General features: G+C 60.8%; 52 protein-coding genes, 1 tRNA gene and 3 pseudogenes (2 of these 56 running past the window's edge). 26 read left to right on the top strand and 30 right to left on the bottom strand.

The annotated features are described in order from the left end of the window. Window positions 1-444, bottom strand: partial view of a TetR/AcrR family transcriptional regulator gene (locus SFY93_RS12760; protein WP_320447365.1) — the 5' portion only. The gene continues 186 nt to the left of window position 1, outside the view; 444 of the gene's 630 nt are visible here — the first part of the coding sequence; the start codon lies at window positions 442-444; its stop codon lies beyond the left edge, outside the window. A gap of 134 nt (window positions 445-578) precedes the next feature. Here SFY93_RS12760 and SFY93_RS12755 point away from each other — a divergent pair, with 134 nt between their 5' ends. From SFY93_RS12755 to SFY93_RS12745, 3 genes are all read left to right on the top strand, one after another. After that, on the top strand, window positions 579-899 hold the full coding sequence (locus SFY93_RS12755; protein ID WP_320447364.1) for a hypothetical protein: 321 nt from the start codon (window positions 579-581) through the stop codon (window positions 897-899). Between the two features lie 113 nt (window positions 900-1,012). Then, window positions 1,013-1,594, top strand: coding sequence for a TetR/AcrR family transcriptional regulator (locus SFY93_RS12750; RefSeq protein ID WP_320447363.1), 582 nt, complete (start codon window positions 1,013-1,015; stop codon window positions 1,592-1,594). 50 nt (window positions 1,595-1,644) lie between these two features. Next, window positions 1,645-2,463 (top strand): oxidoreductase, encoded by an 819-nt coding sequence (locus tag SFY93_RS12745; protein ID WP_320447362.1) that lies wholly within the window; start codon window positions 1,645-1,647, stop codon window positions 2,461-2,463. Between the two features lie 267 nt (window positions 2,464-2,730). On the opposite strand, the gene SFY93_RS12740 is transcribed toward SFY93_RS12745, so the two are convergent. Together SFY93_RS12740 and SFY93_RS12735 are read right to left on the bottom strand one after the other, a co-directional pair. Then, window positions 2,731-3,900 (bottom strand): iron-containing alcohol dehydrogenase, encoded by a 1,170-nt coding sequence (locus tag SFY93_RS12740; RefSeq protein ID WP_320447361.1) that lies wholly within the window; start codon window positions 3,898-3,900, stop codon window positions 2,731-2,733. Between the two features lie 100 nt (window positions 3,901-4,000). Then, complete coding sequence (locus tag SFY93_RS12735; RefSeq protein WP_320447360.1) at window positions 4,001-4,927, bottom strand: LysR substrate-binding domain-containing protein; 927 nt, start codon at window positions 4,925-4,927, stop codon at window positions 4,001-4,003. A gap of 346 nt (window positions 4,928-5,273) precedes the next feature. Between SFY93_RS12735 and SFY93_RS12730 the strand changes: the two are divergent. Beyond that, window positions 5,274-5,565, top strand: a pseudogene (locus SFY93_RS12730) (hypothetical protein); the annotation flags it as partial. 254 nt (window positions 5,566-5,819) lie between these two features. Here the strand turns inward: SFY93_RS12730 and SFY93_RS12725 are convergent. The 7 genes from SFY93_RS12725 to SFY93_RS12695 all read right to left on the bottom strand — a co-directional run bounded on the left by SFY93_RS12725 (window position 5,820) and on the right by SFY93_RS12695 (window position 13,718). Continuing rightward, on the bottom strand, window positions 5,820-5,945 hold the full coding sequence (locus SFY93_RS12725) for a DUF3606 domain-containing protein (RefSeq protein WP_414717118.1): 126 nt from the start codon (window positions 5,943-5,945) through the stop codon (window positions 5,820-5,822). A gap of 548 nt (window positions 5,946-6,493) precedes the next feature. After that, a complete protein-coding gene (locus SFY93_RS12720) occupies window positions 6,494-7,936 on the bottom strand; it encodes an NAD-dependent succinate-semialdehyde dehydrogenase (RefSeq protein ID WP_320447359.1) in 1,443 nt (480 codons plus the stop codon). A gap of 78 nt (window positions 7,937-8,014) precedes the next feature. Next, on the bottom strand, window positions 8,015-9,196 hold the full coding sequence (locus tag SFY93_RS12715; RefSeq protein WP_320447753.1) for an ABC transporter substrate-binding protein: 1,182 nt from the start codon (window positions 9,194-9,196) through the stop codon (window positions 8,015-8,017). A gap of 68 nt (window positions 9,197-9,264) precedes the next feature. Further along, a complete protein-coding gene (locus tag SFY93_RS12710; RefSeq protein ID WP_320447358.1) occupies window positions 9,265-10,107 on the bottom strand; it encodes an alpha/beta fold hydrolase in 843 nt (280 codons plus the stop codon). Next, window positions 10,104-10,469, bottom strand: coding sequence for a hypothetical protein (locus SFY93_RS12705; protein WP_320447357.1), 366 nt, complete (start codon window positions 10,467-10,469; stop codon window positions 10,104-10,106). Before SFY93_RS12705 ends, SFY93_RS12710 begins: the two co-directional genes overlap by 4 nt. An 11-nt stretch (window positions 10,470-10,480) precedes the next feature. Next, complete coding sequence (locus SFY93_RS12700) at window positions 10,481-12,568, bottom strand: acetate--CoA ligase family protein (protein WP_320447356.1); 2,088 nt, start codon at window positions 12,566-12,568, stop codon at window positions 10,481-10,483. Next, on the bottom strand, window positions 12,558-13,718 hold the full coding sequence (locus SFY93_RS12695) for an acyl-CoA dehydrogenase family protein (RefSeq protein WP_320447355.1): 1,161 nt from the start codon (window positions 13,716-13,718) through the stop codon (window positions 12,558-12,560). Before SFY93_RS12695 ends, SFY93_RS12700 begins: the two co-directional genes overlap by 11 nt. Before the next feature lie 30 nt (window positions 13,719-13,748). Between SFY93_RS12695 and gcvA the strand changes: the two genes are divergently transcribed. Continuing rightward, entirely contained in the window at window positions 13,749-14,729 is a 981-nt protein-coding gene (gene gcvA / locus SFY93_RS12690) for a transcriptional regulator GcvA (RefSeq protein ID WP_320447354.1), read from the top strand. 550 nt (window positions 14,730-15,279) lie between these two features. Here gcvA and SFY93_RS12685 read toward each other — a convergent pair. Beyond that, a complete protein-coding gene (locus SFY93_RS12685) occupies window positions 15,280-15,489 on the bottom strand; it encodes a hypothetical protein (RefSeq protein WP_320447353.1) in 210 nt (69 codons plus the stop codon). A gap of 96 nt (window positions 15,490-15,585) precedes the next feature. On the opposite strand from SFY93_RS12685, the gene SFY93_RS12680 reads away from it, so the two are divergent. From SFY93_RS12680 to SFY93_RS12665, 4 genes are all read left to right on the top strand, one after another. Continuing rightward, a complete protein-coding gene (locus SFY93_RS12680) occupies window positions 15,586-15,888 on the top strand; it encodes a hypothetical protein (protein WP_320447352.1) in 303 nt (100 codons plus the stop codon). A gap of 89 nt (window positions 15,889-15,977) precedes the next feature. Next, window positions 15,978-17,306: a metal-dependent hydrolase family protein gene (locus SFY93_RS12675; protein WP_320447752.1), complete on the top strand. Its 1,329-nt coding sequence runs from the start codon at window positions 15,978-15,980 to the stop codon at window positions 17,304-17,306. 4 nt (window positions 17,307-17,310) lie between these two features. Further along, on the top strand, window positions 17,311-17,718 hold the full coding sequence (locus SFY93_RS12670) for a DUF4864 domain-containing protein (RefSeq protein ID WP_320447351.1): 408 nt from the start codon (window positions 17,311-17,313) through the stop codon (window positions 17,716-17,718). Between the two features lie 170 nt (window positions 17,719-17,888). Continuing rightward, entirely contained in the window at window positions 17,889-18,266 is a 378-nt protein-coding gene (locus tag SFY93_RS12665) for a hypothetical protein (RefSeq protein WP_139285952.1), read from the top strand. Here the strand turns inward: SFY93_RS12665 and SFY93_RS12660 are convergent. Then, a complete protein-coding gene (locus tag SFY93_RS12660; protein ID WP_320447751.1) occupies window positions 18,263-19,507 on the bottom strand; it encodes an MFS transporter in 1,245 nt (414 codons plus the stop codon). The genes SFY93_RS12665 and SFY93_RS12660 overlap by 4 nt on opposite strands. Window positions 19,508-19,725: 218 nt before the next feature. On the opposite strand from SFY93_RS12660, the gene flhA reads away from it, so the two are divergent. The 3 genes and pseudogenes from flhA to SFY93_RS12645 all read left to right on the top strand — a co-directional run. After that, window positions 19,726-21,963 carry a flagellar biosynthesis protein FlhA gene (gene flhA / locus SFY93_RS12655; protein ID WP_089267512.1) on the top strand — a complete coding sequence of 746 codons (2,238 nt, stop codon included), beginning with the start codon at window positions 19,726-19,728 and terminating at the stop codon, window positions 21,961-21,963. A 328-nt stretch (window positions 21,964-22,291) separates the two neighbouring features. After that, window positions 22,292-22,498, top strand: coding sequence for a hypothetical protein (locus SFY93_RS12650; protein WP_320447350.1), 207 nt, complete (start codon window positions 22,292-22,294; stop codon window positions 22,496-22,498). Window positions 22,499-23,335: 837 nt separating this feature from the next. Next, window positions 23,336-23,519, top strand: a pseudogene (locus SFY93_RS12645) (GIY-YIG nuclease family protein); the annotation flags it as partial. A 145-nt stretch (window positions 23,520-23,664) separates the two neighbouring features. On the opposite strand, the gene SFY93_RS12640 reads toward SFY93_RS12645, so the two are convergent. The 4 genes from SFY93_RS12640 to fliI all read right to left on the bottom strand — a co-directional run bounded on the left by SFY93_RS12640 (window position 23,665) and on the right by fliI (window position 27,148). Further along, entirely contained in the window at window positions 23,665-24,546 is an 882-nt protein-coding gene (locus tag SFY93_RS12640) for an anti-sigma factor (RefSeq protein WP_320447750.1), read from the bottom strand. Then, window positions 24,546-25,094, bottom strand: a complete 549-nt coding sequence (locus tag SFY93_RS12635) for a sigma-70 family RNA polymerase sigma factor (RefSeq protein WP_089267514.1) — start codon at window positions 25,092-25,094, stop codon at window positions 24,546-24,548. The genes SFY93_RS12640 and SFY93_RS12635 overlap by 1 nt, the downstream gene beginning before the upstream one ends. A 199-nt stretch (window positions 25,095-25,293) precedes the next feature. Beyond that, on the bottom strand, window positions 25,294-25,713 hold the full coding sequence (gene fliJ, locus SFY93_RS12630) for a flagellar export protein FliJ (protein WP_068737112.1): 420 nt from the start codon (window positions 25,711-25,713) through the stop codon (window positions 25,294-25,296). Between the two features lie 109 nt (window positions 25,714-25,822). Beyond that, on the bottom strand, window positions 25,823-27,148 hold the full coding sequence (gene fliI / locus SFY93_RS12625) for a flagellar protein export ATPase FliI (RefSeq protein ID WP_320447349.1): 1,326 nt from the start codon (window positions 27,146-27,148) through the stop codon (window positions 25,823-25,825). Window positions 27,149-27,520: 372 nt separating this feature from the next. Here fliI and ctrA point away from each other — a divergent pair, with 372 nt between their 5' ends. The 4 genes from ctrA (at window position 27,521) to SFY93_RS12605 (ending at window position 30,352) form a co-directional block, all read left to right on the top strand. Beyond that, window positions 27,521-28,222, top strand: a complete 702-nt coding sequence (ctrA, locus tag SFY93_RS12620) for a response regulator transcription factor CtrA (RefSeq protein ID WP_068737116.1) — start codon at window positions 27,521-27,523, stop codon at window positions 28,220-28,222. Window positions 28,223-28,382: 160 nt separating this feature from the next. After that, window positions 28,383-28,793, top strand: coding sequence for a DUF350 domain-containing protein (locus tag SFY93_RS12615; RefSeq protein ID WP_089267516.1), 411 nt, complete (start codon window positions 28,383-28,385; stop codon window positions 28,791-28,793). Beyond that, window positions 28,790-29,188: a hypothetical protein gene (locus SFY93_RS12610; RefSeq protein ID WP_320447348.1), complete on the top strand. Its 399-nt coding sequence runs from the start codon at window positions 28,790-28,792 to the stop codon at window positions 29,186-29,188. Before SFY93_RS12615 ends, SFY93_RS12610 begins: the two co-directional genes overlap by 4 nt. Before the next feature lie 6 nt (window positions 29,189-29,194). Continuing rightward, on the top strand, window positions 29,195-30,352 hold the full coding sequence (locus SFY93_RS12605) for a glutathionylspermidine synthase family protein (RefSeq protein ID WP_320447347.1): 1,158 nt from the start codon (window positions 29,195-29,197) through the stop codon (window positions 30,350-30,352). Window positions 30,353-30,358: 6 nt separating this feature from the next. Here the strand turns inward: SFY93_RS12605 and SFY93_RS12600 are convergent, their stop codons facing one another. The 6 genes from SFY93_RS12600 to chpT form a co-directional block, all read right to left on the bottom strand. Beyond that, the gene (locus tag SFY93_RS12600) at window positions 30,359-31,240 is read right to left on the bottom strand and encodes a CheR family methyltransferase (protein ID WP_320447346.1); all 882 of its coding nucleotides are present in this window, start codon (window positions 31,238-31,240) and stop codon (window positions 30,359-30,361) included. Then, window positions 31,237-32,343 (bottom strand): protein-glutamate methylesterase/protein-glutamine glutaminase, encoded by a 1,107-nt coding sequence (locus SFY93_RS12595; RefSeq protein ID WP_414717116.1) that lies wholly within the window; start codon window positions 32,341-32,343, stop codon window positions 31,237-31,239. The genes SFY93_RS12600 and SFY93_RS12595 overlap by 4 nt, the downstream gene beginning before the upstream one ends. A gap of 159 nt (window positions 32,344-32,502) precedes the next feature. Further along, complete coding sequence (locus SFY93_RS12590; RefSeq protein ID WP_068737128.1) at window positions 32,503-32,868, bottom strand: response regulator; 366 nt, start codon at window positions 32,866-32,868, stop codon at window positions 32,503-32,505. A gap of 45 nt (window positions 32,869-32,913) precedes the next feature. Continuing rightward, a complete protein-coding gene (locus SFY93_RS12585) occupies window positions 32,914-33,396 on the bottom strand; it encodes a chemotaxis protein CheW (protein WP_068737130.1) in 483 nt (160 codons plus the stop codon). Window positions 33,397-33,407: 11 nt separating this feature from the next. Continuing rightward, entirely contained in the window at window positions 33,408-36,140 is a 2,733-nt protein-coding gene (locus tag SFY93_RS12580; RefSeq protein WP_320447344.1) for a hybrid sensor histidine kinase/response regulator, read from the bottom strand. A gap of 200 nt (window positions 36,141-36,340) precedes the next feature. Beyond that, a complete protein-coding gene (gene chpT, locus SFY93_RS12575; protein WP_068737134.1) occupies window positions 36,341-36,988 on the bottom strand; it encodes a histidine phosphotransferase ChpT in 648 nt (215 codons plus the stop codon). A 165-nt stretch (window positions 36,989-37,153) separates the two neighbouring features. Here chpT and cysQ point away from each other — a divergent pair, with 165 nt between their 5' ends. Then, window positions 37,154-37,990, top strand: coding sequence for a 3'(2'),5'-bisphosphate nucleotidase CysQ (gene cysQ / locus SFY93_RS12570; RefSeq protein ID WP_320447343.1), 837 nt, complete (start codon window positions 37,154-37,156; stop codon window positions 37,988-37,990). Between the two features lie 7 nt (window positions 37,991-37,997). On the opposite strand, the gene SFY93_RS12565 is transcribed toward cysQ, so the two are convergent. Next, entirely contained in the window at window positions 37,998-38,492 is a 495-nt protein-coding gene (locus SFY93_RS12565) for a YHS domain-containing (seleno)protein (protein WP_176454721.1), read from the bottom strand. Between the two features lie 113 nt (window positions 38,493-38,605). Between SFY93_RS12565 and SFY93_RS12560 the strand changes: the two genes are divergently transcribed. The 9 genes from SFY93_RS12560 (at window position 38,606) to nadC (ending at window position 47,381) form a co-directional block, all read left to right on the top strand. Continuing rightward, window positions 38,606-39,190, top strand: coding sequence for a DUF1134 domain-containing protein (locus SFY93_RS12560; RefSeq protein ID WP_089267524.1), 585 nt, complete (start codon window positions 38,606-38,608; stop codon window positions 39,188-39,190). A 134-nt stretch (window positions 39,191-39,324) separates the two neighbouring features. After that, window positions 39,325-40,587 carry a coiled-coil domain-containing protein gene (locus SFY93_RS12555; protein WP_320447342.1) on the top strand — a complete coding sequence of 421 codons (1,263 nt, stop codon included), beginning with the start codon at window positions 39,325-39,327 and terminating at the stop codon, window positions 40,585-40,587. A 170-nt stretch (window positions 40,588-40,757) separates the two neighbouring features. After that, window positions 40,758-40,832 (top strand) — tRNA-Val (locus tag SFY93_RS12550). A gap of 502 nt (window positions 40,833-41,334) precedes the next feature. Then, window positions 41,335-42,192 (top strand): hypothetical protein, encoded by an 858-nt coding sequence (locus SFY93_RS12545; protein ID WP_320447341.1) that lies wholly within the window; start codon window positions 41,335-41,337, stop codon window positions 42,190-42,192. 6 nt (window positions 42,193-42,198) lie between these two features. Then, entirely contained in the window at window positions 42,199-42,777 is a 579-nt protein-coding gene (locus SFY93_RS12540) for a DUF4145 domain-containing protein (RefSeq protein ID WP_320447340.1), read from the top strand. Between the two features lie 168 nt (window positions 42,778-42,945). Further along, complete coding sequence (locus tag SFY93_RS12535; RefSeq protein ID WP_320447339.1) at window positions 42,946-43,938, top strand: NUDIX hydrolase; 993 nt, start codon at window positions 42,946-42,948, stop codon at window positions 43,936-43,938. A gap of 52 nt (window positions 43,939-43,990) precedes the next feature. After that, the gene (nadA, locus tag SFY93_RS12530) at window positions 43,991-44,974 is read left to right on the top strand and encodes a quinolinate synthase NadA (protein ID WP_320447338.1); all 984 of its coding nucleotides are present in this window, start codon (window positions 43,991-43,993) and stop codon (window positions 44,972-44,974) included. Beyond that, on the top strand, window positions 44,971-46,500 hold the full coding sequence (locus SFY93_RS12525; RefSeq protein WP_320447337.1) for an L-aspartate oxidase: 1,530 nt from the start codon (window positions 44,971-44,973) through the stop codon (window positions 46,498-46,500). The genes nadA and SFY93_RS12525 overlap by 4 nt, the downstream gene beginning before the upstream one ends. 14 nt (window positions 46,501-46,514) lie before the next feature. Continuing rightward, window positions 46,515-47,381: a carboxylating nicotinate-nucleotide diphosphorylase gene (gene nadC, locus SFY93_RS12520; RefSeq protein ID WP_320447336.1), complete on the top strand. Its 867-nt coding sequence runs from the start codon at window positions 46,515-46,517 to the stop codon at window positions 47,379-47,381. A 210-nt stretch (window positions 47,382-47,591) separates the two neighbouring features. Here nadC and SFY93_RS12515 read toward each other — a convergent pair whose 3' ends face one another. The 7 genes and pseudogenes from SFY93_RS12515 to SFY93_RS12485 form a co-directional block, all read right to left on the bottom strand. Further along, complete coding sequence (locus tag SFY93_RS12515; RefSeq protein ID WP_320447335.1) at window positions 47,592-48,245, bottom strand: Crp/Fnr family transcriptional regulator; 654 nt, start codon at window positions 48,243-48,245, stop codon at window positions 47,592-47,594. 85 nt (window positions 48,246-48,330) lie between these two features. Then, window positions 48,331-50,325: a S8 family serine peptidase gene (locus SFY93_RS12510; RefSeq protein ID WP_320447334.1), complete on the bottom strand. Its 1,995-nt coding sequence runs from the start codon at window positions 50,323-50,325 to the stop codon at window positions 48,331-48,333. A 47-nt stretch (window positions 50,326-50,372) separates the two neighbouring features. Beyond that, window positions 50,373-51,566 (bottom strand): phosphatase PAP2 family protein, encoded by a 1,194-nt coding sequence (locus SFY93_RS12505; RefSeq protein WP_320447333.1) that lies wholly within the window; start codon window positions 51,564-51,566, stop codon window positions 50,373-50,375. 18 nt (window positions 51,567-51,584) lie between these two features. Beyond that, window positions 51,585-53,324, bottom strand: a complete 1,740-nt coding sequence (locus tag SFY93_RS12500; RefSeq protein ID WP_320447332.1) for an adenylate/guanylate cyclase domain-containing protein — start codon at window positions 53,322-53,324, stop codon at window positions 51,585-51,587. Window positions 53,325-53,590: 266 nt separating this feature from the next. Next, window positions 53,591-53,926, bottom strand: coding sequence for a hypothetical protein (locus SFY93_RS12495; protein WP_320447331.1), 336 nt, complete (start codon window positions 53,924-53,926; stop codon window positions 53,591-53,593). 147 nt (window positions 53,927-54,073) lie between these two features. Then, window positions 54,074-55,026: pseudogene (locus SFY93_RS12490) on the bottom strand (hypothetical protein). A gap of 41 nt (window positions 55,027-55,067) precedes the next feature. After that, on the bottom strand, window positions 55,068-56,747 hold the 3' portion of the coding sequence (locus SFY93_RS12485; protein WP_320447330.1) for a carboxyl transferase domain-containing protein. It continues 1,632 nt past the right edge of the window; the window shows 1,680 of its 3,312 coding nt (coding positions 1,633-3,312); its start codon lies beyond the right edge, outside the window; the stop codon is at window positions 55,068-55,070.

The following is a 56,747-nucleotide window of genomic DNA, read 5'->3' as shown; positions in this document are numbered from 1 at the left end:
ACCCGCATTCTCTCCTTCGGGACGCCTTTCCGAAAGGACTCCGATCATCTCCTCCAATTTCGCGGCGTAGGCTTCATGAATCGCTCCGCTCTCGCGGGCGATCTCGGCCCCCATCGTCGCGACCGCGCATCCGTCGGCGAGATTGTCTCGATGTCGTGGCGTCAGATACGCGTCCACCACGCCTTTCAATCTGTGGGTCGGAGTCGGTCCCCGCGCCGCTTTGCGCCATCGCGCCACGGACTGGTCCATGGCGTGGGTGAGCGCTTCGATGAAGAGAACGTCTTTCGACTTGAAGTGCTGATAGAAACCTCCGTGCGTCAACCCGATCGCCTTCATGACATCGACGACGCCGGCTCCGCGGCTCCCTTTCTCACGAAAGAGAGCAGAAGCAGCCTTCACGATGCGGGTATGCACCGCCGACTTATGTTCCTTCGAGTAGCGCATAAGCGACCTCAAGCGTCTCATTCGGATAAATTATGTACGTAATGTTATGCAAGCGGAGCCTCGCTCGCAACCAGCTTCTTGAGCGAGTCACCTGCTGCTACAGAAGCACTTCGTTGACGTCTTCGCATTTTTTAATGATATCGATCATCAAAACCGGCGCAATCCTCGCTCGCCTCTGGGCGGACGATGTCGCAAAAGTCCGGGATATGGGAGACGAAACGCTTGATTCATCCACCAAATCGAGAGGGAGACTTCGCATGTCACGTCTTAGGCGCTGGTTCGTATGCCTCGAAAAGGCGGCCGCGTATCAGAAATCGGACGATCATCATATCTTGGCATCTTTCACGGGAAGCGTGGATACGACGGCGTATCCTGAGGAGCCCGAAACGCCGGCCCGTTTCATTCGCGAGATCACCGAGCGCTGTAACCGCCACGGAAAAGTTGGCTCACTTTGACCCGTTGCTCGCTTTTTCGACGAAACACCGGAACCTTTCGCGAGAAATTTAGATTGCGATCATAATCAATAATTGTTATAGGAGCCGTAGCTAACCGAAGTGTGAGGCAGCGGATGAGAGTATCGAAAGCGCAAGCGGCTGAGAACAGAGCCCGTGTCGTCGAAGTAGCGAGCGAACTGTTCAGAAGGCGCGGTTTCGACGGCGTAGGCCTCAAGGAGGTCATGGAGAATGCAGGCCTCACGCAGGGGGGCTTCTACAAGCAGTTCGAGTCGAAGGGCGAGCTGATCGCGGAAGCGTGCGACCGGGCTATGGAAACGACCGCCAGGCAGTTGACCGACGTGGCATCCGCGGCGCCTGAAGACTCGTTCGGTGCCCTGATCGATTTCTATCTCAGCACCGAGCATCGTGACGCCGTCGGCCAAGGTTGCCCCGTCGCGGCGCTTGGCTCCGACGTCGGGCGCGCGGACGACGCCGTCAAGGCGGCGTTCGAGGCCGGAGTGAAGGCCCGTATCGCCGTAATCGAAGACCTCATTGCGGAGTCCAAAGGCGCTCGTTCGCGCGAAACATCGATGGCGGTCATGTCGACGATGGTTGGAGCGTTGCTCCTCTCTCGGACGATGGACGACGCTGACCTATCGAGGAAATTCCTGGATTCGGCCGCCGACGAGATCCGGCGCGTGGTCGGACGCGGTTAGAAAGTGGCTCCTCTTCGAGGGGCGTTAGATGGAATTGAAGCGAGGTCTCAATGACGCGTAACGGAAAAGTAGCCCTGGTGACTGGGGCGTCGAGCGGGATAGGCAAAGCCTCCACGGCGGCGCTTCGGGACGCGGGCTTCCACGTGTTCGGCACGAGCCGTCGGCCTTCCGCTCAATCGGGAGACGCGCCCGCGATGTTGAGCTGCGATGTGACGGACGACGCCTCGGTTGCGGAATGCGTGCGCTCCGTGATCGGCCAAGCAGGTAGGCTCGACGTCCTCGTGAACAATGCCGGCCATGGGCTCACCGCGGGTGCCGAGGAATCCACCCTGAATCAGACGAAGGCCTTGTTCGACGTGAATTTCTTCGGCGTCGTCCGTATGACGAATGCCGCCCTGCCCTTCATGCGCGAGCAGAACGGCGGCCGCATCATCAATGTGAGCTCGGTGCTCGGATTCATACCGTCGCCGTACTCGGCGCTATACTCCGCCACCAAGCATGCGTTGGAAGGCTATTCCGAGTCGCTCGACCACGAACTCCGCCCATTCGGAATTCGTGTCTCCTTGCTTGAACCGGCATATACCCGCACTTCGTTCGAAGAAAACACCTCCCGGCCCGACCGGCCGCTGCAGGTCTACGAGGCCGCTCGGCAGAATAGTCTCGCGAAGACGCGCGAGATCATGAAGACTGCGGAAGGCCCGGGCGAGGTCGGGCGCATGGTGGTGGAGGCGGCCACGGCGGCGGTCCCGCGCCGGCGATATGCATGCGGAAAGGAGGCAAGGAAGATCAGCCTGCTGCGCAGGTTCGTGCCGCCCTCTCTTTTCGACCGCAGCCTGCGCAAGCAATTCGGCTTGCCCGACATTCCTTGAGCCAACGGTCGCTTCGCGCGACGGACGAAGGACGACCTCGCAAAGCCCGGACTGCCATGTGCTTTCCGGACTCTTCATCGCTCCTCCTATCGGTCGGAGACATGTGCGGGACGCAATGCCGGTTATCGTCCCTCGCGCCGGACCAGGCGCCGACGATTTCGTGCACTGGCGGATCGATCACTGCATCGACTGCCTGGGGATGTAGGCGGTCCGCCGGCGGCGCGCGCATGATGCGCGCCGCTTCGTCGGCACCCTACGGAGAGCGACTCAAGCCGCCATTTCGAGAATCGAGACGACGTCCTTGGCCGACTTGATCGGCTGAGGATTTGCTCTCGTGAAGATGCTCAACATCGCGTTCTCGGCGATAAGATTGAATTGCTCACGGTTCACGCCGACGTCCGACAGCCGGCGCGGCAGGTCGAGTCGATCGATGAGGCGCGCGAACGCGTCGCTGGCTGCGAGTTCGGGAGAACGGAGCGCGTCGGCGATCTGAGCCTGCGCGTCGCCCGTCGCCGGAGCGTTGTACTTCAGAACGCTCGGCATCATCACCGCCGTGCAGAAATAGTGAGGAACGTTGCAGGTTCCGCCGAGAACGTGGCCGATACCGTGACTTGCCCCCATGCGCACCCTCGACGAAAGACCGTATGCGGACAACCACGATCCGAATTGGCCCGTACGGCGCGCTTCTATGCTGTCCGGGTCGGCCTTGATGGCGAGCAATCCGTCGTGAAGGAACCGCAGTCCCCGCAGACAGACGCCATCGACGAGTGGATTGCCGAACGGCGAACAAATCGCTTCGATCCCGTGATCCATCGCACGGGTACCCGAACCGAGCCAGAGCGTGAGAGGAGTGTGTCTGGCGAGGTGCGGGTCGAGGATGACCGAGATCGGAGCCATCATCGGATGCGCGAATATCTGCTTCAGCTTGCGCCGCGTGTCGGTCACCAGCGTCCCGGCGTTGTACTCTCCGCCCGAAAGGGTGCTGGGGACGGAGATCATGCGCACCTTCGGCGTGCGGAACGGTCCCATCCGCGGTCCTTGCGGAGTAGCGACGACCTCGTACCCATCCAGACCAGATTCTTCGCGGATCTCGTGCTCCATGCACATGATGACGATCTTGCCGGCATCGATGACAGACCCTCCGCCGACGGCGACCAGAAGATCGGCGCGTGCCTCCAAGGCTCGCGACGCAGCCTGCACTGCCTGTTCCCGCGTGGTGTGCTCGGCTACCCCGTCGAACTCGCCGGCATAACGCGCACCCAGCGCGCTCCTTATCTTTTCGATCTCGTCGGTAGTGGTTTTCAAAGTGCGGCTGACGATGAGATATACGCGGCGTGCGTCCAGGCGCTCGGCCTCCTCGAGGATCGCCGTCGCTGCCGGTTTCCCGTAGATCACACGATCCATCGGTATGAATTGATGGAAACCTTCCTCGCGCATGTCGCCCTCCATGAATGATAGCTACTGGGCTTTGTGCCCTTCGGAGGGACGTTGCTATGGATGCAGAAGGTTCTCCATCGACGTTTTCTAAACGCCCGCTTCAGCGGAGCTGATCGGCGACGCGGACGACCATCTGACTCCGGCTGGAGACGAAGGCTTGCGCCTGCGCGAGCAACCATTCACGGAAGAAGCTTATCTTTTCGGACATGACTGTCGGCCGATATACTAGGTAGTAGCCGAAGGCGCATTCCGCTTGTGTATCTGAGAGTCTCGTCAAGCTTCCCTGAGCCAGCTCGTCGGCCACCAACGCGCCTCGACCGAGAGCGACGCCTCGCCCGGCGGCTGCCGCCTGGAGCAGAAGATTGGCGTCGCTAAACGACATGCCTCTTACGGGGTGATCGGTCGGCACCCCGATGTGCCTGAACCAAATGGACCACGGAAGCTTCTCGTCCCGAAGCAGCAATGCGTTTCGTATCTCCGGAGGTCGTTCTAAGATCGCTCCGATATCCAATCCAGGGCTCGCTACCGGGAACAGTACCTCGTCGAAGAGCTTTTCGGACCGGAGGCCGGGCCAAGTTCCGGCGCCGAACCGAAGCGCGATGTCGACGTCGTCGCCTTCGAAGCTTGCCAACGCCGATTCCGCCTTCAAGCGGATTTCTGCGGCGCGGCCGGAAGGATCGAAAGTTGGGAGCCGCGGCAACAGCCAGCGGGACGCGAAGGCTGGGAGCAAGCCGATGGTCAGTACGTCCGGCTGCCGCCCTGGCAAGATCGAATCCAGCCCGCCGGCGATCTCCTTCAAAGCGGGCGAGACCCTACCGAACAGACTTCTTCCCTTTGCGGTCAGCACCATCTCGTGCCCCACTCTTTCGAATAGCCGGACCCCGAGGGTGTCTTCCAGCGTCTTGATGCGCTGGCTGACCGCCCCCGGCGTGACGTGGAGCTTGGAGGCGGCGAGCGTGAAGCTGCCGTGCCTGCCGGCCATCTCGAAGAAGCGCAGCGTTTCGAGCGATGGAAGGATCCTGTTCATGATATCTATAATACCGCTCGTATCATGGACCGTCGGCCGACGGCGCTTGAAACAGATAGCGTTCCGGATTGGAACTGGCAATCTTTGATCGGATGGGCTCCCTAACGCCCCTAGCGGCGAGACGGCACGGGGCATTCGAGCTGGCTCTTGCGATATGGTCGGACGTACCGGGACGAGGCTGTGGATGACCAGATCGAAGAAAAGCAGGATCGAGAATGCCGAGTATTCGGTGGCCCGCACGCTGTCGATGATCGGAGACCGGTGGTCGCTGTTGATTTTACGCGAAGCCTAATATGGCAGAGCGGCCTATGTCGAATAACCGCCCACCGACGCCAACTGAGACACTAAAAGGCCCCAGCGTCTTGATAGCTCACGATTTGCTCCCGCCAATCGAAGGCGGCTCAGCGCTCCAGCTTTACGGACCTTCCTCGCTATTGCGGATCTGTGGAGATTGATGGAAGGGCAGCACCTTCTGGTCCTCGGATATCCATCCCGGTCCACTTACCGTAACTGGTGCAAGCAGGCGGCTAAGCACGGCGCTTTCAAGCTTGACATGAACGTTCTCACGCGCATCAGCAGTATTCAGTATCCACCAAGCGCTGGCGATGCTCTTTCCCCAAGGACAGCTCGGCGTTGCGACCACCGCCGGATTAGTGGCATCATCACTCGTACTCCACCAAGCGAAGCGGCGCCTTTTCCTTATGGCGCTCGTAAGCCGCAATCGCCTGGTTCGACAGCAGCAGAGGACTCACGACTCCCTGCCCGATTTGGTACGCGACATACTTCCCGATAAATTCAAACGCTTCTTGCGGGTCGCGCAAGCGGCCAACCCCCGCCAGATAATCCAGCGCGATCTTTACAGATTGCTCGTGCAGGGATTCCGTTGACTGGCTCAGGCTGCCAACTCCTCGCGAACTGCGGCGGCTGAGTTGCCGACCTTGTCGACCGTCTTCTGCAGCTTGTCTTTATCCACGCCGAGCTCCTTGGTCCAATACTTGACTTCATGCGCCTCGTGCATGTTGATCCTGCTGCGATCGGGCTGCCCCTGTTCTTCAGATCGTCCATGGCATCCTCCAGTGTTTGATGCCTAAAGGAACGCATTTCTGACTTTCTTGTTCCGGCGCGGCCAGTATGGCGGCCGCCGCAGTAGGTCGGGAAGTCGAGCTACCTTTTGCTATTCGCCGCGCCTCGTCGCGTACTGATGCCGGCCTTCTAAAGGGACGAGGTGTCTTTTTGCCGCCGCTTGATCTGCACGCGCATGCGCGCGACTCAGCCCTTACGTGAGTCCCATTGCAACACGCTGGCCACGGCGAATGAACTTTGGGTTGAATGGCGGGTTGAGAAGTATGCCCAAGCGGACACGGACATCGGCCCCTACTCGAAGACCTGTCCGCTAATGAGGCCAAAGGTGCGTGCGTATCCCCATCAAGGCCACGGCCCGCGAGCCGATCAACAGGCCGGATACATATCAGAGACTTCCGCTATCCACGCAAACTTTCACTTGCGATCAGCAGCCGGTCCATACATTTGCGCCAAAAGCAGACGTAGCGTCTCAGTCTTGAGCCATCAAAATCCGGCGAACTGGCTCACATATTTGACGGTCTGGAATTCCTGTAGCCCTTCAATGCCGCCTTCCGAGCCGATACCGCTATCCTTGTAACCACCGAATGGCGTCTCCGGCAGCGAGGCCTGCCAGTGATTGACGATGACATTGCCACTCTGGATAGCCTCGGAGATCGCTAACGCATTGCGCATGTCGTTGGTCATCACATACGAGGCGAGACCGAACGGCAAACGGTTAGCGAGGCGGATGGCATCGTCCATGGTCCGGAACGGCGCGGTTGCTGCGAGCGGGCCGAACGGCTCGACATTCGAGGCCATGCAGTCGTCATCGACATGGGACAGCACGGTCGGGCGATAGAAGAAGCCCTGACTGCCACAGCGTTCACCGCCGGCGGACACAGCGATGTTGCGTGAGCGCGCGTCATCGACGAAACGCTCCATGCTCTCGATGCGGCGCGCATGCGCGAGCGGACCCATCTTGGTCGTCGCCATGAAACCGTCGCCAACGGTGATGGCATTGGCGAGCTCGGCAAGTTTGACGGTGAAGCGATCGTGGATCGATTCATGTACGAAGAAGCGCGTTGGCGAGGTACAGACCTGGCCGGAATTACGGAACTTGGCCTGCACGGCGGAGATCGCAGCGGCTTCCGGATCGACATCGCCAAAGATCACGACCGGCGCGTGGCCGCCGAGCTCCAACGTCATTTTCTTCATGGTCTGCACAGCCAGCGCACCGAGCTGCTTGCCGACCTCGGTTGACCCCGTGAAGGTCAGGCCGCGGGTGACCGGCGACGAGAGCAGCTTCCGCGAAATCAGAGCGGGATCGCCAAACACCACATTGAGCACGCCCGCAGGCAGACCGGCGTCTTCCAGCGCGGCGGCGATGGCGAGCGCCGTGGCTGGCGTTTCCTCGGCCGGCTTGATGATGACCGAACAGCCGGCCGCCAGCGCGCCCGAGATCTTGCGTGCCGGCGTGATGGCCGGTGCATTCCACGGCGCGAAAGCGGCGATGGGGCCCAGCGGCTCGCGGATCGCGATCTGCTGGATCGCGCGGCTGCGCGACGGGATCACGCGCCCATAGGCCCGACGGCCCTCCTCCGCATTCCACGAAAAAATGCCGGCGGCGGTGTCCAACTCGACGCGCGACTCCGCAATCGGCTTGCCGAGTTCGAGCGTGATCAGGTTGGCGATCGCCTCCTTGCGCTCCACGATCAGCGCCGCAGCGCGCTGTAAGATAGTTCCGCGATCGACCGCCGACACCTTGCGCCACAGCTCGAAGCCACGCGCCGACGACATCAGCGCCTCATCGAGATCGGCCGCGCTCGCATGCGGCAACTCGCCGAGCACGCTGCCGGTAGCCGGATTGAGCACCGGCTCGCTCGCGCGGCCCTCGCCGCGTCGCCACTTGCCATCGATGAAGAGTGTGAGCGCGGGATAGTCGATCATTGCAAAATTCTCCGGAAGCAAAACGGGCACGGCGACGCCGTGCCCGTGAGTTGGGGCAGGTTTGTTGACGCCCAGCTCTTACCTGGCTGCGCTGACCAGCGGGCAGTAGCCGTCCTTGAGCGGCCGGAACGCCTTGTCACCGGGAACGGTGTCGAGAATCTTGTAGTAGTCCCACGGATACTTGGATTCCTTGGGATCCTTGACCTGCAGCAGATACATGTCGCGGATCACGCGGCCATCCTCGCGGATCGAGGCATTGGTCGTGTAGAAATCGTTGATCGGCAGTTTCTTCATCGCTGGCACAACTACAGAGCCGACATCGCTCTTGGTTGCTTCGACAGCCTTGAGATAATGCGTGACGGCGCCATAGACCGCGGCCTGCAGGCTGCCCGGCGCCTTGCCATTGAAGCGCGCCATGAAACGCTTGCTCCACTCGCGGGTCTTGTCGTTAGCATCCCAATAGAAGCTGTCGGCGAAGATCAGATCCTTGGCGCTGGCAAGGCCGAGCGCATGGATATCGGGCAGATTGACCAGCAATGCGGCCATGCTCTGGCCACCCGATGTGAGACCGAATTCGTTGGCCTGCTTCAATGCCGTCATCATATCCGAACCGGCATTGGCGAGGCCGACAACTTGCGCCTTCGAGGCTTGCGCCTGCAGCAGGAAGGATGAGAAGTCCGACGAATTCAGCGGATGCTTGCTCGAGCCCAGCACCTTGCCACCATTGGCGAGGACGACCTTGGAGGCCTCCGCCTCCAGCGCCTGACCGAAACTGTAATCCGCGGTCAGGAAGTACCAGGTCTTTAGGCCCTTCTGCACCAGCGGCGCGGTGGCGACATTCGCAAGGGCGTAGTTGTCATAAGCCCAGTGCACGCCGTTCGGCGAACAGGCCTTGCCGGTGAGATCAGGCGTGCCGGGACCAGTGGCCAGGAACACCTTGTCCTTCTCGCGCGACAGCTGCTGCACGGCAAGCGCCACGCCCGACGACACCACTTCAGTGATCGTGTCGACGCCTTCGGTGTCGTACCACTTGCGCGCCAGCGCGAGACCGATATCGGCCTTGTTCTGGTGGTCCGCCGAGATCACCTCGACTAGCATGCCGGCGACCTTCCCACCGAAATCCTCCACCGCCATCTTCGCGGCCAAAACCGAGCCGGCGCCGACATTGTCAGCATAAGGACCGGACATGTCGGTGAGCACGCCGATCTTGACGGTGCCGTTGGAGATTTCAGCAGACGCAGACGTGACGAATGACAGCATCGCAGCCGTCACGAGCAGCTTGTTGATCTTCACGCGTTTCCCCTCTCGAGTTTATTGTCAGGCTTGGTTCACTTGATCTGGTCGAGCACCGGCAGCAGATAGCTGAGGAATTTTTCGGGATCCTCGCTCATTGGGAAATGGCCGAGGCCCTTCATGATGGTGACGTGGCTGCTCTTGACGCTATTGGCGACGGCCATCGTCTCTTCTGGCGTGCAGGAATAGTCGTATTCGCCGGACAGCAGGAACAGCGGGCATTTCGACGTGTCGATCTGCGCCACGCGTGCGCGGATATCGCCGTCGAGCTTGTAGAAATACAGGTCGCCCTTGAACACGCCGGGGCCGCCCTGCATGTAGTGCCACAGCGTCTCCCAGCGATCCGCATCCGGCGCATCCGGTCCGACCAGGCCAGACACGATGGCGGCGCAGACTTCGCCGCCATGCACATCCGGGCGGTGCAGGAAGTTGAGATCGTAATAGGGATCGACATGCGCGCCGGCCTGCAGGCCGATGATGGCGCGGAAGCGCTCCGGATGTTCGAGCGCGAGATGCAGCACGATGCGGCCACCGATCGAGCAACCCATCACGATGGGCTTGTCGAGATCGAGCGCGGCCGACACCGCGAGGATCATCTCGGTATATTGCGCCGAGGTGAGCTGATATTCCTCATTGTGCCAGCCCACCGGCGGCGACGACTTGCCGTGCCAGGGCATGTCGAAAGCGATGACGCGATGCCTTGCTGTGACGCGCTCGTCATTCATCAGAGCGCGATATTGGCGGCCATCGGCACCTGCGGTGTGCAGGCACAAGAGCGGCGTGCCCTTGCCGGCTTCCTCGACATAGATGCGATGCTTGCGACCGAACAGTTCGAGATGCATGTAGCGGCCGACGGTGTTTTCAAAACGGGCGGTCATGCGGCGGCTCCTGCGCGCAGTTTCACCAGCGCTTCCTTGAAGTAACGCAGATTGGCCATGAAGACCTGCAGATTGCCTTCGGCCGTCAGGGTGCGACGCTTGATCAGCGCCATCAGATCGTGCGAGCCAGGCTGCGGCCTCGCGCTCCAGAACCTGTTCCATTCGTCGTCGGATGCGCGCAGCGCGAACGACCATGAGGGCATCACGAACGGGCCTTTGGTGACCGAGACGACCTTGCCTTCTGCGATGGCGATCAGCCATGCAGTCGCGCCGACTTCGAGCAGGAAGGTGGTGGTGAGGAAGCGCCCGCGCTTCACCAGCATCTCGTCCGCATTGACCTTGTTTTTCAGGTCTTCAATCATGTTGTCTCCCTTCAGGCGAGCGCGACCAGCGCGTCCACGGCGACGACGCCCTCGCCCACCCGATTGATAATCAGCGGATTGATTTCGGCATCCACCACGACCGCACTTTCATTCACCGCAAGCTGCGACATCGCCACGATTGCCTGAGTGAGCGCTTCCATATCGCCGTGTGGCTTGTTGCGGAACCCCTGAAAGACACGGCTGATTGACAGCTCCGCGATCATGCCCCGCGCCGTGTCGAGCGTGACCGGTGCGAGGCGGATGCTGCGATCGCGATAAATCTCGGTGTATATGCCGCCGGCCGCGAGCAAGACCAACGGGCCTGCTTCGGGATCAACGCGATAGCCGAGCAGCATCTCGCCAAGACCGGAGATCATCGGCTGCACCAGCACTTGCGATACGTTCACGCCCGGCCGGCGCGTGCGGACATTGTCGGCAATCTTGCGCATCGCCGCCTTGAGTTGAGACTCATCGGCGACATTGAGCACGACACCGCCGACTTCGGTCTTGTGGGCGACCTCCGCCGACAGCAGCTTCACCGCAACCGGATAGGCGAACGGTAATGCGATCGACGCGGCGTCGATATCGAGGGCCACGGCGGGTGCATGCGGTACGCCGATCGTCTCGAACAAGCTGTACGCCGCCATTTCGTCGAGCTGTCTCGTGGCGACAGCCTTGGTGCCATGCAGCGGCTTCGCCAGCGCCGTCGGCTGCCGGCGCAACAAGGCGGCCGCGACCGCATCGGCGCAGGACTCCGGCGTGCGAAAATTCGGCACGCCCGCCGCAGTTAGCATACGCAGGGCGTCGGGCGCCTCCGGCACCACGAAGATCACCAGCGGTTTCACCGACGCTGCGCTGTCGATCACCGGCTTCACGGCAAGCTCCGGTTGGAATCGCGCGGACGACCCCGTCACGGCGACCACCACATCGAATTCCGGCGCCGACAGCATGGTATCGAGCGCAGCCTTCATCACGTCATAGCGCGTACCGGCCAAAGTCAGATCGGTGATGCGCTCGTGATTGGCCTTGACACCGGCTTGCCCGAGACGCGCGAAAGTCTCGTCGCTCGGTTTCACCACGTCGATGCCGCGCATCGAGAGTTCATCAACCACCATTGCCGCGCCGCCGCCAGTCGTCGTCACCACGCCGACGCGCTTGCTGAGCACTGCGGCCGGACGCGCTGGCATCCGTTGCAGCAGCGGCAGGCTTTCCAGCAGGGTCTCGAAATTGAATACGCGCGCGATGCCGCAGTCGGCGAGGAACACCGCGGCGATATCGTCCTCGCCGGCCAGCGCGCCGGTATGCGAGAGCGCGAGTTCGGCAGCAGCGGCGGAACGTCCGAGCTTGTAGGCGACTACCGGCTTGCCACGTTTGGCAGCGGCGAGCGCAAAGCTGCGCAGATCCTGCGCGTGGCGAATGCTTTCGAGGAACAGCATGTAGCCGGTCACGTCGGGATCATCGAGCGTCGCCGAGCAGACCTCACCGAGGCTAAGATCGATCTCGTTGCCCACCGAGACAAGGCCGGCAAAGCCGACATTGCGGCTCTTGCCGCGCGAGATGAGACCACCAAGCAGGCTGCCGCTATGCGACGCCACGAAGATGCCGCCAGCCGGCAGGTCAGGCTCGGCAAAGGCCGCATTGGCAGTGATGATGGTCTTGTGACGCAGATTGATAGCACCGAGGCTCGACGGGCCGAGAATGCGCAGACCAGTGTCGGCGCAGATCTTCTGCAGGCGCGCAACGAGCTTCTGGCCTTCCTCGCCACCTTCCGAAAAGCCCGAGGCAAGAATGGTGGCCACGGGCACACCCAGCCGCGCGCATTCGGCGGCGGCATCCACAGCGTCTTCGGTCGGCGTCAGGATAAAGGCGTGATCCGGCACCGCCGGAAGTTCGGCGAGCGACGGCCACGCGGTCTCACCGAGGACTGTGCTGCGGCGCGGATTGATCGGATAAATCGTACCTTGATAGCCGGCGCGCCGCAGATATTGCAGCGGCCGCGCCGATGTCTTCGACACGTCGTCGGACGCACCGACAAGCGCGATGCTGCGCGGCGCCAGCAGCGCCTGTCCGAGCGATGGCTTGGTCGTGTTAGCTTGCACGTGCAGCCTGTCCACGCTGGTCGAAACGGCGGTCGAACACGTCTTCCGCGATCCGGTTCTTGAGAATTTCCGTCGAGCCGCCGGCAATCATCCAGCCGCGGGTGCGACGCATGCAATATTCGGCGAGAGATTCCTGACTGTAGCCGAGACCGCCCATCACCTGCATCGCTTCATTGGCGACCTCGAAACCGGCCTGATTGCAGGCAAGCTTGGCGATCGCGGTTTGATAAGGCGACGGCAGGCCTTCGGTGACACTGGCAGCGCGATAGAGCAGCATCTGCGCGGATTCCAGCTTCAGCGCCATGTCGGCGAACTTCCACTGCAAGCCCTGAAACTCGCAGAGCGGGCGACCGAACTGCTTGCGGATCAGTGCATGCTCGCGTGCGAGATTGAAGGCGTAGCGGCCGAGGGCGAGCGAGCGCGACGAATTGCCGAGACGCTCCACGTTGAAGCCGGCGATCTGCCTCTTGAAGCCGCCGACGCCGAGCAGCACGTTGCGCGCGGGAATGCGGCAGTTCTCGAAATAGAGCTGGCTCCACTGCTCGCCGCTCATGAACGGCGTTGGCTTGCCGATGGTGAAGCCGGGCGTGTCGCGCTCGACGATCACCGAGCCGATGCCGTTCACGCCTTTTCCGAAGCGCACATAGACGAGATAGATCGCCGCATCCGGACTGTGGGTGCCGAATACCTTGCTGCCATTGATGACGAAGTCGTCACCGTCCTGCGTCGCCGTTGTCTTGAGTTCGGTCACCGCCGAGCCGGCATCGGGCTCGCTCATGCCGAGGCTGATGCAGATATTGCCAGCCAGAAGATCAGGCAGCCAGCGCGCCTTCTGCTCGGGCGTCGCATATTCGACAAAGGTGCGGATCGGGCCGAAATTACCAGCCTGCACCACGTCGGCGCTGCGCGGGCACACCGAAGCGATTTGCTCAATGGCGATCACGCTGTCGAACAGCGTGCCGCCCTGGCCGCCGTCAGCCGGATCGAACGAGATGCCCATCAACCCCTGCTTGGCGAGCATCTGCGCGACCTCGCGGGGGAAATGCGGATCATGCGCACGCTCCAGCGCACCGTCCTTCAGGTTCGCCTCGGCGAAGCGACGCACGGAATCTGCGAATGCCTGCTGCTCTTCGTTCAGTTCGAAATTCATCTGTCTGGCGCACCTGCTGGAATGTGTCCCTTGTTTCCCAGCCGGGGCTTTGACCAGCAACTGCAGATCGGTTATATGGTCATTACCTATTGTAATGTACAGAACGCGAGCCTGCGCGTGATCCCTCCGCTCAATCCGCTGCATGTGTTCGATGTGGCGGCCCGCCATCTCAGTTTTACGCGCGCCGCGGCGGAGCTGCGCGTGACGCAACCGGCCATCTCGCGGCAGATCAACACGCTGGAGGGCTTTCTCGCCGTCCGGCTATTCGAGCGCGATAAACATGGTCTGCGGCTGACATCGGAGGGCGAGGAATTCCAGCGCCAGATCGCGCCGGCGTTCCGCATCATCGCCAATGCCACCGCGAGCCTTACGGCCACCGGCAAGGCGGAGCCGCTGAAAATCCGAGTCTACACGACCTTCGCCGCAAAATGGCTGATTCCGCGGCTGCCGTCCTTCTATGTGGCCTATCCGCACATCAAGCTGAACATCAGCAATGTTGTCGCCCCTATCGACTTCGAGAAGGACAAGGTCGATCTCGCAGTGCAATTCGGCGACGGCAACTGGCCGGGGGTCGAGACCGAATTGTTGTTCAGGGACGTGATCCAGCCGGTCTGCAGCCCGAAGCTCTTAAAGCGCACGCGGATCGTCGAGCTCGACGATCTCAGCAAGGCGCAATTACTGCATTCGCACTATCGCCGTGCCGACTGGCCGGACTGGCTGATGGCGGTGAAACGGCCGGATCTGCTGACCGATGCCGGCATCAGTTTTCCGAGCTCGGTGCTGACCTATCAGGCCGCCGTCGAGGGCGTCGGCGTTGCAGCCGGTCAACTCTTTTTGCTACGCAATGAGATCCGGGACGGAACGCTGGTGCCGCTGTTCAACGCGCCGTTCGAACGCCCGCTGGCGCATTATGTGGCGTGGCCGAAGAACCGCCAACTCGGCCGCAAGGCCCGCAGCTTCAAACATTGGCTAAAGGCGCAGATTGCGGAGTTCCTGGCTCAACCAAACTGAGGAATGTCGGCTCCACGCCGAGATGTCTGCTTCGCATCAGAAGCGGTCGATCACAAATATCAACCGCCCGGGCATTGCGCGAGAACTAGCGAAGCCGCAGCCACGATCGGTTGCCGCGATCAGGCAGAACGCGTGCCAGACCCCACGCAAAAAATCTTGGAAAAGACCTCCGAGCAGGTCGTTCAAAACGGCTTTCTCGGCGTATAAAAATGGCGCCAGACTTCCCAACGATTCCAACGCCATGACTAAACCGGGCCATTCTTAAAGCGAAAACGCCTGAATCGAGTCGTTCTTAAAGAGGAAATCGAGTCGTTCTTAAAATGCGGTCTGATGTGATATCAAGCACTTAGCCGAGTCGTTCTTTCGTTGTCCATACAGTGTTTTAGAACCAGTCTGTGAGGGTCTGCTTTTTGCAGCCAATCCATTCGGTACGCGTTCTGTCCTCTGAAGCGTTTGTTGATCGTCCGCATGAGCCGAGCCTTAAGCCCGGTGAGACAGTCGTCGTCGATGGCGGAACACTTTGGCGATCTTAATTCCGGGGGGATTTTCGTCAGTAGAGGGTTGGGTCGACATGCCAAGACTTCGCGCCCGCAATCTCGCGGGCGGTCAAGATGAACCGGACCGTCACTTCCAAGTAGCCATACGCTAGCGCAGCATCATTGATTGCCCGGCTCCAGACTTGTTTCTGGTTCTGAAATCGTATCCCGGAGTCTCCCGGCGCATCCAGGACGATGATCGCGCGCTTGATCACGGCGTTCAAGGCAGCGTGCAGTTACTGCGGGGCATGCCGCACCCATTGCGTATTGCCGGCTCTGTGGCACGATAAAGCGAATTTCAGCAGTCGGTTTGTGTGCAAATGATCTTTGAACCAATTCGATTGATGCCTGAGGCGCCCGGGCAAACCCCGGCGAAGAACCGCACGATCTTTTCTCTCCTGGCGGCGATTAGATGGGTCCAGCGTTACGTTGACAGCGAAGCCAAGACAACGCCGCGGTGGACGAAGCTGATCGCTGTTCTTGATGAGGCGACTGTCGGGAAAATTGAGCCGCCCGACGTTCGAACCGCGCTCCATGTCGCTTTGATGGCTGAAGGATGGGCGATGCCGGACGAGCTTGAGCAACCAGATATATTCACGTCTGGCCGAGCGGATTCCCCGTAACATCAGCCGGGGTCCACAGGTAGCGGCGCCACCTTCAAGTGGACGCCGGTATCTGTCATAGTGCAGGCTTTACTGCTCGGAGAACGCTCATGTTGTTCCCTGTCGGTAGTCGATGGCTCGCAGCGATTCTTGCGCTGACATTTTGCACCAACGCGAGCGCCGGCGATGTGCTCTTCGAAAATGTTCGAATCTTCGACGGGAGAAGCGCCACTCTTTCCGCTCCGTCGAATGTGCTGATCAAGGGCAACCTCATCGAGCGTATTTCCACGGCACCGATAGCAGCCGCAGACGCTCAGCGTGTTGCAGGAAACGGGCATACGCTGATGCCTGGCCTGATCGACAATCATTGGCACGCGATGTTGATACGGGTGACGCCGGCACAAGCTTTCGGTGACGTCGGCTACAACAATCTGCTGGCCGGCAACGAAGCGACTGACACTCTCATGCGCGGCTTCACAACCGTTCGCGATGTTGGCGGGCCGGTGTTCGGCCTCAAGCGTGCCATCGACGAGGGCATCGTCAAGGGCCCGCGCATCTATCCGTCCGGCGCCATGATCACTATCACGAGCGGGCATGGGGATTTCCGGCAGCTGACTGACCTGCCACGCACGATCGGCGGCATGCTCACCCGCATGGAGCAAGTCGGTGGCGCGATCGTCGCCGACAGCCCTGACGAGGTGCGCGTGCGCTCGCGGGAGCAACTCATGCAGGGCGCCTCCCAGGTCAAGTTGACGGCGGGCGGCGGCGTGTCATCACCTTTCAGTCCGGTCGACGTAACCACTTTCACCGAGACCGAACTACGCGCCGCCGTTGAAGCAGCCGAGAACTGGGGCACATATGTCGCAGCGCACGCCTTTACTCCGGCGGCGATCCAGAGAGCCGTTGCCGCTGGCGTGAAGTGTATCGAACACGGCATGCTGATGGACGAGGCAACCGCCAGGCTGCTTGCCGAGAAGGACATCTGGTTGAGCTTACAGCCCCTCCCCGAGGACCTGAGGCTGGGCTTTCCGGTGGGGTCAGTCCAGCGGGCCAAGGCGGATGAGGTCTGGCCCGGCATAGCCAGGTCCTACGAGTTTGCAAGGAAGTACAAGATCAAGACGGCGTGGGGCACCGACGTGCTGTTCTCGCGCGCGCTGGCGCAGCAACAGGGCGCAATTCTGGCCTCACTCACGCGCTGGTACACGCCCGCCGAAGCGCTGGTCATGGCGACATCGACAAACGCCGAACTGCTGGCGCTGTCCGGCAAGCGCAATCCCTATCCCGGCAAGCTCGGCGTCGTGGAACAGGGCGCGCTCGCGGATTTACTGCTTGTCGACGGCAATCCGCTGGACAACATCAACCTGATTGCCGATCCCGCGAATAATTTCAAAATCATCATGAAAGACGGCGTCATCTACAAGAACACTTTGAGCAAGTGAGTCTATGCGCAACCTCCTCTTTTTGATCGCGATAATGATCGGCATCGCATCGCCTGTCCGTGCTGCGGATGATGTCGCGGCGGCGCAGAAGATCATCAGCTCCCAAGCCGATGCGCTGGCGCGCGACGATGCTGTGACTGCCTATGGGTTCGCGGCCCCCGGCATCCAGAGCATTTTCACCGATCCCGACAGCTTCATGGACATGGTGCGCAACGCCTATGCACCCATCTATCGCCATCGCAGCTTCGAATTCACCGAGAGCAATACGTCCGGTGGCACCATCGAGCAGAAAGTCCATATCGTCGATGCCGATGGCGTGCCGTGGGATGCGCTCTACACGCTGGAGCCGCAGCCGGATGGCACCCTGAAGATCAGCGGCTGCATGCTGCTGAAAGTCGGCCAGGCTGTGTGACACCTCACAGCGGCATTCACATTCGCACCTCACATCATCTATAATAGGTCCTGCACGTCTCTCGTCCTACGGTTGCTTCCCGGGTGAATTTGTTGCGGTACCTGTCCCTCAGCACACTGTCTCCCATTGTCCTGGGCAGCCTGTTGGCGTGCGGGGTGTCGACCATCGCGATGACTGACACGCGTCGCCTATCCCTGATGCCCGATCCGCGCGGCGAGTTCATTCGGCTCTGCGCGCCCTTCATGGTGTCGCGCTATGCGCATCCCGAGGCGATCTGTGACTGCGTCCGCACCGCGCTGATCAGCGAGATCGGCGATCGCGATATTCTCGACGCGATCCTGTACGGGGTCACCGAGCGCGGCGTCCCCACGCTGAACGAGAACTGGCTGCCGCCGGACAAACGAAGCTTGATCCCGCGGACCATGACGGCGATTGCCGAGCCGACGCTGGACTGCATGTTCGGTAGCGGCCCGGCCAAACGCGCGCTCGAAAACGTACCGATCGATGGATTTCCGGCGATGCCGCCGGTGCAGGATCTGACGCCTTAGGCGACCGATGCGCCCGAGGAGAAAATCAACCTGCGGCGCGCCCGCAGCATCAGCGCCGTGATAATGGTGACATTGAGTGCATTCCAGGCGAGCCCATTCATGAACGCTGCCGCGTAGGAGCCCGTGGCGTCGAAAATGACGCCGGACATCCAGCCGCCAAGTGACATGCCACCCACCGTGCCCAATATGACAATGCCGACACGCGTAGCCGCCTGCGATGCGGGCATCGCCTCGCGGATGATGATGGCATAGGCCGGCACTAGACCGCCCTGGAACAGGCCGAACATCGCCGAGATGATGTAAAGCGAGGCCAGGCTGTCGAAGAACAGATAGAACAGCAGTGCGAATCCCTGCAGCAATGAGCCAATCAGCAGTGTGCGAATGCCACCAATACGATCGGCCAGAAAACCCGAGCCAACACGGCTGACAATCCCGCAGGCCAGCATCAGCGACAACATCTCGGCGCCGCGCGTCACGCCGTAGCCGAGATCTCCGCAATAAGCGACGATATGGACCTGCGGCATCGCCATGGCGACACAGCAACCAATGCCGGCCACAAAGAGAAGCGTCGTCAGCGTGTTGTTGCTGAGCTGGAGATCGACCTTGGGCGGCGGCGCATTGACGTGACTACGTCGTGTAACCGTGCCCATCTGCGCACGCAGAACCGCGAGCATCAGGAGCATCAGGACGGTTGTAACGACCCCGACACTGATATGCGTCGAGCGCCAGCCAAAAGTCAGAATGCCCCAGCTGACAATGGGCGGCCAGAGCGTGCCGCCGATATAGCTACCGGTTGCAGCGACAGTCACCGCGATGCCGCGCCGGCGTTCGAACCAGTGCGACGCCTCCGCCATCAGCGGCCCGAAGGTTGCCGACGATCCTGCCCCGATCACCACGTGAATAAGATTGAACTGCCACAGCGCCGTGGACTGCGACGCGAGAAGATAACCGGCCCCCATCAGCATCGTCGCAAGCGCAATCGTGGCCACGATGCCGAACCGGTCCGTCAGCCTGCCGGCGACCACGCCGCCGAGACCGAAACCGACCATGGTCAGGGTAAAGGCCAGCGACGCCGCGCCGCGGCTGGCCGCGAAATCGGCCTGCACGGCCGGGAGCGCCACTACCACCGACCACATGCCGACTGACCCGAGCGAGCCGATGATCAATGCAAGCGACAGCCTGATCCAGGCCTGACGGGAGTCAGGCAGGAACGGCGTCGAATCTGAAATGGGGGTCGCGATGGTCACGGCGGCAACATCCTCGGCGTGTGCCCACGGGTCAAGCGATATGCTGAAGGATTAGGCATGCAGAAACAGTGCAACAGACCGTTTCGGCCAAAACTGGCTCCGGGCTTGTGGCAAAGCCGCTCAGTAACGCCTCGTTAACCCTTTGCTAACCATACACACGGCAAAAATTGCCGAGTGGAGTCGCGTCTCGTCAGCTGACCGGGGGAATGCCCGTGGATGCCAGTGCGGTGCCTCACTTGCGGATCGGCGGCCCTTCGGCCGCCGCGCAGACGTTCGGCAGTCGCGAGCGACATTCGCGCGGGGAAGCGGCATCGATGACGGATTTGATCGCGGGTCAGGGTCTGGGCGCACCCAAGAGCGGCGGTTTCGACTTCGCCAGCATCAGGACGAACGTCTTGCGCGGCGATATCGGCCTCGCATTCGGCGTTCTGATCATCCTTGTCGTCCTGATCATGCCGCTGCCAGCCATTGTGATGGATCTGTTCCTCGCGATCTCGATCACCATGTCGGTGTTGATCCTGATGACGGCGCTGTTTACCCAGACGCCGCTGGAATTCTCGTCATTCCCGACCGTGCTGCTGATCTCGACCATGTTGCGGTTGTCGCTGAACCTGGCATCGACCCGCCTGATCCTGTCGCATGGCCACGAAGGCACCGCCGCCGCCGGCCACGTCATCGAGGCGTTCGGCAATTTCGTGATGGGCGGCAATTTCGTCATCGGCATCGTCGTGTTCGCGATCCTGGTGATCGTGAACTTCATCGTCATCACCAAGGGTTCGGGCCGTATCGCCGAAGTCGCGGCACGCTTCCAACTGGACTCGATGCCCGGCAAGCAGATGGCGATCGACGCCGATCTGTCGGCTGGCCTGATCGACGAGGCCACCGCCAAGGCGCGCCGCAAGGACCTCGAAGACGAAAGTGGCTTCTTCGGCGCCATGGACGGTGCTTCCAAGTTCGTCCGCGGCGATGCCATTGCCGGCCTGCTCATCACCGCCATCAACGTCATCGGCGGGATCATCATCGGCGTCGCGCAGCAGGGCCTGTCGTTCTCGGAAGCCGGCCGCACTTATACGCTGCTGACCGTCGGCGACGGCCTGGTCACCCAGGTTCCGGCGCTGATTGTCTCGACCGCCGCAGGCCTGCTCGTCTCGAAGGCGGGCATTACCGGCGCCGCCGACAAGACGCTGATCAAGCAATTCTCCGGCTATCCGCAGGCGCTGGGCATGTCGGCCGGCGTCATGCTGACGCTGGCGCTGCTGCCGGGCATTCCGATGCTGCCGTTCCTCGCACTCGGCGGCGGCGCAGCCTATCTCGCCGTCACCGCCAACAAGCGCAACAAGGTTGCGCGTGCCGAAGTCGCGCATCAGGCCGCAGCACCGGCCGCCGCCGCCGCCGCACAAGCCGCCGCCGCGGACGAGCCGATCTCCGCATCGCTGAAGATCGACGATCTCAAGATCGAGCTGGGCTACGCGCTGCTGCCGCTGGTCAATGGCCCGGACGGCACCGATCGCCTCACCGAGCAGATCAAGGCGCTGCGCAAGTCGCTCGCCGTCGAAATGGGTTTCGTGATGCCGTCGGTCAGAATCCTGGACAACGTGCAGCTCGAAGCCAATACCTACATCATCAAGATCAAGGAAGTGGACGCCGGCACCGGCCGCATCTGGCCGAACCAGTTCATGGTCATGGATCCCGGCGGCAACCAGGTCAACGTACCGGGCATTCACACCACAGAGCCGACCTTCGGCCTGCCCGCGACCTGGGTCGATGCCGGCCTGAAGGAAGAAGCTTCGCTCAAGGGCTACACCGTGGTCGATGCCGCCACGGTCTTGTCGACGCATCTGACAGAGCTGCTGAAGGGCAATATGTCGGACCTGTTGTCCTACGGCGAAGTGCAGAAGCTGCTGAAGGACCTGCCGAAGGAACAAGGCGAACTGGTCAAGGATATCGTCCCGTCGCTCATCACCGTGTCGGGCATCCAGCGCGTGCTGCAATTGCTGCTCACCGAACGTATTTCGGTGCGCGATCTCTCGACCATCCTCGAAGGCATTGCCGACGCCCTCGCCTTCTCGCGCAACCCGTCGACCATCGTCGAGCATGTGCGTGCGCGCCTCGCGCGACAGATCTGCGCGCAGAACACGTCCTACAACGGCTACCTGCCGCTCATTGCACTGTCGGCGCAGTGGGAGCAGGCCTTCGCGGAATCGATCATCGGCACCGGCGAAGAACGCAGTCTCGCGATGCAGCCGTCGAAGCTGTCGGAGTTCATGACCACCGTGCGCGATCGTTTCGAACAGGCCGCGCGCGAAGGCGAAGCGCCGGTGCTGGTCACCTCGGCCTCGATCCGGCCGTTCGTGCGCTCGCTGGTGGAACGGTTCCGTGCGCAAACCACGGTGCTGTCCCAGGCGGAAATCCACCCCCGTGCGCGCCTGAAGACCGTCGGAAGCGTCTGATTCGGCGGCAAGAGGCTAGCAACCTTGCCCCAAACCGATGTAAATTCGTCACAGACAAGAGATTTGCCAGAATGTCGCATCCCGACGACATTTCGAGGCGACAATGCGAATCACGCCCAACGCTCTGATAATAAATAATAATTTGTGAATTCCAGGGCCAAGCCGGGTGCTTCAATCGCGCCGGATCACGTCTTATCACTGCCTTGTGATCGACTATTTGGAACGGAACGACCCAACACCACGTTTCCTATGCGTGATGAGTTGAACCTGCCGACGCGGACACGACACAAACGGTCGTAGGCAGAGTAGACGGCAGGGAGCGTTTCCAATGAACCACTCGATTTACAGCGCGGATCGCATGACCCACCTCAAGGTGGTGATCGTTGCTCTGGTCGCCGGTATCTTCGTGGCAGGCTTCGGAATCTCGGCCCGCATGAATGCTGACGAAGGCTACAACCAGACCGCCAGCGCTCGCGTGATCAAAGCGGGTCAGCCAGTCGCTGTCACCAATTCGAACGCCAGTATGGTCCGCTAAGGAATTTCGGAATTCGCGTGGCGATGTCCCCCAAGGTCGTCAGGTGAATACAGGAAGCTCCACTTCCCCCCGAGTGGACTTCTGAATGGAAAACGCCCGCTCCCCACGGGCGTTTTTCTTTTGTGGGGCGCTTTCTTTGCGACGTCATTTGCGCCGCGATCACGGCGTAGGATGGATAGAGCGCCTTTCCAAAACCCATCATCTTCGTGAAGCGCGTGATCGATGGGCTTCGCGCCGGCGCGATGCGCCTGCGCTCTTCCATCCTACGACCTCGACGGATGTGATTGTCAAACAGCCAAGCTCTCGTAGTCTCGCGGCGCTTGCGCGCCCGAGGTGTGAGCAGTCCCCCTCGAAACATGAGGGGGGCGGCGCGCCGTGAGGCGCAAAGGGTGGTTTTATCGCGATCCGCTCCACCGGAACGCCGGCAAGCTGCAACCGCGCAACGCCTCACGGCGCGCCACCGCGGCGATTTCTGTCCCCGGGACCGTTCTTCCGGGCAAAGGCGCAGAGCTCCGCACTCCGCTGATCCCGACGGTTTCCCGCCGTTCACCAATGCCACGTCCAGCCAGCATGAGTGGCAGACCCCCGTAGTGGGGTCGGACGGTGACCCAGGGCCTCCCGAGTGCGCAGGGTACGTCACCCCACACCCGCAGGCGCCGCAATCCAGATCCCACCTCAAGACGCCTCATGAAGCGCCCCTCGCGAACCGGACGAGCGGAGGATAATCCTTCTGGGGATATTGTCAAGATAAAATAGGAAAAAATGTTTGAGCCCTATTCTCTCGATTGTCATTCCGGGGCGCGCTCTTGCGCGAGCCCGGAATCCATAACCAACGTGGTTGACGGCTTCACGCGACGTTATGACGTCGACAAGCTCGTTTGGTTTGAGGTCTACGATGACGTCCTGTCGGCCATTGCGCGTGAGAAAGAACTCAAGAAATGGCGCCGCGCGCTGGAAGATCCGATTGATCGAAGAGCAAAATCCAAACTGGATGGATTTGTACCCGGTGCTTTCCGGCTGACGTGGAGTTTATGGATTCCGGGCCCGCGCAAGAGCGCGTCCCGGAATGACAATTGAGAGGTTTGCATTACAGCGACTGCGCCGCTTTCATGCGCCCCGGAATGACGACTGTGGGACCAATGCCGGATGACAAGAGAGCCAAACGATCATCGTGCCGGCGGCACCGTTTCGATCAGCTTGCCGGTGAAGACAATCGGGCCCGTGGCTGCACCGGTTGGCGAACCGCCTTCCGGCTCGACGGTCACGGCATAGGTGGCCTGATTGACGACGTCGGGATCATAGGCAGCGAGTGCAGCGCGCGATGTGAAGTCGTTGCTGCCGATCACGCCGAGCGAACGCGGACGCTGCAGCTTGTCGGACACAATCCAGAGCTCGTAGCTTTTGCCGGCCTGCGGCTCGGCGCCAACCTTGCGCACTGTAAAGTTTTTGGTCGCCGCATCGACAGTGAGGATGAATGCGGGTGACGCAGCGTCGGTCTGCAGCAAGGCGACGTATTGCGACTGAGCTGCTGCGGGCGGCGCGACCGGCGCTGGCGTCTGCACCACCTGTTGCGCTGCCTTCGGGCGTAAACCTGCCGGCAGCAATTCGGGGCGATAGGCCTGTACGGCAATCAGCGCAACAAGCATGGCGGCAATCGCGGTCATGCCGGTGGCGACACCGCGCCAGCGTTTTGCCTGGACCGAGAAATCAATCACGTTCGAACGATCGAGCGTCGAGCGATCGATCGCAGGCTGCTCAGCAACGACCGCCGCTGCAGCGACCGGCTGCGGCGCTTCCGGATGCACGATCGCTTCTTGCGTACCGGCCAGACCGATCGCAACGCGGATTTTCTCCCAGACTTCAGGACGCGGCTCGACAAGGCCGACCATCTGATTCAAAACGCCGAGCTTGCGCTCCCACGCCTCGACCACAGCGGCAAAATCCTTGTCAACGGACATCATGGTCTCGACCTGCACGCGCTCTTCGGCACTGAGCGTGCCAAGCGCATATTCCGCGGCAAGCGCGATATGGTCTTCGCTATAGGCCATCATGTCAGTCCCAGACACTCCCGGATGTCCATCATACTGCGGCGCAGCCACGTCTTCACTGTATTGACCGGCGCTTCGAACTTCGTCGCGAGTTGTTCGCGGCTCCAACCATTGTAGTAAGCAAGCAGCACCAGTTTCTGCCGGTCCGGCTCAAGCCGGCCCACGCACTCCAACAAGCGCTTTAATTCTTCGGTCATTTCCTGTCGCGCGAGCGGGTCAGGTGTATCGGCTGCCACTTCCATTGCAGCCGGCTCTTCCTCGATAGACGTTTCGCTTCTCTTGCGAACGACATCGATAGCCCGGTTACGAGCGATCGACGCCATCCACGTGATCGGCGAGGCAACACCGGGATTGAATTGCCCGGCGCTGTTCCAGATCTTGACATAGGCCTCCTGGATGACTTCCTCGGCGAGATCCTGTCTGCGCAAGATACGGATCACGACGCCAAAGAGTTTCGCGCGCGTCGCTGCATAGAGTCGCTCGAAGGCGGCTTCATCCCCTTTGGCAACTGCGGCAAGAAGCCAGACCAGTTCAGCCGGCGTCAGCATTACGTCTCCCCAACCTCAATATACCTTTCGCCTTACGGAGGTGCCGCCCGGCGGTATTCCCTGTCGTAACATAGATTATAGCAAGCGGGCCATGTCGCTGTTTATGCTGTGGATAGACCACAAACAGCAAACCCGGACCTCACGGCCCGGGCTTGATGACTTCAATCTTTGAGGCTCGTTGGCCCGCCGCTTCTGCGGATCAGGCCACTGCGCCGATGCGGGCACGCATCAGGCCAATGCTGTCGAGGTCGGCCTGTTCGCGTGCGTTCTCTTCGTCGCGTGCACGGGCCTGGTCGCGCTCGTCGAGCAGTTCGACCTTCTTGAGTTCTTCGAAAGCTTCACTCAGCAATGCCTTCGCGTCTTCGAGCTGCACGCGCAGCTCATCGGCCGAACGTGTCAGGTTCTCGCGACGTTGAATCGCAGCCTTCGCATAGGTGGGATAGGCAAAGTGAGTGGGATCCTGAATACCGGCGCGATCCTGTTCGGTCTGGATCTCGCGCTCGAGATCGACCGACATGCGCTGGAAATCCGCGATCATGCCTTCGATCTGATTGACCCGGCGGCGCTTCTCATCGACCTGGAACTTCTTCAGGCGGATCAGGGTGTCACGTGACTTCATCGACTCATACTCCCCAGAAGTCCCAGTCTCAACGCGGGACACAACCGGACAACCGCAAGGGGCTGGCCGGCCGAAATTCGTCTCTGAGGGTCATGATGGCCTGACAAAGTTAGCGTTCCGTTTCCAAACCACCAACGATTTGTTGCAGTTGCTGATAGCCTTGGGCCAGTCCGCAGACTTCGTCCTTCCCTTGCCGCAGGAATGCCTCAAGCGGCTCATGCAGCCGGATCGCCTCGTCCACTTCCGGACTGGAACCGGCGCGATAGGCACCGAGCCGGATCAGCTCTTCCATATCCGAATAGGTCGCCATGATCTGCCGGGCCCGCGTGATCGTCGGCAAATAGGCCGGGTCGCAGGACCGCGGCATGGTTCGCGACACCGACTTCAGAATATTGATAGCAGGATAGCGGCCGCGCTCGGCGATACCGCGTTGCATCACGATATGGCCATCGAGAATGCCGCGCACGGCGTCAGCAACGGGTTCGTTGTGATCGTCGCCGTCGACCAGCACCGTGAAGATACCGGTGATCGAGCCTTCATCGGTGCCCGGCCCTGCCCGCTCCAGCAGCTTCGGCAGTTCGGTGAACACCGTCGGCGTATAGCCTTTTGCAGTCGGCGGCTCGCCGACGGACAGGCCGATCTCGCGCTGCGCCATGGCGAAACGCGTGACCGAGTCCATCATGCACATGACGTCCTTGCCCTCATCGCGGAAGAACTCCGAGATCGACAGCGTCAGATAGGCCGCCTGGCGCCGCATCAGTGCCGGTTCGTCCGAAGTCGCCACGACTACGACGGCGCGTGCGAGACCTTCTTCGCCCAAGTCCTCCTGCAAGAACTCCTGCACTTCACGGCCACGTTCGCCGATCAGGCCTATAACCGACACGTCGGCATCGACATTACGTGCCAGCATCGACAGCAGCACCGACTTGCCGACGCCGGAGCCCGCAAAGATGCCCATGCGCTGGCCGCGGCAGCAGGTCAGGAAGGTATTGAGCGAGCGCACCCCGAGATCGAGCGGCGCGCCGACGCGTTTGCGAGAATGGGCGGGCGGCGGAGACGCGCGATACGGCATCGGTGCCGGACCCTGCAGCAACGGCCCCTTGCCGTCGATCGGCTCGCCCATGGCGTTCACGACGCGGCCGAGCCAGGCGATCGAGGGCCGCACCTGGCTGGCGGCATTGGCGATCACCGCCCGGCAGCCGCGACGTACGCCTTCCAGTCCAGCAAAGGGCATCACCACGGCGTTGTCGCCACTGAAACCAATCACCTCGGCAGGGATGGAACGGCTGGTGCCGGTCTCGATGGTAATGCGGGCACCGACCGACATCGCGTGGATCGGCCCAGCCACCTCAACCATTAACCCGCGAACACCGACCACCCGGCCGTAAATATTGACGCCATCGAGGTCAGTAATCTGTTCCGCAAGGGCTTTCATTGCAAAACCCTTAAGTTTCGCTTCATTGCCGGCTCGGCCTTAACCCCGTGTTTACCCGCATCGTTAATCATTACGTCACTGTCTTGGATGACTGAGAGCATTCGCGCCATCAGAATGAAGGGGCGAGTCGATGGAGTCGGTTAGGTCCGGCTCTTAATGTGGAGCTTGAGCGGGTACGGGTACAAAAAGAGTCTTTGCTGCAACATCTTATGGCGATTCGACAAAAATTGCACGATTAGAGCTTGCGCTGAAGAATCAGGTTTTGTTAACCATATCCAGTCAGGATCCGAATCAGTTGTTCGTAGGCGTTTTTTGGTGCCGCAAGTATGGCGGCCGACCTGACGCCCGGAGCGGCGACTAAAGGGGACTGGCATGCGCGTTTTGCTAATTGAAGATGATAGCGCCGTTGCGCAGTCGATTGAGCTGATGCTCAAATCCGAGAGTTTCAACGTCTATACGACGGATCTCGGAGAAGAGGGCGTCGATCTCGGCAAGCTCTACGACTACGATATTATCCTGCTCGATCTCAATCTGCCGGACATGTCCGGTTACGATGTGCTCAAGCAGCTGCGGGTGTCCAAGATCAAGACCCCGATCCTCATTCTCTCGGGCCTCGCCGGCATCGAGGACAAGGTCAAGGGTCTCGGCGTCGGCGCCGACGACTACATGACCAAGCCCTTCCACAAGGACGAGCTGGTTGCCCGCATTCATGCGATCGTGCGCCGCTCCAAGGGCCACGCCCAGTCGGTCATCCAGACCGGCGACCTGGTGGTCAATCTCGATACCAAGACGGTGGAAGTCGGCGGTCAGCGCGTCCATCTGACGGGCAAGGAATACCAGATGCTGGAGCTGCTCTCGCTCCGCAAGGGCACCACCCTCACCAAGGAAATGTTCCTCAACCACCTCTACGGTGGCATGGACGAGCCCGAACTGAAGATCATCGACGTTTTCATCTGCAAGCTGCGCAAGAAGCTGGCGAATGCTTCCGAAGGCCGCAACTTCATCGAAACCGTCTGGGGCCGTGGCTACGTGCTCCGCGAGCCGCATGAAGAAGAGATCCGCATCCCGGCTTGAGTTTCAAGCCGGCATAAGCGTCACTCCCCGAAAGTTCTCACGAAACCCCGCCGAAAGGCGGGGTTTTTGTTTGCGTGGATGAACCCACCCTTTGCTTACAGCGACGAATGCCATAGGCGAATACCAAGCGATCATGCTTGGCGCACATTTCGGGGGCGGAATGGTTCTGCAATCTCTGGTCGGGCTGCCGGCCTTTCTGGTCTATTTCTGCACCGGCATTGTCGCCGTGATGCTCTACCTGTTCGTCTATCTGCGCGTGACCGCACATGACGAGTTCGCACTGATCCGCAAGGATTGCGCGCCAGCCGCGATCGCACTCGGGCTCAGCCTGCTCGGCTTCGTGCTGCCGGTGGCTAGCGCGATCGTCCACTCCGCCAATGTCATCGATTGTCTGATCTGGGCGATCATCGCGCTGATCGTGCAGATCGCCGTCTATTTCATTCTCCGCATTCCGGTGCCGCAATTGTCGGATCGCATAGCCAATGGCGAGATGGCCCCGGCCCTCTGGCTCGGCCTCGCCTCCCTTGCCGCCGGCGTGCTCAACGCGGCCTCCATGGTGTATTCGCCATGACCAGCGAGCCCGCGAAGAACTTCGGCAAGCGCCAACCCGTACAGCCGATGCATGAGGAAGCTCCGTCGCGCAAACGTTCCAACCATGTGGCGCTCTTGCTCATGGGCACCATGGCCCTGGGCGGCGGCGCCTATGCACTGATGCCGAGCGAACATTGCGACCCGAACCGCGCGGCCATCGCCGGCCAGCAGCAGGAGTGTCAGCAGCGCAGTTCATCGTCATCCTCCGGCGGCCATGGCTATTCAGGGGGCAGCAGCAGTTCTTCGGGACGCAGCAACTTCGCCAGCACCGGATCATCATCCAGCGGCGGATATGACAGCTCGTCATCCAGCAGCAGCCACGTAACCCATGGTGGCTTCGGCTCCTTCGCCTCGCATTTCTCCGGCGGCGGCTAGTCTCTCATGCAGCGCATCGCATGTTCCGAGCGTGACGATTGGCAGGCCACCGCGGCCGCGACGGGCTTCGTATTTCATACCGAGGCAGGCGACCGCTATTGGGACGAGCGCGCCTACTACGCCTTCACGCTGGATGAGATCGAGCGTCAGATCGAGGCTCCGACTGCCGAACTCAACGCGATGTGCCGCGAGCTGGTGAGCCGTGCGGTCAAGGATGAGCGCTATCTGCGGCTGCTGAAGATCCCGCAGGCCTACTGGACCTTCATCGCCGCAAGCTGGCAACGGAGCGATCCCAGCCTCTACGGCCGCTTCGATTTCCAGTTCGACGGCAAAGGTCCGGCAAAGCTGCTCGAATACAATGCGGACACGCCAACCTCACTGTTCGAGGCCGCGGTGTTTCAATGGACCTGGCTCGAACAGGCGATCGAGCGCCAGATCATCCCGAAGCGGGCCGATCAATACAACTCACTGCATGAGCGGCTCATCGAGGCCTGGCGCAAGATCGGCACCGACAAAGCCATTCATCTCGCAGCCGCCATGGACAATGCCGAGGACCGCGGCACAGTTCAATATCTCGCCGATGTCGCGCAGCAAGGCGGGCTCACACCGGCGCTGATCGACATCAAGGACATCGGTTATGCCGACAGCGGGCACTTCGTCGATCTCAAGGACCAGCCGATCGACCTGATGTTCAAGCTTTATCCATGGGAGTGGATGTTCCGCGAGGCATTCGGTGGCCGTCTGAAAGGCGCATCGACGCGCTGGATCGAGCCACCGTGGAAAGCCATTCTGTCCAACAAGGGCATCCTGCCGCTGCTATGGGCGATGTTTCCGAACCACCCGAACCTGCTGCCGGCCTATTTCGACGATGATGCTGCAGCCGCTGAGCTCGGCACATCCTATGTGCGCAAGCCGCTCTATTCGCGCGAAGGCGCCAATGTCACGCTGGTGAGCGGCGGCAGCGCCATCGATGCGCAGCCCGGTCCCTATGGCGAAGAAGGTTTCATTCGGCAGATGCTGATGCCGCTGCCGAACTTTGCGGATCAGTATCCGGTGCTGGGCAGCTGGCTGGTCGATGAGGCGCCATGCGGGCTCTCGATCCGCGAGGATGAGAATCCGATCACCGGCAACATGTCACGCTTCATTCCGCACGCGATCCTGTGACGGCGCTCAGCGTGCCGGCGAAGCAGCGGCCTTGAGACCCACAGGCGTCATGCTCGGCACGATCGACGGTGCGGCACGGACGACGTTCGGACGGTACAGGCCACGCTTGTCGGCATGCGGCTTGAACGCGTCGGTCAGGCCGACAACGGTCTCTGCGGCGCCCAGCGCCAGGAAGCCATCAGGCTCCGTGCACTTGGCAAGGCGGCCAAAGATCTGCGTCTTCATCTCCTGATCGAAATAGATCAGCACGTTGCGGCAGAAGACGATGTCGAACTTGCCCATGCTGGAGAAGTCCTGCAGCAGATTGAGCGGCTTGTACTGGATCATCGACCGGATCTCCGGATTGATCTGCCACATCTCGCCGGTCTGCTTGAAGTATTTCACCAGCAGCTGGATCGGCAATCCGCGCTGGACTTCGAACTGGGTGTAGATGCCCGACTTCGACTTCTCGAGCACCTGCTGCGAGATATCGGTGCCGATGATCTCGATCCGCCATCCGGCGAGCTGGGCGCTCATTTCCTTGATGGTCATCGCGATCGAATACGGCTCCTGACCGGTAGACGCAGCCGCACACCAGATCCGCAGGCTCTTGCGGGCGGCACGTGCCTGGATCATCTCCGGCAGCACGACGTCACGAAGATGGTCGAACGGGACCTTGTCGCGGAAGAAGAAGGTTTCGTTAGTGGTCATCGCCTCGACCACGTCGGACGCAACCGTGGACGAGCCGTTCTTGATCTTCTGGACCAGCTCTTCAATGCCCGACAGGTTGGCCTTGCGCGCGAGCGGCATCAGCCGGCTTTCGACCAGATACTGCTTGTCAGCAGACAGATCGAGACCCGAGCGCTCCTTCAGGAACTTGCGCAGGAAATCATAGTCTGCCGGTGTCATGACCGATCTCCCGAGAAAAGACGAACCACTTTCGAACCGATTTGATTGAGCGGCAGGATAGCCGAGCAGATGCCCGCATTGGCGGCAGCGCCGGGCATACCCCACACCACGCTCGATGCTTCGTCCTGCGCGATGACATTGCCGCCAGCCGCGACGATATCCTTGCCGCCGCGCATGCCGTCCGAACCCATGCCTGTCAACACGACGGCGAGAATGGCGCCGTGCCAGACGTCGATGGCAGACGTGAACAGCGGATCGACAGCAGGCTTGCAGAAATTCACCGGCGGACCGTCATCGAGCGCGATGGCGATGTTGGCACCCTGCTTGACGGCGCGCATATGCTTGCCGCCCGGCGCGAGGTAGATCTGACCGGCCTTGACGATCTCACCATCGACACCTTCGCGAGCCGGACGCTTGCTGGCGCGCGCAAGATGTTCGGCGAGAATGGTCGTAAAGGTCGGCGGCATATGCTGCGTGATCAGCACCGGCACCTTGTCGATCACGGCGCCGATTTCGGCAACCAGCGTCATCAAGGCCTGCGGACCGCCAGTGGACGAACCGATCAGCAGCGCGCGTGGCATCGTGGCGCTGAAAGGACGCTTCACAAGCTGCGCCTGCGCGGCGACTGATGACACGGACTTGAAAGACGGCGCAGCCTCACGCGCCGCGGGAGATGGCACGATCGACGGCGTCGTCGCCGACTTCAGGCGGCGAACCTTCGCGCCAAGATGACGTATCTTCTGCAACAGGTCGTGCTTGAAGATGTCGGCTGCGGAAATCTCCCGGGTGCTCTCCGGTTTCGGAATGTAGTCGGCGGCGCCGAGCGACATCGCCTTAAAGCTGATCTCCGCGTTGCGGCGGGTCAGCGTCGACGCCATGATAATAATGAGATTCCGCTTCTTCGCCAGCAGCTGCGGCAGCGCCGAAATGCCATCGAGCTCCGGCATTTCAATATCAAGAATCGCAACGTCGGGATTGATGCGCTCGATCTGGTTGACGGCATCGAGACCGGTGCGGAGTGAGGCTGCGACGGCCATGTCGGGCTCAGCCTCGATCCAGCGTGAGATCAGGCCGCGAATGACGACGGAGTCGTCCACCACCATGACTCGCAGTGGCTCATACCGCGAATCGACAACAGGAGGACTTATCACATCAACACTCATGAACTCACCGGACGCAACACAACGCGACAAATGCACTGAAAAAATGCACAAACAAAAAGGCGAACGCCGGAAGTGGAATACGCAATTCCGGCGTGAAAGTTAGATCAGGCCGACTTCCTGAAACTTCGCCGACACGATTTCCTTGTCGAACGGTTTCATGATGTATTCGTTCGCGCCGGCGTGCAGAGCGCGCGCGATATGGGCCACGTCGTTCTCCGTCGTGCAGAACACGACCTTCGGAACGTCGCCGCCAGGCATGCGGCGCAGATTACGCAGGAACTCGTAGCCATCCATCACCGGCATGTTCCAATCGAGCAGAACAGCGTCCGGCAGGTTCTGCTTGCAGATTTCGAGCGCTTTCTCCCCGTCTTCAGCTTCGGTGATCTCGAAATCGAGACCTTCGAGAATCCGACGGGCGACCTTACGGATGACACTGGAGTCATCGACAACCAGACACGTCTTCATGTGAGCCTCATTTCCACCGCGGACAAAATTGTCCAAGTGCTGGTCTTAGGCGGCCAGCTTGTCAGGCGAGATTTCCAGGATGCGATCAACGTCGAGTACGACCATCAGTTGCCCATCGAGACGATGGACGCCGTCGGCCATCTTGGCCATCCGGGGATCCAGATTGACCGGATTCACTTCACGGCTCTCATCGGCGAGCTTCAGGACTTCGCCGATCGAGTCGATCAGCAAGCCGTAAGATTCACCGCGGAGATCGACGCCCACAGCCATCGGCGGCTTGCCGTCATCGTTCTTCGGCAGGCCAAGGCGCGAACGCATGTCGATCGCGGTCACAATTCGACCGCGCAGATTGAGCACGCCGGCGACGTCGCTGGAGGACAGCGGCACGCGGGTCAGACGCTCGGGCATGAACACGTCCTGCACGCGCGAGATCGGCATGCCGAACAGCTGTCCACCGATCATGGTGGTCACGTATTCGGTGATCGCGCCGTCAGCGCTCGGAGCCTTGGTCGTGGTGGTACTGGTCATTGCGATTTCCCTCACGCAGCCTGGCGAACTTCAGTGGTTTGTTCTTTGAGCGCCGCAATCAGGCCGGGGCGATCAAACTTGGCGACGTAATCATGGAAACCTGCGAGGCGACCGCGCTCGATGGCCGCCGGGGAGATCATCGCCGACAGGGCGATAATTGGCGTGTGGCTCAGCCTCTGATCCGCCCGGATGGTTTCGGCGAATTCGAAACCGTTCATGTCGGGCATTTCGATGTCGGTGAGGATCACGTCGACCTCCTGACCTGAACGCAGGAAAGTCAAACCTTCCTGCGCGTTGGTGGCGACGCGCACCTTGTAGCCCGCAGCCTTGAGCACGGGCGAGAGCATGTTGCGGAAGAACGCGGAGTCATCGACCAACAGCACCGACTGTGCCGTCGCGGAGACACGCATTTCCTTGCGGCTGAACCAATCGGCGAAAGCCATCGGCAGGAAGTGACCGACGTCGATCACTTCGGTCGCGAGACCCTTGATGACAGCCGAGCCGAGGATCCCCTCGCGACCGCTGGCCACTTCGATATGCAGCCGCTCTTCGACGATATCGACGATTTCGTCGACGACGAGACCCATCGAGCGACCGTCGTCTGCGAAAACGAGGATCGGCTGGGTGCCCGACGTACGGACGGTCACGCCTTCCATCTGCACCAGCGGCATCAGCTGATCACGGTATTGGACCATGTAGCGGCCGTTCGACAGCTCGACCTTGTCAACGCCCACTTCTTCGAGACGCGTGACGAGACCGAGCGGCACGGCCTTGGGCTGTGCGGAGCCGGCGCGGAACACCAGCAGCGACGTCAGCTGTTCTGCATTCATCGCGCGCATTGCGGCGTTCTCGTCGGCGATCTCGTGAGCGTTGGATGCCAGAGCACCAAGCTCCTGCGCGATGCCGTTCGGATCGACGATCATGATCACCGCGCCATCGCCCAGGATGGTGTTGCCGGAGAACATACCGATGTGACGGAGCTTGGTGGACATCGGCTTGACGACGATTTCTTCGGTGTGGAAGACGCCATCGACGACGATGCCGAAGGTCTGGTTGCCCACCTGGGTCACGACGATGAAGCCATTCTCCGGATCGGCCGACGAGCCGTCATCGATCTGCAGCAGCTTCTTCAGATGCATCAGCGGCAGCAGCTTGTTGCGCAGACGGAGCACCGGGGTGTCCTTGATGCGCTCGATGCGATGTTCGGAATTGGCACGTGCACGCACCAGTTCGACGACCGCGAGCTGCGGGATCGCGAAGCGATCACCACCGGCTTCAACGATCAGCGCCGACACGATGGCCAGCGTGAGCGGGATCTTGATGGTGACACTGGAGCCCTCGCCGGCCACCGACTTGATGTCGATGGTGCCGCCGATCTGATCGATATTGGTGCGCACCACGTCCATGCCGACGCCGCGGCCGGAGACGCTGGTAACTGCAGCTGCAGTCGAGAAGCCCGGTGCGAAGATGAACTTGTGGATCTGGGCTTCCGACATCTTCTCGATGTCGGCTTCGGTGGCCAGACCGTTCGAGATCGCCTTCGCCTTGATCCGCTCGGTGTTGAGGCCGCGGCCGTTGTCGGCGATGCAGATCAGGATGTGGCCGCCTTCGTGATAGGCGGACAGACGGATGGTGCCCTGCTCCGGCTTGCCTTCCTGAGCGCGCTCAGCCGGCGTTTCGAGGCCGTGATCCGCCGAGTTGCGCACCATGTGGGTGAGCGGATCCTTGATAAGGTCGAGCACCTGGCGATCGAGTTCAGTATCGGCGCCGTGCATCTCGAGTTCGATCTGCTTGCCGAGTTCGCCGGCCAGATCGCGCACGATACGCGGCAACTTCTGCCAGGCATTGCCGATCGGCTGCATGCGGGTCTTCATGACGCCGTCCTGCAGTTCGGCGGTCACGGTGGACAGGCGCTGCAGCGGCACCTTGAATTCGGTGTCTTCATGACGACGGCTGATTTCCAGCAGCTGGTTGCGGGTCAGCACCAGCTCGGAGACCATGGTCATTAGATGTTCGAGCGTGTCGACATTCACGCGGATCGACTGGTTCGCGACCTTGTCAGCTTCTGGCTGGTCGACCTCGACTGCGGTCTTCTTGGCGGCAGGCTTCGGAGCAGCAGCCTTCGGCGCGGCGGGCTTTTCAGCAACCGGAGCCGGCGGCGCGACGGGCGCTGCAGGCGCAGGCGCAGCAGCTGCTACGGGCGGTGCCACTTCGATGGCGGTTTCCTGGAAGGCGCGCTCAAGCTCTTCGAGCGAGACTTCGCCTGGGCGCAATTCACGCTCCAAGGTCGGAACGACCAACGGGGCCGACTCGGCCACGACAGGCGCTTCCGGTGCGATCGGAGGTGCAGATTCCGTCATCGATTCCATGCCTTTTTCGACCATGTGATGCAGTTCGCCAATCAGATCTTCGTCGACGCCTTCCGGCTCCACTTCCGTGGCTTCGAGCTGACTGAGAATTTCCTTGATGCGATCGATCGTGGTCAGGATGAGCGTAACCGCCTCTCCGGTAACCGGCATTCCATCGCGGAATTTGCCCATCAATGTCTCGGCGGCATGGGCCAGGGCTTCGAGACGGGGCAGTCCGAGAAATCCGCACGTGCCTTTGATGGTGTGAACCAGGCGAAAAATATTATCGAGAATTTTCGCGTTATTCGGGTCCTGTTCGAAGCGGACCAGCTGATTGTCAACCGTATCCAGGCTCTCGTTGGTTTCCGTCAAAAACTCGCGGAGAAGATCATCCATGAAAATAGGCCTTCACACTCCAGGCTCGCGACTTTCGCTACGCCTTTCGAAGTCTGGCTACTTTCCCCGCAAAGCGTTTAATATTAGTTGAGCATTCCCAAAAACAATGAATGCGACATTTAGCTATATGCTCGCACACGTACGAGCCCGCCAAACGGCGGACTCGTAAAGAGTTCATTAAGAGTTGAATGAGTTTGCGATCAGATCGCGGTGACGACGATGGCGTCGCCTTCGGGCACCAAGGTCACCTTGAGGCCGCAAGCCTGCGCCAGGAGCCGCGTGTAGTAAGGCTGCACGGCATGGGCATCGATGCTGCCAACTTGTTCCGAGGCCAGCATATCGACGATGGCCTGCGGCAGGCGCGCGTTGAGGCCTGCGGCCGTGATCTTGAAACCCTGCGGCTCACCTTCGCCGATGCCATCGATCTTGAGCACGCCGCCGCGCGGAATCGTCTGCTGCGCGATTACCAGCATGTTGAGCAGCAGCTTGACCTTGTTCTTCGGCAGCAGAAGCCGCGGCAGATTCCATTCGATCTTGGTCTTGGCGTCTTCAAGATGACCGCGCGACATGGTCTGCGCGTCGCCGAGATCGATCTGCGCGCCGGCCGAGCCGGCGGCACCGAAGGCGAGCCGGCAGAACTGCAGGCGGGCCGACGCGGTCTTGGCGCTCTTCCGGATCAGATCGAGCGCGAATTCCTTGTCTTCCGGCTTGGGATTGTCATCGAGCACTTCGAGCCCGTTAACGATCGCGCCCACGGGGCTGATCAGGTCGTGGCAGACCCGCGAGCAGAGCAATGCCGCGAGTTCAAGGGCATCGGGGGCCGGACCTGGCGTGGGAGTGTCGGACATGAAATGCGCTCCTGGGGCCACACAGAATGAACGGCGAATCAAGCATTTGCTTTACGGTTAGATACACCGCAGATGGTGGCGCGACCACAGCAAGGCTGGCACAGTCCACCGACGGGCGCGTGTAGAAATGAACTGGGATGGCATGCAAGGGATGAAGGCTGGTCGATGACGGATGATTCGCTACCTCGCATGGATGCCGCGCGGGCTGCCGTCCTGCTGGAGCCGCTGACCGAGCTCGCCGCACAGGCCGGCGCAGCTATCCTCAAGGTCAACCGCACTGTCATGACCGTGGATGGCAAGGCGGACGGCTCGCCCGTGACCGAAGCCGATCTCGCGGCCGACCATGTCATCGGCGAAGGACTGGCCCGGCTGTTTCCGGGAATCCCGTCGCTGTCCGAAGAGCGTCTCCATCTCGCCACGCCCCCCTATGCCGGCACACTGTTCCTGATCGACCCGCTTGACGGCACCAAAGAATTTGTCGCCGGCCGCCAGGAGTTCACCGTCAATATTGCATTGATCGTCGATGGCGCACCATTGCTCGGCATCGTCGGCGCCCCCGCCCTCGGGCTGATCTGGCGCGGGCTGGTCGGGCGCGGCGCCGAACGTGTCGAACTCGCACCAGACCTGTCCATCCGCAAGGTCACACCGATCCAGACCCGCACGGCGCCTGCTCCGGGCGCGACATGGACCGCAGCGGTCAGCCGCTCCCATGGCGACCAGCGAACCGAGGCTTTCATCGCCAGCCGCCCCGGTGCTGTCAGACAGGAGTTCGGCTCGGCGCTGAAATTCTGTCGCGTGGCCGAGGGCCAGGCCGACATCTATCCGCGGCTGGCGCCGACCTGCGAATGGGATGTGGCCGCCGGCCATGCCGTGGTGGTGGCCGCAGGCGGCAAGGTGACCGACACCTTTGGCAAGGCGGTTCGCTTCGGCGGCAACCGGGAAGACTTCATCGTGCCGGAATTCATCGCCTGGGGTGACCCCACCGCGAGCACGCGCGGCTGAACCCGCATTATTTCGCCAGGATATCCTGCACGCCCGGCCAGCGCTTGCGCGCGCCGGGCAGATATTTGGCCGGTGCCGCAGCAAAGGCGTCGCGGGTTTCCTCCCGGCCGAACAGGTAAAGGCGTTCGCCCGTAATGAGCCACAAACGCGGATTCCCGGCGAAGGCGACCCCGCGGGCGACGTCGACGGGATCATAGCCACCGAATTGCGGACCGTAGATGTCCGGATGCGCGGCGAAAGAGGCGCGGTTGCCCTCGTTGCGGAAGCGCCAGACGGTGCCCTCTTCCGACATTTCGAAGTCCGGCTGCCCCAGCGTCGGGCGGCCTTCGGTGAAATAGGCCACCGGATCGAAACCGCTGATTGCGAGACCCGTGTATCGGTCAGTGACCACGCGCTCACTGGTCGCAGCCTGCGCGCCCGCCGGGACGAGAGCGGCCGCCAGCAGCAGAATCAAGGCAATTCCACGGCTCCAGCCTGACAATTCCCGCCGTTGTGCCGTCATAGTTGATACCGATAGTATAGGGAGTCGGGGACAATGACTGCAGAGTTAAACCGTGCTTCTCAGCATCCGGTTAAGGCCGCGGTCGCAAATTTGAAATACCAGGGGTTCTTTTCATGACCTTCGCATCACGCCTGGCAGCGGTCGCGCTAGCCACGTTCACGCTCGCCTTCTCGCCGGCTTCTGCGCAGCAACCACCGCGCGGCCAGGCCGCACCGGACACCTACCGGTCCGAAGAACTCATGACGGCCGGACACCGGTTTTTCGGCAATGTCTCGCGCGGCCTCGCTTCGGTGATCGAAAAGGCCGTCAGCCAGTGGGGGCTGCCGAACGGTTATATTCTGGGCGAGGAAGGCAGCGGCGCGATCGTGGCAGGCCTCCGTTACGGCGAAGGCACGCTCTATACGAAGAATGCCGGTGATCTGCGCGTCTACTGGCAGGGCCCTTCGGTCGGCTTCGACTGGGGCGGCGACGGCGCCCGTACCATGACGCTGGTCTATAACCTGCCGGCCACCCAGGCGATCTATCAGCGCTTCGCCGGTATCGACGGCTCCGCCTACATCATCGGCGGCTTCGGTATGACGGCACTGACTGCCAACAACGTCGTGCTGGTGCCGATCCGATCGGGTCTCGGCCTGCGGCTCGGCGCCAATATCGGCTATCTCAAATATACCCCCAGCGCGACCTGGAACCCGTTCTAAGCCCTCGATCGCGCGGTCCTGCGATCAAGCGCTTCTGAACGGCTGAATAAAGGTTAACGAGGCGTTACGCTGTCTTTGCCGGCGGTGCCATGGCATGCTAACCGCTGCATTTTGAGAGCGTGGGAGCATTCGTCATGGTTGAACCGATCATGTATCTGGCGATCGGTTTTCTGGTCTCGATGCTCTGCGGCCTGATGATCATGCCGCTGGTGCATAACCGCGCCGTCCGCCTCACCACCCGCCGGCTCGAAGCCGCCACGCCGCTGTCGATGGCGGAAATCCAGGCCGACAAGGACCAGCTGCGCGCGGAATTCGCCATGGCGGCACGCCGGCTGGAAATGAGCGTCGACCAGCTCAAGAACAAGACCACCAGCCAGCTCGCCGAACTCGGCAAGAAGTCTGACGCCATCAACCGCATGAAGCTTGAGCTCGGCGAAAAGAACGCCACGATCTTCGCGCTGGAAGCCCGTGAAGCCGCCGTGAAGGAAAAGCTCGGCCTCACCGAGGCCGACTTCACCAGCAAGACGGAAGCGTTGCGCGCCGCCGAACAGGCCTTGAGCAACAAGCAGGCCGAACTCGCCAAGCTGAACCACGACCTCTCGGACCGCTCCATGGTGGCCGACACCCGCCAGGTCGAACTCATTGCTGTGCGCGCGCAGGTCGAGGAATTGAAGGGCCGCGTCGGCGATGCCGAAAAGGAATTCGCCAATACGCAGCACCGACTGGAGCTGCAGCGCGGCGAATCCGACACCGCAACGCGCGAACTGACCGAGGCGCGCGCGCGCGTCGAGAATCTCAGCCAGCGCGTGACTGATCTGGATCAGCAGCTCACCATCCAGGTACGCGAAGCCGAACAGCTCGGCACCCGCGTCACCGATCTCGAGAGCCAGCTCTCGACCCAGAGCAAGATCCTGGCCGAGCGCGATTTTGAAAACAGCCAGTTGCGCCAGGCCAATGAGGCCGCCGAACAGATCGCGCGCGACCTGCGCGTCGAGCTCGCCGCCATGAACGGCGCCAAGGGATCGCCCGTCATCGAGAAGCTGCGCGCCGAGAAAGCCGCCGTGGAAGCCGAGCTCGCCACCGTCCGCGACGAGCGCGCCAAGCTGCAGCGCGACCTCAACGGCGTCCATCAGCAGGCCGAGAGCGCATGGGCCACCGAGCGCATGGAAAACGCCCTGCTGCGCGAGCGCATCAACGACATCGCCGCCGAAGTGGCCAAAATGGCGATGACACTGGAAGGGCCGAATTCGCCCATCGAGGCAATTTTGGCCGCCGCTCCGGCGCCCGCGGCCCAGCCGCGCCCGGCCAATGACGCAGGTTTCGCCCCCAACAGCACCCTCGCCGACCGGATCCGGGCGCTGCAGTCCCATGCCTCCCGCGCCACGCAGCCGGGCTAAATCGCGGGCCAGGAACCCGGATCGGCCGCCCGGCCGGATGGGGAGACTTATTGTGCGGAGTTGCGGCAGGGTTCGCTTGACACCCCCGCCCCCTATTCCCTAAATCGCGCCACTGACGTCAGTCCCCGCCGGGCCATTACCGCCCGGCCTTTTGGTCTGTACGGCATCCCGGGCGCATAGCTCAGCGGGAGAGCGTTCCCTTCACACGGGAGAGGTCCAAGGTTCGATCCCTTGTGCGCCCACCATACATCCCTTTGCTTTCTTTACGATTTCGGATGGCGGTGTACTTCCTCCTCCAGCGTGGTAGCGAGCAACTGGCAAGCACCAGCTTGTTCAACGCCTTCGCCGCATCCTTCAGGTAGTCCGGTCGAACGCCATGTGGGTTCCTTTGGTGCCCGGCCGCTGGTGGCCGAGCTGCGTTGCCACGTCCCACCCACTCACCCGGCTCTTGCACATCCACCGTGTCACTGTGTGGCGCAGTGAGTAGGATTTCACCCCGTCATCCAACCCTGCGGCAGTCGGTCCCGCGCCCTCAAGGTGGCGCTCCTGCGCAACCCAGATTTCCGGTGCTCGGGCGGTAGAATGGCCAAGCGCATACTGCCGGAAGGTAGACCCCGCTGGATTGCCCGAAACTCCAGGTTGAGACGGCGTACCGACCGGGCTACCGTCCGGTCGTTCCTTCACAGCTGCTTTTCCGCTGATTACGCGCTCAACTTATATTCCTTTGGCAAGATAGCTGGAGACCTCGTGACAACCATTCCTAATTACACAACAGAAGAAGACTTCTTTTTCAAAACTCCGCCGTACACAGAGTCGCTGCTTTCGCTGGAGCAAATGTCCGGTCTATTTTCTGACGCTAGCATGAAGGTCGATGGATTTTGCCCCACGTGTCGACAGGTGCGCACTTTCAAACGATACAGCGGTACAAGCAGCCCGGAGTGGGTGCTAAAATATGGTCAGGGCAAAAATTTTGCCACGCTCGGCACCTTGATTATCCAATGCACGAGAGTCGAGGCTCATCAGATCACATTTGACTTTCACTTGCGAGCGGGCCGCCTGCAGAAAACGGGCCAGTGGCCATCCTTTGCTGATATCGCATTGGATGAAAGCAAGGATTACTCGAAGCTTCTAAGCAAGCAGGATTCGGCTGAATTTCATAAAGCGATTGGGCTTGCTGCACATAATGTCGGAATAGGCTCGTACGTCTATTTGCGTCGCATCTTTGAGCGGATCATCATCAATCGCTTTGAGGAGTTTAAAGCTGCAGAAGGTTGGAAGGATGAACAATTCTACGCTGTAAGGATGGAGGACAAGCTCAAGCTCTTGCACGACCACCTCCCGCCCTTTTTGGTAAAGAACGCGAAGATCTACTCGATCCTCAGTTTAGGTATCCATGAGCTGGAGGAAGAACAATGTTTGGGCTTCTTCAAGGTGCTGCGTCAGTCCTTGATCCTCATTCTGGAGCAAGACAAGAAACTCAAAGAAGAGCTACAGCTGCAAAGGCAGCTTGAGAAGGACATTGCAGGGTTCTCCCCCAAGCCAGTCGTTGACCCCGAACTGTCCTTAGCGACTCTCGGCAACCTACCAACTGCTCCTGAGAAGTGAGGAGCGATGGCGAACAGCATCTCAAAGCTTCGCGATCTAACCAGCGCACCGGCCACTGCCGAGCACCAGGAGGACTTCAACAAGGCCGTTTCAGATGACGCCGATGATCGAGGTGTATGCCTTATACTCACCGCCCAGCTTGAGAACGAACTGGACCGCGCAATAGATCACTGGATCGACAATGGCGACAAGAAGCTCAGAGATGAGCTTTACGGTGGAGATGGCCCTCTGGGCACGCTCTCCCGTAAATGTGCGTTCGCAGCAGCCATCGGGTTAATCGGCCCAATAACCCGGGAGAACCTTAGGGCGATACGGAATATTCGAAATGCGTTCGCGCATGCCAAACGGCCTATCACTTTCGACACAGACGAGGTCGCTGCGGTATGTGGCGAGCTGAAGACGATCAATATCTACGACCCTCCCCGTGAGATGGCCCCTATTGATGACCTGACGCCGAGGAAGCAGTTTGAAACGGTTGCGGCTCAAACAATGATACGGCTAACGTCATACACAGGCTTTGACGTTCAGTTGAAAGATGACGACGGAAAACCAGAGCTCACCCTCAAGAGTGAGCCACTACCCTGAGGTTCGGCCTCTCCGTCACACGTCACGAGTGCGCTGAAGCGACCACTCAAGTGCGGAGGACTGCTCTTCCCGTACGCGTCGCGTTGCAGCTTCATGCTAAAAATATCGGCATGGATTCGCGATGCAGCCTTTCACGCTGCCCCTATGAACACTTAAGCAGACGAGCTCATGGACCCGCTTGACAGTCCCAATTCCAGGCCAGTGCGTCTGGCAGCGCATTCATCACCGCAAGGAATTGCGGCTGATCTCGTTGCCGTGCTGGTGGCCGTGACCTCGGGTGAGCCTCGTGTTCTAACGATCCAGGATCAGCGCGCCCTGCCCTCCGGGCCTTTCGAACTCGCCCATCGTTCGCTGCAATCGGGGCTACGTGCCTGGGTCGAACGGCAGACACGGTTGCCACTCGGTTATGTCGAGCAGCTCTACACCTTTGCAGATCGTGATCGCGCTGGCGCCACAGGGCAGCATGTCATCTCGATCAGCTATCTTGGCCTGACACGAGAACAACCGACATTCGGCGAACACGAGGCCAGATGGCGCGGCTGGTATGATTACTTCCCCTGGGAGGATCATCGCGATGGCCCGCCGCCGCTGGTGGAGAAGGCTCTGCAGCCAGGGCTCAAAGCCTGGGCTTCCGCAGCATCCGATCGGGCGGCGCAGCGCGCTCGCCGGCAGCGCGCCGCCATGCTCTTCGGTTTCGAGGAGCACAGCTGGAACGAGGAACTGGTTCTGCAGCGGTACGAACTACTATATGAGGCGAAACTGATCCCGGAGGCGACGCGCGGAAATTCCGCAGCATCCACGTCTACCCATGCGGCTTTATCGAACACGCCGGGTCACCCCATGATCCTGGACCATCGCCGGATTCTGGCCACTGGAATTGCAAGACTCAGGGCCAAGATCAAATACCATCCTGTCGTGTTTGAATTGATGCCGGACACATTCACGCTGCTGCAATTGCAACGCTGTGTTGAGGCGCTGGCCGGACGGCAAGTGCACAAGCCGAATTTCCGCCGCCTGATCGAGCAGCAGGAACTCGTTGAGGAAACTGGCGAAACCAGTCAGGACACCGGCGGACGTCCTGCAAAGCTCTTCCGCTTTCGCCGTGCCGTCCTTGCGGAACGCGCCATCGCCGGAACCAAACTTCCCGTCTCGGGGGCTTGACAAGGCTTATACTCGATTACAGTATAATATATGCTCAACGAGAGTATATGATATGCTGTCGATACCCGAACTGCGTCCTTCGGAACATCTCTATGCGAAAGTGCGCCATGCGATCCCCGCGATCGAATGGTCGATGCTGTCAGAAGGTATCGACGCGATCATCGCGTTGAAGAAAAGCCGCAACGCGGTCATCCTTGCCCACAACTATCAGACACCGGACATCTTCCACTGCGTCGCGGACATTGTCGGCGATAGCCTCGCTTTGGCGCGCGAAGCAATGCACGTGGAAGCAGACGTCATCGTTCTCGCCGGCGTTCACTTCATGGCCGAGACGGCCAAATTGCTCAATCCGTCGAAGACCGTGCTGATTCCCGATCGCGGTGCCGGCTGCTCGCTTGCCGACTCCATCACGCCCGAGGACGTGAGGCTGCTGCGGCAAACTTATCCCGGCGTCCCGATCGTGACTTATGTGAACACCTCGGCAGCGGTGAAGGCCGAGTCGGATATCTGCTGCACCTCGGGCAATGCCAAGGCGGTGATCGAGTCGCTTGGCGTTGAACGCGTGATCATGCTGCCGGACGAATATCTGGCCAGGAACATTGCCGCCGAGACCGCAGTAAAAGTAATTACCTGGACCGGGCACTGCGAGGTGCACGAGCGCTTCAGCGCCGAAGAGGTGCGGCAATTGCGCGACAACCACCCCGGTGTCGTCGTCCTGGCGCACCCGGAATGCCCGCCGGACGTGCTGGCGGAGGCTGATTTCTCCGGCTCCACGGCCGCCATGTCGTCCTATGTCGCAAGCAAACGACCACCGCGCGTCGTGCTTCTGACGGAATGCTCGATGAGCGACAATGTCGCCATCCAGTACCCGGATCTCGAATTCATTCGTCCGTGCAATCTTTGTCCACACATGAAGACGATCACGCTCGGCAACATCCGTCACGCGTTGGAGACGATGCAGCACGAGGTTACGATCGACGACGGTGTCGCAGCGCGCGCACGCCTCGCGGTCGAACGAATGCTGGCCGTCACATGACAGCGTTGCACGATACGAACGGCGCTCCCGTCATCATCGGCGGCGGCATCGCCGGCCTCATGACCGCCCTGGCGCTGGCGCCGCGGCCAGTATTGCTCCTGACCGGCGCACCCCTGGGCTCGGAATCGTCGAGCGCACTCGCACAAGGCGGCATCGCTGCCAGTATCGGGGCGGATGATAGTACTTCGCTGCATCTGGCAGACACACTCGCCGCCGGTGACGGTTTGTGCGACGAAACCATCGCAGCCTCAATCCTCGCCGCCGCGCCCGCCGCGATCGAACAGCTGGTGCGGCTCGGCGTCATTTTCGATCGGGATGCCAGCGGCGAGATAGTCCTCGGCCTCGAGGCCGCGCATTCGCGCCGCCGGATCATCCATGCCGGGGGTGACGCAACAGGCCGGGACGTTATTCGAGCCCTGGTCCGCAAGGTCCACGAGACGCCTTCGATCACGGTGATCGAGGGGGCTACGGCACAGCGCCTGGTCGTCGAGGACAATGCAGTGGTGGGTCTTCTTGGCCATACCGGTCGAGGACCCGTGCTCTTTGCCACCGACCGTGTCGTCATCGCGACCGGTGGCATCGGAGGTCTGTTTCTGCATGGGACGAATCCGGCTGGATCCTTTGGCCAGGGCCTCGCGCTCGCAGCACGCGCCGGCGCCGTCATGGCCGATCTTGAATTTATCCAATTCCATCCGACGGCGCTCGACAGCAAGTCCTCTCCACTGAAACTCATCAGTGAAGCCGTACGCGGAGAAGGCGCGATCCTGATCGATGGGAATGGCGATCGCTTCATGGGCGGTGCCCCCGGCGCCGAGCTTGCGTCCCGCGATATCGTTGCACGTGCCGTCTGGCGGCACATCGCGGCGGGGCATCGGGTTTTTCTCGACGCAAGGGGCGTGAAGGGACTCGACTTTACGCGGCGTTTCCCGGCCATCACGGCACTTTGTCGCGACGCAGGAATCGATCCGGTTACGCAGCCAATCCCTGTCCGTCCCGCTGCGCACTACCACATGGGCGGCATACTGGTTGACCGGACCGGGCGGAGCTCCGTCGACGGTCTGTGGGCCTGCGGCGAAGCTGCCTGCACTGGCCTGCATGGCGCAAACCGGCTCGCCAGTAATTCACTCCTCGAGGCGGCCGTGTGTGGCGGCTGGGTTGCCGAGAATATTGCCGCAACGACCTCCACCCGGCGGCGCCAGCCAATGTTGCCCGATGGAGTAACAGACAGCGACCCAACTTTAGTGCGCCCTATTCTGTCGCGTGCCGCAGGCGTGTTGCGCGATGGCGAAGGCCTGCGTGCCGCCGCTCGCGCGCTCTATCCGCTCGCGATCTCGCAGCAAGCTGCAAGCGACCCCGCAATCGTCGGCCTGATGATCGTGATCGCTGCCTTGCGCCGCCAGGAAAGCCGCGGCGCGCATGCACGTACCGACTTCCCGAAGCACACGAGTCTGGCGCAGCGTTCGACGCTGCGCCTTGATAACGCGCTTCAAACCGCGCGAGACGACATCCCGGAACTCGTCGCCTAACCCAAAGGATCGCCATGACGCCCTCACCGCTCCCCCATGTCATGATCGAGCCATTGGTTCGCATGGCATTGCTCGAAGATCTCGGACGAGCCGGCGATCTCACGACCGATGCGATCGTGCCAGCCGACCGACGCGCCACAACACTTCTTGTTGCGCGCCAGCCCGGCGTGGTGGCCGGGCTCGACCTCGCTCGACTCGCCTTTCAACTGATCAATCCCGCGATCGAGGTGCATATCGAGCGCAACGACGGCGTAGTCCTGGCGCCCGGCGACGTGATCGCCACGATCACCGGCCCGGCGCGCGGTATTTTGACCGCTGAACGGGTCGCATTGAATTTCCTGTGCCGCCTGAGCGGAATCGCGACGGCAACGGCATCTGTGGTTGCCGCGGTCCGAGACTACCAGACGAAAATTGTCTGCACGCGCAAGACAACGCCAGGGCTGCGCGCCATCGAAAAATATGCGATCCGCGTTGGCGGTGGCAGCAATCACCGGTTCGGCCTCGACGATGCCGTGCTCATCAAAGACAATCACGTCGCCATCGCCGGCAGCGTAACCGAGGCGCTGAAGCGGGCGAAAGCTGGCGTCGGCCATCTGGTCAAGATCGAACTCGAAGTCGATACGCTCCATCAGCTGCGCGAGGCGCTCGATCACGGTGTAGACGCCGTGCTTCTCGACAATATGGATCCAGCGACGCTCACGGAAGCTATCGCGATGGTCGCAGGTCGGGCGGTTACCGAAGCCTCTGGCCGCATCACGCCCGTTACAGCGCCACACATCGCTGCGACCGGCGTCGATCTGATCTCAATCGGATGGCTCACCCATAGCGTTAGCGTTCTCGACATCGGGCTCGATTTCAAACCGGACGATTTGAAGATGTGAGTCAGGCTATTGATGTTGTTGCGGTCGAACTCAATATCAACAGAAAGCCTCAGCAATTATCCCGATTGCAACTTTTACCACTAGCTTCGTCGATCCCGCGCCGCCTGGCCTTCGTCCTCTAGCCAGAGTCTCTCGGGAGACCAAAAGCATCAGATCTTTTCACTGCTCGGCGCAAAAATGCACATCCGATCGGTAAAGCACCGTCACGTTCTAACTTCGCGTGGCGACGTTCTTCAACGCCTGAGTATCGAGAAGGACAAGTGTACGATTCTTGACTAGAACCCAGCCGCGATCGGCCCAAGCGGATATGATTTTATTTGCGCGCTCCCGCGAAATTCCCACCATCTCGCTGACGCTCTGTTGCGTCATATTCACCACAGGGGGTCCATCCATTTGCACATTCGGCTCCGCAAATTTTATGACGATATGGGCAAGACGAGCCTCCAGGCCGTGAAGAATTACCTCTTCCAGATGCTCGCTTGTCCATCTCAGGCGGGCGCATAACAAATCAATGAACTTAGCAGCCAAAGCCGGCTCGGTTCTAACCAGGGGGATCAGATCGCGCCGCGCAATTCCCCAGATCTCACAATCGCTATTCGCGATTGCATCCGTTGTTCGGTCGAGGCCATCCAAAACAGCAATCTCGCCAAATGTCTGACCGGCACTGATCAGATTTAACACCGCGCTCTTACCGTCAGGGGAGGATGCACACATCCTCACCGAGCCTTCCACAACTCCGAACAGGCACGTCCCAGGGTCTCCGCGTCGAAAAATGTAGTCTCCCCGTTCGAAGGTCTGGAAAGACGCGCGATGAAACAGCTGGGCAACCGTCTCGGGCGCGAGGTCGCTGAAGATCGCGTTCATACGTATGGCCGCCTGACGGCTCGCTGAGCTCGCTGCCTTCGCTTTCGACACCGCGATGTTCCCTGTGCTCCGCACCGGTCCATAATTAGGGTCTGTTTGGACGTCCGCACCGATCCAGCCGGCCAGCCCCTAGCCGCACAGCCAGTGGTGAGCCCGGACCTGGCGCCTTTGTGTCTCCTCTTCTCACGATGCGCTGTACGTCCGGACGATCGCAGGCAAGCTGCGAGATCATCAATTCCGAGATCAATCGCGTCACCTGGGGAGCCGCCACACTTGTCCCATTCATCGTCACAACGGACCCACTGCGCGTGCCCGCGGCGAGCAGATTTCTGTACACTGGCGACTCGTCTCCGACTGCCGACACGTCGGGGCTGCGGATTGGGGACGCGCCACCCGCAGTCGCGCGTCCTCCGCCCCCCGAATATTCGCTGACATCCTTGTCACTGCGACGATATGCACCCGCAACGATCGCGCGCGTTCCTGTTGCCAATGCGTTGATTGTACTTTCCCTCCGGACCGGGCTGGAGCCCTTGTCGTCTTGCTCCAGTCGTCCGGCAAGGTCGAAACGCACGTAATCCTTGTCCTCAAAGCGAGATTGTCGCCCTGACAACGGATAGCCAAACGGCGTGTCGCCGCGCTGAATCCAGACATCGACTGTCGTGGCTGCCCTCTTGTTTTTGAACTCGATCAGCCACGTCCCGGACGGCGCCGTACGTGGAGGAGTTGTAAGAGCAGCGGTGGGCGCCATGGCAAGGAATATCTGTGATCGCTCCCCGACTGTAGCATCGTATTTCGCGAAGAACCGGAGCCGGCCTCCTACGCGCCACTGCCAGTCCTGGTTAGCCCCAATCCAGGGACTACGCTGGTTCGTCGGAGTGGTAATCCTTATGGCGATTTCGGGCCGGGACTTCTCTGTTGGCTGTTTGGGCAGCCAGAGCTCCATAAAGCTGTTGGCCTTATCGTCAGGCTGCACGCGCCACTTCAAGCGTTCGGGCTGCTGGCTACGGACTGATACCTGAGGCAGTTCGACGAAGGCATGACATCGCGCCAGATAGTGATTTCCGGCTGGCAGAACGACCCTGAGCGGTACGGTGCGTGACGCTATCAACTCATCGATCGCAGCTTCGAGCTGCGACGTGCCGTCGTGCGGGCCTGCAATGGTCCCATAACTCAAATTGATGACCACAGGGATTGGCCCCGTCCCTTCGGCGGCCGAAATCTGATCCGCACGGCTGAGTACATAGGAAATAGCGGCGTAGACATTCGGAGTCAGGAATGCGCCCGACGTCTCCTCTGTCACCCACTTCGGCAATTGAACGCCGATAATATAGGGAAGGCTAGGATCTTCAGGAACCGCATGCTTCGGATCGCGCCCGCAGGCGATATCCATGACATGCGTTCCGTGCTTAGCGCGGCGAGCAACCAGCTTCTGGCCGGCCAACCGATAGAACTCATCCTCATCCAGCAGTCCAGTATGCGTGCAGGACGTCAGCAGCCGATTGATCTCGTTCTCCTGCAGCTCGCGCCCCCAGCCGAAGCCCGTCGGCATGCCTGTATTTGTGTGATCATCCTGGTTCCAGAAGTACTTCACCCGTGATCGGCCATTCCGAAAGCGGAATCTCTCATGCGCGAATGCCAATCCGTCATCGATGATCGCAACAATTGCCCGCCGCGACGGCCTTGTGGCAGGCAACGGCTGCTCGATCGGGTCCGTCTTCTCGAACAGATGTGTCGTCGGCGTTCCAAGCTCGATTCGATTGATCGAGGGCAGCAGGGGCGCAAACCGTTTGGTCTCTCCGCGCGATACGTTGCCGCCAACAATTGCGGAAAGAGCCTCGCGCCTTGCGATCGCCATACAGCATGTTAGATCGGCACCTCTCAGCGAGGGTGGCGCCCCTCGATAGACCGCAGGAATTCGAATGGACTGATCCAGCCCCGAGCTCACGACGGAACGGGCAAAGGCTTCCGCTGGTCCATCAAGCTCCAACAAGACCCAGAACCACTCACCCGGGAGATAAGCGAACTCGGTCAGCACTGCCCATTCGAGATAAGGTGAAACCCGCTTCTGCCCTTCTGCCATAACGCACACCTCGCGAATGCGATCGCCCTACCGCCATTACCTAGCAACTACTTCACCTCTGCCAACGCCGCGTCCCACAACCACTTCAGAATCGGTGATACGGCCGGCGGCGTGGAGGCAATAAAATCGACATAGGGCGGATCGATCAGGGGACTCGGCTTTTCCTGCCCGTTTGCTGGATTATAGAAATCATGGAAATCGAAATCCTGAGTAGCTGCGTATCGCCCGCCGTCAAAACGCCAGGCGTTGAACCTCGCCCCCCCTTTCGCCCGCAGAATGAAATAGCGGGCAAGTGACAGTCCAAGCACCTGACCGGCCGCAGTGTCGACCGGGAAATGGACACCCGCCACTGTGCGGTTGACCGCGATGCGTGCTGCCTGTCGCATCAACTGCTCACCTAGTCTCGGTTCGCGCCCGTACAGCTCCCACAGGATGCGCGCAATCATGTGATTTTCGGTTGAGTGACCGCTCGGAAATGTCCCGTGGCCCGGCGTCAGAATGATCGGTTGAACCTGAGACGACAGCTCATATGGTCGCCAGCACGCCAGAGCATGCTTGATGCGCATTTCCACCGCGGTCGCAAACCGAAGCGCAGCATCGAGCAGCTCGATCGTCTTCTTGGTGCGATCCGGATGCAAGTTCACGACCGAACTCCAGAACGCATATTGAGGACCGAGCTGGGTCACGATTTCTGAAACACGATCCTCGCGAAGATCGGAATATTGATCCAGAAACTCCAGCTGTCCTTTAAAAGTGTCGACCGGCGGGCGAATCAAAGTCGCTATCCGGCTCGATTTCGCTTTGGGGGACGGATCTGTCGCTGTGGTTTGAACGTGGAACTGCCAGACCGTGACCGACTTCTCGCTCGGTGTCCGGGAGACGTTCTTGCCCTGATGCTTGTAGCTGAATCTCTCCGAGTGGCTCGTAAAATGGAGGTGCGACAGCAGTTCGAAGTCGATGACCGCCGCCCGCACCCACGACTCCCAGAGCGCGAGGTTCTTCTTGTCGTCCAGCGCACGTGGCGACCGATTGACGGTCTGACCGAGCCAGCTTCCAACGATACCATCGCGGTGCTTGACGAGTGCATCGGCAACCAGCGGCGATCCATAACTGCCGTAGGGCCCAGCGCCAGCACCGCCCGCGCCGCCTGCCCCTCCGGCACCGCCCGCTCCCCCAGCACCACCGGCGCCGCCTGCGCCCCCCGCACCTCCTGCGCCGCCTTCAGGACCCATCGTGCACATGTTTTTGCTCCCGTTCTGCTAATTCGGTACACCAGCTCCCTGCAATGCGCTCGACCAGATGCGACCGGTTTCATATCCCCCACTGGGGTGACGCTCGCGATATTTCGCGACGGTCAAGCCCGGCTCGAGTTTCATCAATTCGGTCACCGTCTTGCGTGCCTCTTGATGAAGGCCGAGTTGCCATTGCGCGATGGCCAGCGCGCGAAACGTGGATGTATGCGTGCGATTTGCGCGCAACGAACGGTTGGCAAGATCGATGGCACGCTTGTATTGCCCGGCGGAGAGAGCAGCCGTTGCGGCCAGAGAATCGTAGAAGTATCTGTGAGGATCCAGCGGCGACAGTTTCAGCGCGTGCTCGGTGTGCTCGACTGCCGACTTTCCTGCATCCTTGAAGGCGAGAAGCGTTCCCTTTAGCAGCCACGCCATCGCATCGTTGGGATTGACGCGCAGCGCGAGGTCATACTGCTCCTGCGCGACGTCAAATTGTTTCAGCAGATTGGTATGAGCAAAGCCCATAACCACCAGCGCGAGGGAGCAGCGCGGATCGGCACTCAGCGCTCGCCGCCCGCAATCGAGCGCCAGTTGCGTATCCGCACTCCAGTCATCGGTCCATCCCTGCTGGACCCGCAATATGTGCCACTTGGCCATCCATGCCCATGGCACGGCCTGTCGGGGCATGCGCTCGGTCAAGACCTGGAGCATCTGGCGCGATCTGTCAAAATCCTGCACCGAAAGGCGATGCATGAGCGCGATCGCCCCCATCAACAACGTGTAGCTCTCGACGGTCGGGAGTGATTGCGACTGTGCACGTTCAAGCTCGCGCGCCATGATCGCCAAGCTGACCGCCGTCACAATACCCGCGACAGCACCGTCCTTTCCGCTGATCAAAGCTGTCGCGCTACAAACGAACGAATCAGACCAAACGATCGTCAGATTCGACGAAGATGCCAGTTCGAGGTTCACCCGCAACTTGCTTCCGGCCTTGCGGTAAGAGCCCGACAGAACGTAGTTCGCCGTTAAATAGCTGCTGATCTCCTCGACCGAACTATCCCGCCCGCGAAAGACAGAGGTCGACAGGCGCGAGATCACGTTCAGCTCCGATGAACGCGAAAGCGCGGATATGATTTCGTCGGCGAGCACTTCCCCAATGACCCGATGTTCCGGACCATCATCCAGCCCGGTAAAAGGCACGACCGCGACAGTGGCGCGCAACTTCGGCATTGATACAGCACCTGGCTCGATCACGGGTCGCGGCCCTGGTGGGCCGACACGATACGCTCGAACGGGTTCATGCACATGTTTAAGGTAACAAGCTCCCAAATCCTCGACGTCGGCATCCAATACAGGCACGAGTTGGTCGCGAACATCGGCCGATACAACAATTTCCCCTGGCCCCGCTAAACCTGTGAGCCGGGCTGCAAGGTTAACGTCAGCCCCGTAAACATCGTGCTCGTCAGCAAGAAGATGACCGACGTGAGCTCCTTCACGCACGAGGATATACTGATCTTGCGGAACGCCTTCATTGATAACCGCACACGCATTCTGGACTGCAAAGGCAGCTTTCACCGCGAGGGGAGATTGAGGGAATTCCATCAGGAGCCCATCCCCAAGGCTCTTTACAAGCCGCCCCTCGAACCGCGGCAGGATATCTTCATCTATCGTTTTAACGAGTTTACGCCATCGCTGTACGGTGCTGGCCTCGTTCTCTTCCATCAGTCGCACAGACTCGACCACGTCCACGAAGAGCAGTGTGCGCACCACCCATTCCGGATTCTCGAATGCGAGTGAAGCGCTTGATCTAGCCATCAGCCACGCTGGTCACTGTTCTGATCCGCACTCTTGTGCACTAATGCGCACAAACTCAGTATCACGCTCGGTCGACTGCAAGGCGCCGCGAGAAAGCCGAAAATCAGGACTCAAATGGTACGCAGGCCATCCGCGGGCGGATCGCACTCAATTTTACCCGCCAAGAACTTGTCAGCTAGACTTGAACAACGGCGATTTCAGGACGCCGCTCCTGACGACTAGATTGCACTCACGTCGCCACGTGACTCGACTTCGATACGCCAGCCGTCGTCTTCAATACCTGCCGCCGGACCGAATGGTGCTATCCCGATCATAGACCAGGAGTTCTTCAGCCGGCAACTACGACCTGCGCGTAGCGATGGCGCCTCCGCCCCTGGGGATGGATGCATATCGTTAAAGCCTGAAACGATTTGCTTCACGATGGCAGGGACGGCGGCGGTCTGCCCAACCACGATCGCACACATGAGAACGGCGCAAATCACTCCGGCCCTGATCATCAAGCGGTGGTATAATCGACGATAGGATTGCTCCAGTTCATCTTCCGATGCACTCATGATTGCCTCCAGATAAGGCACATAGCCTTACTGCATCCCGCCGGAGGTGGATGTGACGAGCGTCACATCCCGGGATGATTTTGTCTGATTGCCGATGCTCTTTGTCTCAGCCTCGCCGCCCCTTGAACCAAAAGATAGCGTATCAGGCTACGCGTGGCTTCGAGGAAGCGCAGCATACTCCTGGTCGTAGCTGGCGTAGGATTCCTTGAGCGTCGCCAGATTGAGCAGCATCGTCGCGACCAGCGCGTTCGAGCTATCGAAGACTTCGGTGCGGACCCACAGGCTCTCGGTGCGCTTGCTGCCGGACATAGCGACGACCTTGCGGTCTAGGCGGTAACGAACAGCGGACCTCGCAGCAACCGGATTTCCTGATCAGCGAACAGGCCAACTGCCGGCCCCTTGACCGGCAGACGATCCTTCTTGCTGCCGTGCTGAAACAACACACTGAGCATTTCCATCGGAATGATCGCGCGTCCCCATGGCGAATTGCCTGCGCTCTCGGGCGCGTAATATGGCGACGGCTCGGTGATGACCTTGAGCTTCTGTTCAAGCGAGAATGGATAGAGCTCGCCCATATTCTGATCGAAATCAATCCGAACCGTCTGCGATGCGGTGGTCATGCCGAGCTTGATGTCGCGCAGGATTACGGCATCACTCAGCGACTTTAGCTCAGTGAGTCGGATATCCAGGGCGGAGGCTGGCGCATCGCGGCCGATTGAGGCACTGCCGCGCAACACTTCGGTGCCATCACGCTTCGCCATCCTGATCGTGCAATAATGCCCGCCATCGATCGGCTTTTCGACAACGGCCTGTACCTCCTCGCCCTCAAAGGCGGCAGCGCGGTAATGCGCCGAGATACAGCCCGTCTCGAACCAGTCCTTGCCCCACAGTCGTTCGCAGAGCGGTGCAAACTGGCTGAAATGGGTCGGGCCCTCGATGGTCCCGCCCTTGAAGCCGAGCTTCTGCGCGGTGGCATCGTCATGGATGGATGCGTGAGAGTCGTAAGTCTGCGCATGGAGCATCTGTCGGGGCTGTCGCCACGGACCGATCAGTGCATTTCCGGCGTCCTCAATCACCGTATCGAATGCTTTTGATATCATTGGAAACTCCTCCGGGAATGTGAGCCGTCGGTTCGTTGTGGCTACCAGGTATCGACACAGGGGCGCTTGCGACCCTCGCGTTGCGGCGGCTTCGGCACCGATCGCAGGCCGGCCATCACCCAGCGGCGCGTTTCCGCGGGGTCGATGACATTGTCGATCTCGAACACCGAGGCGATCGAGGTCGCCTTGCCGTTGGCATAGAGCTCGGCGACCTTGTTCTTGTAATAGGTCTCGCGCTCCACCGGATCGGCGATCGCCTCCATCTCCTTGCGGAAGCCGAGCCGCACGTAGCCTTCCAGCCCCATGCCGCCGAATTCGCCGGTCGGCCACGCCGCCGTGAAGAATGAGGCATGGAAACCGCCGCCGATCATCGACTGCGCGCCGAGCCCATAGCCCTTGCGCAGCACGATGCCGAACAACGGCACCGTGATGCTCGCGCCAGTGACGAACATGCGCGCGACATGGCGCACGATCGCGGTCTTCTCCGCCTCCGGCCCAACCATGAAGCCCGGCGTATCACAGAGCGACACGATCGGAATGTCGAATGCATCGCAAAGCTGCAGAAAGCGCGCGGCCTTGTCGCCGGCTGCGGCATCGATGGCACCGCCGAGATGTTTCGGATTGTTGGCAATCAGGCCGAATGGCTTGCCTTCAATACGAATGAACGCGGTGATCATGCCGACGCCGAAATCGCGCCGGATTTCGAGCACGGAGTCCTCATCAGCGATCAGATCGATCACCGCGCGGATGTCATAGACGCGCAACCGGTTCTCCGGGATCGCACGGCGCAGCAGCCGCTGATCGGGCGCACGCCATTCGGTGACGGCGCCCTGGAAGTAGGACAGATATTTCTGCGCGGCCCGTGTCGCTTCCTCCTCGTCCTCGACGAGAATATCGACGACGCCGTTCGGCGACTGGAACGACACCGGCCCGACTTCGGCCGGATGATAGACGCCGAGGCCGCCGCCTTCGATCATCGCAGGACCACCCATGCCGATCGAGGCGTTCTTCGTGGCGATGATGACGTCACAACAACCGAGCATCGCGGCATTGCCCGCGAAGCAATAGCCAGACACCACGCCGACCACCGGCACCAGTCCCGACAGTTTGGCGAATTGCACGAAAGATGGCCCGTCGAGACCCGTCATGCCGAGCCGGTCGGTATCGCCGGGACGACCACCGCCGCCTTCGGCATAGAACACCAGCGGCATCCGCCATTGCTCGACCAGCGACAGCATACGGTCGATCTTCTTGTGGTTCATATGGCCCTGGGTGCCCGCCAGCACGGTGTAATCATAGGAAATCACCATGCAGCGCGCATCGTGCTCGCCGAACTTGGCGGCATTGACGGTCGCGACGCCGGCGACCAGACCATCGGCCGGCGTATTCTTGATGAGATCATCGACCGCGCGACGGCGCCGCTGGCCGGCGATGGCGAGGCTGCCATATTCCATGAAGGAGCCGTCATCGACGAGTTGCGCGATGTTCTCGCGCGCGGTGCGCTGATTGGTCTTGCGCCGGCGCTCGACCGAAGAGGGCCGGTTTTCATCGAGCGTGATCCCCTGGCGAGCGATCAGTTCGGCAAGGTCGGGACGAATGTGGTCGAGATCGATATCGGCTTCTTCCGTGGCGAGGTCGCCGGCCACGTCCTGAGGTTCGATATACAGAATGGGCTCGCCCTGCATCAACGTGACGCCATCGGATGCCGCGATCCGGGTGAC

This window comes from Tardiphaga sp. 42S5 (genome assembly GCF_034044155.1).
GTDB lineage: Bacteria > Pseudomonadota > Alphaproteobacteria > Rhizobiales > Xanthobacteraceae > Tardiphaga > Tardiphaga robiniae.
The sequence above is the reverse complement of the archived record's forward strand: the minus strand, read 5'-3'. Positions and strand labels throughout refer to the sequence as shown.

What these genes read in the sequence shown, in the direction of transcription:
- SFY93_RS12755 (WP_320447364.1), top strand. Translation starts at nt 579, where the DNA reads ATGATATCGATCATCAAAACCGGCGCAATCCTCGCTCGCCTCTGGGCG.
- SFY93_RS12750 (WP_320447363.1), top strand. Translation starts at nt 1,013, where the DNA reads ATGAGAGTATCGAAAGCGCAAGCGGCTGAGAACAGAGCCCGTGTCGTC.
- SFY93_RS12745 (WP_320447362.1), top strand. Translation starts at nt 1,645, where the DNA reads ATGACGCGTAACGGAAAAGTAGCCCTGGTGACTGGGGCGTCGAGCGGG.
- SFY93_RS12740 (WP_320447361.1), bottom strand. Translation starts at nt 3,900, where the DNA reads ATGCGCGAGGAAGGTTTCCATCAATTCATACCGATGGATCGTGTGATC.
- SFY93_RS12735 (WP_320447360.1), bottom strand. Translation starts at nt 4,927, where the DNA reads ATGAACAGGATCCTTCCATCGCTCGAAACGCTGCGCTTCTTCGAGATG.
- SFY93_RS12725 (WP_414717118.1), bottom strand. Translation starts at nt 5,945, where the DNA reads ATGCACGAGGCGCATGAAGTCAAGTATTGGACCAAGGAGCTCGGCGTG.
- SFY93_RS12720 (WP_320447359.1), bottom strand. Translation starts at nt 7,936, where the DNA reads ATGATCGACTATCCCGCGCTCACACTCTTCATCGATGGCAAGTGGCGA.
- SFY93_RS12715 (WP_320447753.1), bottom strand. Translation starts at nt 9,196, where the DNA reads ATGCTGTCATTCGTCACGTCTGCGTCTGCTGAAATCTCCAACGGCACC.
- SFY93_RS12710 (WP_320447358.1), bottom strand. Translation starts at nt 10,107, where the DNA reads ATGACCGCCCGTTTTGAAAACACCGTCGGCCGCTACATGCATCTCGAA.
- SFY93_RS12705 (WP_320447357.1), bottom strand. Translation starts at nt 10,469, where the DNA reads ATGATTGAAGACCTGAAAAACAAGGTCAATGCGGACGAGATGCTGGTG.
- SFY93_RS12695 (WP_320447355.1), bottom strand. Translation starts at nt 13,718, where the DNA reads ATGAATTTCGAACTGAACGAAGAGCAGCAGGCATTCGCAGATTCCGTG.
- SFY93_RS12680 (WP_320447352.1), top strand. Translation starts at nt 15,586, where the DNA reads ATGATCTTTGAACCAATTCGATTGATGCCTGAGGCGCCCGGGCAAACC.
- SFY93_RS12675 (WP_320447752.1), top strand. Translation starts at nt 15,978, where the DNA reads ATGTTGTTCCCTGTCGGTAGTCGATGGCTCGCAGCGATTCTTGCGCTG.
- SFY93_RS12670 (WP_320447351.1), top strand. Translation starts at nt 17,311, where the DNA reads ATGCGCAACCTCCTCTTTTTGATCGCGATAATGATCGGCATCGCATCG.
- SFY93_RS12665 (WP_139285952.1), top strand. Translation starts at nt 17,889, where the DNA reads ATGACTGACACGCGTCGCCTATCCCTGATGCCCGATCCGCGCGGCGAG.
- SFY93_RS12650 (WP_320447350.1), top strand. Translation starts at nt 22,292, where the DNA reads ATGAACCACTCGATTTACAGCGCGGATCGCATGACCCACCTCAAGGTG.
- SFY93_RS12640 (WP_320447750.1), bottom strand. Translation starts at nt 24,546, where the DNA reads ATGGCCTATAGCGAAGACCATATCGCGCTTGCCGCGGAATATGCGCTT.
- SFY93_RS12635 (WP_089267514.1), bottom strand. Translation starts at nt 25,094, where the DNA reads ATGCTGACGCCGGCTGAACTGGTCTGGCTTCTTGCCGCAGTTGCCAAA.
- fliJ (WP_068737112.1), bottom strand. Translation starts at nt 25,713, where the DNA reads ATGAAGTCACGTGACACCCTGATCCGCCTGAAGAAGTTCCAGGTCGAT.
- fliI (WP_320447349.1), bottom strand. Translation starts at nt 27,148, where the DNA reads ATGAAAGCCCTTGCGGAACAGATTACTGACCTCGATGGCGTCAATATT.
- ctrA (WP_068737116.1), top strand. Translation starts at nt 27,521, where the DNA reads ATGCGCGTTTTGCTAATTGAAGATGATAGCGCCGTTGCGCAGTCGATT.
- SFY93_RS12615 (WP_089267516.1), top strand. Translation starts at nt 28,383, where the DNA reads ATGGTTCTGCAATCTCTGGTCGGGCTGCCGGCCTTTCTGGTCTATTTC.
- SFY93_RS12610 (WP_320447348.1), top strand. Translation starts at nt 28,790, where the DNA reads ATGACCAGCGAGCCCGCGAAGAACTTCGGCAAGCGCCAACCCGTACAG.
- SFY93_RS12605 (WP_320447347.1), top strand. Translation starts at nt 29,195, where the DNA reads ATGCAGCGCATCGCATGTTCCGAGCGTGACGATTGGCAGGCCACCGCG.
- SFY93_RS12600 (WP_320447346.1), bottom strand. Translation starts at nt 31,240, where the DNA reads ATGACACCGGCAGACTATGATTTCCTGCGCAAGTTCCTGAAGGAGCGC.
- SFY93_RS12595 (WP_414717116.1), bottom strand. Translation starts at nt 32,343, where the DNA reads ATGGTGGTGGACGACTCCGTCGTCATTCGCGGCCTGATCTCACGCTGG.
- SFY93_RS12590 (WP_068737128.1), bottom strand. Translation starts at nt 32,868, where the DNA reads ATGAAGACGTGTCTGGTTGTCGATGACTCCAGTGTCATCCGTAAGGTC.
- SFY93_RS12585 (WP_068737130.1), bottom strand. Translation starts at nt 33,396, where the DNA reads ATGACCAGTACCACCACGACCAAGGCTCCGAGCGCTGACGGCGCGATC.
- SFY93_RS12580 (WP_320447344.1), bottom strand. Translation starts at nt 36,140, where the DNA reads ATGGATGATCTTCTCCGCGAGTTTTTGACGGAAACCAACGAGAGCCTG.
- chpT (WP_068737134.1), bottom strand. Translation starts at nt 36,988, where the DNA reads ATGTCCGACACTCCCACGCCAGGTCCGGCCCCCGATGCCCTTGAACTC.
- cysQ (WP_320447343.1), top strand. Translation starts at nt 37,154, where the DNA reads ATGACGGATGATTCGCTACCTCGCATGGATGCCGCGCGGGCTGCCGTC.
- SFY93_RS12565 (WP_176454721.1), bottom strand. Translation starts at nt 38,492, where the DNA reads ATGACGGCACAACGGCGGGAATTGTCAGGCTGGAGCCGTGGAATTGCC.
- SFY93_RS12560 (WP_089267524.1), top strand. Translation starts at nt 38,606, where the DNA reads ATGACCTTCGCATCACGCCTGGCAGCGGTCGCGCTAGCCACGTTCACG.
- SFY93_RS12555 (WP_320447342.1), top strand. Translation starts at nt 39,325, where the DNA reads ATGGTTGAACCGATCATGTATCTGGCGATCGGTTTTCTGGTCTCGATG.
- SFY93_RS12540 (WP_320447340.1), top strand. Translation starts at nt 42,199, where the DNA reads ATGGCGAACAGCATCTCAAAGCTTCGCGATCTAACCAGCGCACCGGCC.
- SFY93_RS12535 (WP_320447339.1), top strand. Translation starts at nt 42,946, where the DNA reads ATGGACCCGCTTGACAGTCCCAATTCCAGGCCAGTGCGTCTGGCAGCG.
- nadA (WP_320447338.1), top strand. Translation starts at nt 43,991, where the DNA reads ATGCTGTCGATACCCGAACTGCGTCCTTCGGAACATCTCTATGCGAAA.
- SFY93_RS12525 (WP_320447337.1), top strand. Translation starts at nt 44,971, where the DNA reads ATGACAGCGTTGCACGATACGAACGGCGCTCCCGTCATCATCGGCGGC.
- nadC (WP_320447336.1), top strand. Translation starts at nt 46,515, where the DNA reads ATGACGCCCTCACCGCTCCCCCATGTCATGATCGAGCCATTGGTTCGC.
- SFY93_RS12515 (WP_320447335.1), bottom strand. Translation starts at nt 48,245, where the DNA reads ATGAACGCGATCTTCAGCGACCTCGCGCCCGAGACGGTTGCCCAGCTG.
- SFY93_RS12510 (WP_320447334.1), bottom strand. Translation starts at nt 50,325, where the DNA reads ATGGCAGAAGGGCAGAAGCGGGTTTCACCTTATCTCGAATGGGCAGTG.
- SFY93_RS12505 (WP_320447333.1), bottom strand. Translation starts at nt 51,566, where the DNA reads ATGTGCACGATGGGTCCTGAAGGCGGCGCAGGAGGTGCGGGGGGCGCA.
- SFY93_RS12495 (WP_320447331.1), bottom strand. Translation starts at nt 53,926, where the DNA reads ATGAGTGCATCGGAAGATGAACTGGAGCAATCCTATCGTCGATTATAC.